This window comes from Shewanella sp. 4t3-1-2LB (assembly GCF_017368415.1).
Taxonomy (GTDB): Bacteria; Pseudomonadota; Gammaproteobacteria; order Enterobacterales; family Shewanellaceae; genus Shewanella; species Shewanella fodinae.
Window position 1 is genome coordinate 1 of record NZ_JAFNJD010000036.1, and the last position, 47,767, is coordinate 47,767.

Genomic DNA, 47,767 nt, shown 5'->3' on the forward strand with positions numbered 1-47,767 from the left:
ATACGTGTTACTACAATTTTAAAATAGAAGATTGACGCCACGTTTAGTTGGCGACAGTATCTTCACTCGGCCTGAGTCTCAGGCGTGAATAAATATAAAAATCGGCCGTAAAAAACCAGGAAGTAAGGGAGTTTTGAATGCTTAAAACTAATAAAATAGCTTCAGCTGTCAGATTGTCTCTGATTGCTGCTGTGTCCGCAGGTTCCTTTGGCGTTGTACATGCCGCACCTGCTGCGGATAAGTCCGCTGCTAAAACTAGTGATGTTGAACGTATTGAGGTTACAGGTTCGCGTATTAAACGTCAGGATATGGAATCTGCATCTCCTGTTACATCTATTAGTGCAGATACCATTGTGGCACAGGGTTATGCTTCTGTTGACCAATTGCTGCAAGACCAGACCTCTATGGCGGGTGCGCCAATTGGCTCTACAACCAATAACGGCGCCGATGGGATTGCTCAGGTAGACTTACGTGGTATGGGAGCAAACCGCACATTGGTATTGTTAAATGGTCGGCGTATGGTGAACTCAGGTTCTGGTGCAGACAGCGCAGTAGACTTGAATGCCATTCCTGTAGCAATGATTCAACGTGTTGAAATTCTGAAAGATGGCGCCTCTGCTGTGTATGGCTCTGACGCTATCGCAGGCGTTGTTAACATCATTACCAAGAAAGATTTTGAAGGTTTCCAATTCGATGCTAAGTCATCCTCTACCGATAAAGGTGATGGTCAGACTTATGAGTTGAATGCTCTGTATGGGTTTAATACCAATAATGGTGGTAATTACACTGTTGGTGCAGCGTATTCAAAACGTAATGGCGTTATTCAAGCTGATCGCGATTGGACTGAGAATGGCTCCAGTTCTTTCGTCCCAGAAGGTGCTTTGTGGGGTGATGGCATCAAAGCTGGTAAAGTTGTTGATGCGAATGGTAACTGGATAGATCGTACCTACGGTTATGATTATACAAAAGACAGTTATTATCAGACTCCATCCAAGCGTTATAGCGTTTTTGCTAATATGACTCAGGAACTGGGGAATGATTTGGTGCTAACAGGTGACCTGTTATACACCAAACGTAAATCTCATCAGCAGATGGCTGCTCAGCCAGCTGACATTATGCTTGATGTTTGTAACGCTACAAAAACAGAAAACTGTATTACTCTTGATTCTGCGATGACTGCGGCAGGTATTACAGCATTTGATGATGGAACCGTTGAATATCGTCGTAGAACCAACGATGTAGGTCCTCGTATTTATACTCAGGACACAGATACCTACCGTGCCTCTTTGGGGTTACAGGGGTATTTGGAAGCCGGAAACGGTTTGAATTGGGATGTTTCATATACTTATGGTAAAAACAAAGCTACTACAGGTACTGAGAACTCCATTAATGCAACTTGGATGGCAAACTCCATCTATGCAAATCAAGATGCTTGGTTCTATGGCGGTAGTATTCCTGCTGAAGATATCGACGCAATCAGCTATATGGAAACTAACCACGGTGGTAACGAACAGCATGATGTCCAGGCTAACCTGAGTGGTGATCTGTTCCAGTTAAGTGCTGGCGCAGTTAGTTTTGCTTTTGGTGCCGAGTATCGCTATGAAGAGGGCTACTATACACCAGACCCGATCATCGTTGCTGGCGATAGTACAGCAGCACAGCAGGATCCTACCAAAGGTCATTACGATGTAATTTCTTTCTTCCAGGAAGTGAGTGTGCCATTCACCGAGAAACTGACAGGTGATTTTGCATGGCGTTACGACGAATATGATACTTTTGGTAAAGCGTCAACCTGGAAAGTAGGTTTAACATATCGTGTAACTGAGGATCTCATGCTGCGCGGTGTGGTGGCTACTGGTTTCCGTGCACCTAACATCAGCGAACTGTTTGGTGGTAATTCAGGCTCATATGACTACCTGGATGACCCATGGGGCAACGCATTAGATGCGCAGTTGCTTGTTAACCGCACATCAGATAAAAATCTGAAGCCGGAGGAATCTGAGTCTTATACCGCGGGTATTGTATACTCACCAAGCTTCCTTGACGGTTTCTCTACCACCATTGATTATTGGAAGTTCAATATTACTGACGCAATTAGCCGTGTTGATGTTCAGGCTAACTTAGATGCTTGTCATGATGGTGATGCCGCGGCTTGTGCTGTTATCAATGTGACTGCAGACGGTGACTTAACAAATCTGACTGCTGCGCTCACTAACGTTGGTAAAGTTCAAACTAGTGGTGTTGATATTAACGTTGCTTATAAATTCTCTGGATTGGGGCTGGACTGGAGTATCAATAACGATGCTACTTATCTGATCAAGCATATTGAAGATGGCATTGATTATTCTGATTATGTCGATGGTAATATGGGAGGCTACGCTAAGTGGCGTAATAACTTCACCATCACCGCAGGCCAGGATGCGTGGAATGTCATGTACTACAATCGCTATATCAGCAGTATGCGTGACTATAATCTAAATGATGGTAGCAAAGCTGATTCAGTGCTATACCACAACATTGTGGGTACTTATCACTTGACTGATAGCTTGAGTTTATCTGCTGGCGTTAAGAACTTCACTGATGAGAAACCATCATACGTTTCTAACGGTAGTGATGGTGGTACTTCTCCACAGGTTTACGATGTTGTCGGTCGTCAGATATACGGTAGTGTAAGCTACAAGTTCTGATAGTTCGCGGAGTCCTATAATCTAAAAAGCCCTCGTTAAGAGGGCTTTTTTATGGCGGAAATAAATGCAATGTATTTCAGGACTAGCTACTGAAATATAGGCTCGCAAATAGAGAGCTGCATGGAAAAGGTATGGGGATTAGCCTAAACCTTTTTCGGCAGAACGCATCTGAATTAGCTCAATTTTATAGCCATCAGGATCTTCTACGAATGCTATTTCTGTGTGCCCCCCGGCTACAGGACCAGGCGCTCGGGTTACTTTTCCCCCTGCGGCTGCAATGGCTTCACAGCGACTATAAATATCCTTTTCACCAATCGCGATATGGCCAAAGGCGTTACCCATATCATATTTTTCTGTGCCCCAGTTATAGGTGAGTTCAATCACTGCGGCTCCCTTGCTTTCTTCATCAAAACCAACAAAAGCCAGGCTGTATTTGTATTGTGGATTTTCTGATTGGCGCAGTAGCTTCATTCCCATTACTTTGGTGTAAAATTCAATACTGCGTTCCAAATTACCAACGCGGATCATTGTGTGTAAAACCTGCGACATACTTACCTCTCAATTACTTATGGCTTTGTAGTTTAACTACAAAGCTAATTTACCAAAATGTGTTAACGATCACTTGCATAACTGTGTGGATGTTTGCTAGGTCACATATTAAGTCACCTGATGTTGAAATTATTGCCATATCATCAATAATGAGGTCGGTATTCACTTAGGGAGATAACAATGACCACAGAATTAAAAATGGCTTTGGGAACAACTTGTGTTATCGCGCTAGTATTTGCTGCTCTTATCGCGCAAATGTTCTGAAGAAGTGTAATCTCTTTTCACTGGCGATTATATTTTCGGTTAAGGCCGCCCCAAGAGGCGGCTTTTTATTCTGGATAAACTTTCTCTTTAAATTCACAGAGATCTTCAATAATACAGCTGCCACATCTGGGTTTTCGAGCGATACAGGTATAGCGTCCATGCAGAATAAGCCAGTGATGAACATCGACTTTAAATTCGGCAGGAACAACTTTCAGTAACTTATCTTCCACCTGTTGCACGTTTTTCCCTGGGGCAAAATTGGTACGGTTGCTAACCCGGAAAATATGAGTGTCAACCGCAATGGTAGGCCAGCCAAATGCGGTGTTAAGCACCACGTTCGCGGTTTTTCGCCCTACACCTGGCAGTGATTCCAATGCCTCCCGGTCCTCGGGCACTTGTCCTTGATACTCATCCAGTAATTTCTGTGACAGTGCAACGACATTAACGGCTTTGTTATTGTACAGACCAATCGTCTTGATAAAGTGTTTGAGGCCTTCAACGCCTAAATTCACTATGGCTTGTGGGGTATTGGCTACCGGAAATAGTTTAGCTGTGGCTTTATTGACACTCACATCCGTGGCCTGGGCTGATAATGTAACTGCCACCAATAACTCAAATGGACTGCTATAGTGCAATTCAGTTTTAGGGTGAGGGTTATGATCTCTAAGGCGTTTAAGGATCTCTATTCTTTTAGCATTATTCACAGTTGGTCCTTCACTGAGAGGATTAGTTCACCTTGGTGACACGCACACGCTGGACGGTTGTTTCTGCGACCTGGGTTTTACGGGATGCTAGCTTTTTATCGATCACATTCTTCAGTGCAATCAGCAGACCTACACCAAAAAACGCGCCTGGAGGTAGCATCGCCAATAAGAAAGGCGTGTTTACTTGCCAGACTTCTATGCGCAGTACACTGGCCCAACCGCCAAGCAGTTGGTCGGCACCATCAAACAGTGTTCCCTGTCCAAGTATTTCCCTCACCGCACCTAATACCATCAGTACCAAGGTAAATCCCATTCCCATCATTAAACCGTCAAACGCGGCTTTCAACGGATTGTTCCGCGAGGCGAAGGCTTCAGCGCGGCCGATAATAATGCAGTTAGTCACAATCAGCGGCAGGAAAATCCCCAGCGATAGATATAAGCCATATGCATAAGCATTAACCAGTAATTGCACTGCAGTTACTAGCGCCGCAATGATCATGACGAATACCGGAATACGGATCTCTTTAGGGACATAGTCCCTTACCAGGGAAACCAGTATATTTGAACCAATTAATACTGCCATGGTTGCAACCCCAAGCCCGATAGCATTGGTCAAGGTAGCTGTGACGGCAAGTAACGGACAGAGGCCTAGTAGCTGTACCAGCCCCGGATTGTTTTTCCATAATCCCTGCCAAGCGATTTCTCGATATTGGCTCATTGATTCGCCTCACAATTCATGGGTTGCTGGTAGATCATCTGTTGATTCTTTTCAAAGTAGCTAAGCGCCTTTCTCAGTGCCTTGGTATAGGCTCTGGGGGTGATTGTGGCTCCAGTAAACTGATCGATATCCCCACCATCTTTCTTGACATACCAACTCTTATCGTTACTGCTGTCAAAGACTTTGCCGACAAAGTGCTTCAGCCAGTCTGATTTGCGGCTATCGATTTTATCGCCCAGCCCCGGAGTTTCCTGCTGCGATAGGGTCTGGACTCCTAATACTGTGCCATCATTGCGTACACCCACAATTAGCTGAATTTCACCGTTGTAACCATCTGGGGCTACCGCTTCAATAGCAATTGCGACCGCCTGCCCATTTTTCATGGCGATATAGGCGGGAAGGGCTCGACGGGTTCCGAGACTCTCCGGGGCGTGTAGCAGGGTGCAGGTTTGGGCTAAATCATTGTCATGTATCGCATCAGGAATAATTTGGTGCAATACTTTCAGCAACTGCAGTCGTTGCTGTTCAGCAATGGTCTGTTGGGTCATCAGATTGACGGCAGCCACCAGCGCAGTACAGATCAGCGCAAACAAACCCAGCAGCAGTCCATTTCTCAACATTGTATTTTGCAAGATGAGTTCCTCAACCCCGTAAGTGACCGTATGTACGTGGCTTGATGTAATAATCAATCAGTGGTGCGCTGATGTTGGCCAGTAATACTGCAAAAGCAAAAGCATCGGGATAGCCACCAAAGCTACGAATGAGATATACCAGCACACCGATGATGGCACCAAATAGCAGTCGGCCCCTATTACTGGTGGCCGCAGTAACCGGATCGGTGGCGATAAAAAATGCGCCCACCATCGTGGCACCGGAAAACAGCTGCATCAATGGACTGACATGTGTCAATGGCTCCCAAGCCCAAGCAACAGCAGAACAGATAAAGAGCGCGCCGAGTACCCCGGCACTGATATGCCAACGGATCAATTTAAGCCGCAGCATCATTAAGCCGCCAGCCAGATAGGCCAAATTCACCCAGAACCAGCCTTTGCCCGTCCAACCGTTAAAAATAAGTTTTTGCAGACTATCCGCGGTTGTGATACCTGAATGCAGATCTGTCTTCAATGTATCGAGCGGCGTTGCCATCGTGGTGCCATCGATGCCAAGTCGGTAGGTATCTGCGACGGCGATTTGTGAACTGCTGAAAATAATGTGTAAGGTGTCGAGAAAACTTGCTGAGTGCTGCGCGGCAGTGATCGGCGCCACCCAACTTGTCATCTGTACTGGAAAGGCAATCAGTAGTAACACATAGGCCGCCATGGCTGGGTTGAACAAATTCTGTCCCAGACCACCATATAACTGTTTGACTATGACAATGGCGAATGCAGTACCTATCAATATCAGCCACCAGGGTGCCAAAGGCGGAATGGCGACACCCAGCAAAAATGCGGTTAATAGCGCACTGTTGTCAGAAATTGTATGGATAACCGGGCGTTGGCGTAGTTGCATAATCAACGCTTCAGCACACATGGCGACGGTCATGGCCAGTATCACCTGGATCAATGTGCCCCAGCCAAAAAATGCACATTGCACTACCAGCGCCGGCATGGCACATAGCAGAACCCGTTGCATTACCGTACTTGTTTGTAATTGGCGGTTAATATGGGGGGACGATGCAATTTTGAACGCCATATCAGTTATTCTCCTGCTCACGAGCACGTTCACGAGCCTTTTGTTTGGCTTTCGCTACAGCAGCCGCCACGCGGGCTTTTTTATCATCACTCAATGACACCGACGCATGAGTATCACCGTCTGTATTCACGGTTTCAGGCATGTTGCCCTCAGTGTGCTGCTTTGCTGCAGCAGCGATTGTGCTTGCGGCTGTGGTCTTTTCTGGCGCTTCGGTTGCAGTAGCTGATGACGCCTTCTTGGCTTTAGCTTTAGCAACGGCCGCGGCAATTCTGGCTTTTTTGGCCGCATCAGTAGTGCTTTCAGTAAGCGTTGTTGGTGCTGAGGAAGCTTCTTCTGTCACCGCGGCGTTATCTACTTCCGCTGAGGTGTTCTCAACGGCTGCTTTTCGCGCCTTCGCTTTCGCTACGGCGGCAGCTATCATGGCTTGCTTATCGGTGGCATTGGGCGCAGCAAGTTGGGCCTCGGTGTTAGGCGTGTCTGCGGCTTGAGTTCTCTTGGCCTTGGCGCTGGCGATCGCCGCCGCCACTTTAGCTTTTTTGTCTGCTGCTTGGGTCGGAGCGGACGCCGTTAGCGTTTCGGTCAACGTTGGAGTAGCTGCGATTTTTTTGGCTTTAGCCCTAACTATCGCTGCAGCAATGGCGGCTTTTTTGTCTTCCTGATTAGTGACATTGGAGCCGCTGCTTTCTTGATTTTGTGCTTTTATTCCGCTCACCGCTTCAGCAATAGTGGCCTTATTATCTGCAGTTGTTGGCGCGGGTGACTCTTTTACCGCACTCTGCGCGGCTTGTTTGGCTTTTACTCGCGCAAGCGCTGCAGCCACGGCGTCTTTTTCATTTCCTGACATGGCGCTTTTGCGTTTTTCCGCGGCTTCCCGAGCTTTAGCTTCGCGCTCTTGTTTTTCTTGCTCCATACGTAAGCTGCGTGCTTCAAAACGCATTTTGGCGTGTTCAGCGTGTAATTTTTCTTCGCGAGTTTTGCGGATCGCCGCCTTGGCCACGCGATAATACTGCACTAATGGAATATCGGACGGGCAGACATAACTGCAGCAACCACATTCGATGCAGTCCTGCAGATGGAAATTCTCCGCCTTATCATATTCAGCAGCTTTGGCGTGCCAATACAACTGTTGTGGTAACAATGATACCGGGCACACCTGTGCACATTCACCACAGCGGATACAGGAGCGCTCCTGCGGCGCATCCGCGAGTTCCTGCGCTTGAGGTAATAACAGACAGTTGCTGCCCTTGAGTACTGGAACATCAACTGTTGGCAGGGTGTAACCCATCATCGGCCCACCAACGATCACTTTGCTGTCAGGCGTGGCCTTAAAACCTGTCTGTTCAAGAATATGGCGAATGGGCGTTCCAACAGATACCCAATAATTGCCAGGCTTCTCAATATTGCTCCCCGTGACGGTTAACACGCGCTCAAGCAACGGTACTCCTTGATAAACGGCTTGTTGAATAGCAAACGCAGTTCCGACATTTTGCACCACAATACCTAAATGCGCCGGGATTGCACCGGATGGCACTTCCTGACCGGTAAGGATCTGGATCAGTTGTTTTTCGCCACCCGAGGGATATTTAGTCGGAATCACTTGAATGCTGCATTGGGACAAGGTCGAGGCCGCTAATGCTTGTCTCATGGCTTGTGCAGCTTCCGGTTTATTGTCCTCAATGGCAATAGTAGTGGTTTCTGGTTGCAGCAGTTGCTGCATCAACGCTACACCTTTAAGAATGTCACTGGCATACTCGCGCATCAACCTGTCGTCTGCGGTGATGTAAGGTTCACATTCAACACCGTTGATGATCAGCCGTTTTACCTTGCTAGCAGGATTGAGTTTGATGTGGCTTGGAAACATAGCGCCACCCATACCAGCAATCCCCGCATCACGAATACGTTGCAGTATTTGCTCATGGCTTAATGGCTCCGATGCCGCAGTGAAACTTACCGCTTCATCAAGGCCATCAGACTGTACAACACAGGTCAGCACGGGTAGGGCTGAAGGGTGGTTACTCGGTCTTGGTTCGATAGCGGTAATAATACCGGAAGTTGGGGCGTGCACCGCCAGATACATGGCGGAAATTCCACGCGTAAGCGGCTGTCCCTTTAACACTCGTTGGCCTTGTTTAATAGCCAGAACGGCCGTTTCGCCAACTTGTGGTAAGGGCAAAAAATATTCATTCGCGGGTAATAGTCGCTGGATAGGCGTGGTATTAGACAGCAGTTTCATCTCTGGCGGATGAATACCTCCTGTCAGCGGCCAGAGGACTGTATGCTCAGTGGATGCAGTTAGGCTCAATGGAAAATCCTCTTACAGCGTCTTGACCGGAATGGCATTGAGTTGCCAGTCCCAGGTCCGCAAGTCTTGTTTAACCGGAAGCATTTCAATGCAATCTACCGGGCAGGGTTCAACACATAGATCGCAACCGGTGCAGGCACTGGCAAGTACCGTATGCATCAATTTCCCTGCACCTACAATCGCGTCAACAGGACATGCTTGGATGCACTTGGTACACCCGATACACTCCTCCTCGCGAATAAAAGCGACCTTTCTTACTTGAGTTTCGGCGGTGGCGGTGAGCGGTTCTGGCTCAACTCCCATCAAATCTGCCAGCTTTTCCATGGTGGCTGAACCGCCAGGAGGACAACGGTTGATTTTTTCACCGTTGGCAATAGCTTCAGCATAGGGGCGACATCCTGGATAACCACACTGACCACATTGTGTTTGTGGCAGTAAAGCTTCGATCTGGTCGACAATGGGGTTACCTTCAACTTTGAATTTTTCGGCCGCAAATCCCAGCACAACGCCAAACACTAATGCCAGCAGTGTTAATAAAACTACAGCTATCAACATGGAAAATTCACTCTACTTGACCAGACCAGTAAAGCCCATAAAGGCCAGTGACATCAGACCCGCAGTGATCATCGCAATGGCACCGCCTTTAAAAGGTAGCGGCACGTCGGCAGCCGCCAAACGTTCACGCATTGCGGAGAACAGGATCAATACCAGTGAAAACCCGAGTGCGGCACCAAACCCATATACCGCCGATTGCATAAAGTTATGCTGCTCATTGATGTTCAGCAATGCCACGCCGAGAACCGCGCAGTTGGTAGTGATCAGCGGCAGATAGATACCTAAGGCACGGTATAAACTCGCAGAGGTTTTCTGTACCACCATTTCTGTGAACTGTACAACAACTGCAATGACCAGAATAAACGCCATGGTGCGCAGGTAGCCCAGTTCAAAAGGCTGTAACAGATACTGATCCACCAGATAACTGAGAATCGAGGCAAGTGTCAGCACAAAGGTGGTCGCCATCGACATGCCGATTGCTGATTCCAGTTTACTGGATACGCCCATGAACGGGCAAAGACCCAGAAATTTAACTAGGACAAAGTTGTTGACCAGTACTGTACCAATCAGCAACAGCAGATAATCACTCATCATATTCACAGCGTTACAATTTCTTGGCGGTTATTATCGGTGTTTCAGCCGTTATTAACAACACATGAAATATAGGGGTTAATAGGATTGTGACAATCGCAATTCAGTTTGGTGCCGTGATGCAACCAAAGCCGTGAACTCAACACCTCAGTGCTTTGTATGACAAGTTATCCCAGATTTAAGCTAAACGTAAAATTCGACTACTCGCGCTGCAGTTCCGCACTCAATGAATAAGCAGACAAGATAGATAATGGGCGTTCCCTCAGCAAAAATGACCAAGGGCGGCGGACATTAAAAGCGACGTGACTCACCATGCCAGCATGTTGCTCTGATGGCAAACATCATCAGACTATCGGTCTTGCTGGCTCACACAAGTACCAGTCGCAACAACAATGATGTAGATGTAAGTCAAAGATTCTAATATTTCATGTTATTTATCATGTTGTCACACCTATAACGTTATGGTGCTCATCGCCGATGAATTGAGTTGAGGCGCCCAGATTAAACAGAACCCACGTTAAACAGAAATAGCCCAGATTAGTCTGATAATTTTTAACGAGGAGGCCGGTAAAACGAAGATATGGTGAGAAGTGCTTTGATACTAAATCAAGCGATTCAAAATGGCTTATGGGTCTACAACAAGTGTAACAAAGTAGATATGGCTCCCCTGACTGGACTTGAACCAGTGACATACGGATTAACAGTCCGCCGTTCTACCGACTGAACTACAGGGGAACAGATATTGATAACTGCAGTTGATATGGCTCCCCTGACTGGACTTGAACCAGTGACATACGGATTAACAGTCCGCCGTTCTACCGACTGAACTACAGGGGAACAAATTTTCAATATTGCTGTATGGCTCCCCTGACTGGACTTGAACCAGTGACATACGGATTAACAGTCCGCCGTTCTACCGACTGAACTACAGGGGAATGATACAGAAATTTTATTTTGCATATATTCTTCAACGTGGCTCCCCTGACTGGACTTGAACCAGTGACATACGGATTAACAGTCCGCCGTTCTACCGACTGAACTACAGGGGAATTGCAATTAGCATCGCTGAAGAACGGAGCGCATAGTAAATCGCTCGTGCAGTTGAGTCAACTCGGCAATACAAAAAAAGCGTAATTGCAGGGCTGATTGCTTATCAAATGTTCATACAATTACTTTTTGATAGAAAACAGCGGGATTATGCTTAAAAAATAACAGCTAAGGTAAATCTATAGTGATGAAAATCTGTCCTTGTATCGGCATTTAAATAGGGCGGCAATCAATCATTTCGGGATTGGTAAACAGATCCTTTTGCGGATGTCTTGCAAACCACTAACGATGCCATGCATCCCCCTTGCTCAACCGTCAAAAAACAGGCATTGCAATGCACCGAATAAAATACTGTTTGGTCGATTTTGGGAGCACGACTGTCTGTGTATTTTGTGAGTTGCGTCTCACTTTTCTAAAGGGGACATTTTAAATGTAATTAACTTTCATAGGATGGGGCTCGCGCAAGCGTAAGGTTGAAAAATGGCAATCCCGCATGGTTACTGGGCTGAATTCAGTTATCCACTGAATCTGTGGATAACCCTGTGAGTTTGTCCGGTAAATATGCGGCAAACCCCTGAGGCTTCTGGGGTGGACTTAAATCTGCCAAAAAACTCTACAAAATATAAAAATAAATAAAAACAGCATCTTGTAAAAGTCAAGCGATGGAATAAAAGTTGAGCGGGTTTGTAATCAATTTGTAAGAAAGTAATCAAGCACCGCTGTGCATTAAATTGGTGCTTTGGCTCAATTTTATGCATAGCAAGGACAGTTAGTCATGCCGTTATTGAATTTCAGCTTTAGCTATTATTGTGCCTCCAGTTGTATTGATAAATGTCTGTTATCGGTGGCATGCCGTTTATGGCGAGGATACAATGACGGGTTAAAACGGAGGGAACAAATTCGTGTCCGAACCAGTGTTTAAATTAGTTTCTCAATATAAGCCTGCGGGCGATCAACCCACGGCTATTGCGCAGCTTGTGGAAGGTCTGGAGGCCGGGTTGGCGCATCAAACCTTACTTGGGGTGACTGGGTCCGGTAAAACATTCACTGTAGCCAACGTGATTGCGACTTTAGGACGCCCCACCATCATTATGGCGCCAAACAAAACATTGGCGGCGCAGCTTTATGGCGAAATGAAAGAGTTCTTTCCTCATAATGCCGTGGAGTATTTTGTCTCATACTACGATTACTACCAGCCAGAAGCCTATGTGCCAGCGACTAACACCTTTATTGAAAAGGATGCGTCGGTTAATGCCCATATAGAACAGATGCGCTTATCGGCGACCAAAGCGCTACTGGAGCGTCGAGATGTGGTATTGGTGGCATCGGTTTCGGCCATTTATGGTTTGGGCGATCCCGATTCCTATATGAAAATGATGTTGCATTTGCGTCAGGGCGACATCATGGGGCAGCGAGATATTCTGCAACGTTTGAGCGAGTTGCAATATACCCGTAATGATATTGAGCTGGCTCGAGGCACTTTCCGTGTGCGGGGGGAGGTTATCGACATCTTTCCGGCAGAGTCTGAGCGCGATGCAATTAGAGTGGAACTGTTTGATGACGAAATTGAACAGTTGTCAATGTTTGATCCCTTAACTGGCCACATCAGTAAACGCCTAGCTCGTACCACGGTTTACCCTAAAACCCATTACGTGACACCACGTGAAAAAATTCTTGCAGCCACCGAACAGATTAAAGAAGAGTTGCGGCAACGGCGGCAACAGCTGCTGGATGCCAATAAATTGGTGGAAGTTCAGCGTCTCACCGAGCGTGTTCAATATGATATTGAAATGATGGTGGAGCTTGGCTATTGCTCCGGTATCGAAAACTATTCCCGTTATTTGTCTGGCAGACGTCCCGGCGAAGGTCCGCCAACGTTGCTGGACTATTTGCCTGCTGATGGCCTGATGATTATTGACGAGTCACATGTGACGGTGCCGCAGATTGGGGCCATGTACAAAGGCGACCGTTCGAGAAAGACCACACTGGTGGAGTATGGCTTCCGGTTGCCGTCAGCGTTGGACAATCGCCCTTTGAAATTTGACGAATTTGAAGCGCTGATGCCGCAGACAATTTATGTGTCTGCGACACCCGGTACTTATGAAATGGAACGCTGTGACGGCGAAATTGCCGAGCAGGTCGTCCGGCCAACCGGATTATTGGATCCTGAGGTGGAAGTTCGACCCGTTGCGATTCAGGTGGACGATCTGTTGTCTGAAGTCGCAAAACGGGTAGCTGTGAATGAACGGGTATTGGTGACTACTTTGACCAAAAGGATGGCGGAAGACCTTACCGAATATCTTGATGAACATGGCGTTAAAGTGCGTTATTTGCATTCAGATGTGGAAACGGTTGAACGTGTTGAAATTATTCGGGATTTACGGAAAGGGATTTTTGACGTGCTGGTTGGCATTAACCTGTTACGTGAAGGCTTGGATATGCCAGAAGTGTCTTTGGTGTGTATTTTTGATGCGGATAAAGAAGGCTTTTTGCGTTCTGAGCGCTCGTTAATCCAAACTATAGGCCGGGCGGCTCGTAACATTAATGGTAAAGTGATCCTTTATGCTGACAAAGTAACGCCATCCATGGCGAAAGCGATGGATGAAACGGCGCGTCGTCGTGAAAAACAGCATCAATTTAACCTAGAACACGGCATTATTCCTCGAGGATTGGTGAAGCGGATCACCGATGTCATGGATATTGGCGACACGGAGCGAGCTGGTCATGGGGGACAGTCTTGGCGAAAAGTGGCTGAACCTAAAACACAATATCAAAAACAGAGTGCCGCGGATCTGGCACATGCAATAGATAGTTTGGAAAAACAGATGCTGCAGCATGCGCGCGATTTGGAATTTGAAGAAGCCGCGGCGCTCAGGGATCAGATTGCTGGGCTCAGGCGGCAATTGATCAGTGCCTGAATGAAGCAATGCCGGTGTTTATCTCCGGCATTGTTACTACTGATTTGGGATTATCCTCGCGCTATGTTATGGCGTGGGGAGTTTTTGCCGCTGGTATAACGTCACCAACAGAAAAATACCGATGCCACTCAGTAATCCTACTAAATGAGCCTCTATTGCCACTCGCGCGCCAATCAATTGCGTGACTTCTGCATTAGCGCCCATTGTTTGTTCCCATGTGACTTTTGCCATCACCCCCACAAGCAACAAATAACCGGAGCGCCAACCAATTTTGATATCGCTCAGCGCGCCGTAAGCAAATAACCCATGTAGCACGCCGCTGAGACCAACATAGGCACTCAGCGTTGGGAACGCAAACCAAAGACCCAATCCTTCGGTGATGCATAACGTGAGTAACAGCCAGGCCAGATGTCTGTTGCCATAGTGGACGCGGTGGATAAAAACCACTACCCAGAATCCGGCCAAATTCATCAGCAGATGCCAGTGATTGGTGTGTATCAAGTTACCCGTCAATAATCGCCACCATTGGCCTTGTGCAATAAACTGACGCTGGTATTCCATGATGTCGGCGGCATCTGCCCATTGCAGCACACCGCAAAGCACACTAACCGTTAATACTGTCAGCCACGGAGAAACGCGCCAATTCATGCGTTTGGACTCTTGGCCGCCAATTGTTGCGCTATCACTTCTTTATTGGCCAAGTATTCGTCCAGACCGTGCTGGCGTAGTTTACAAGCAGGACACTCGCCACACCCACGGCCTTCAATGCCGTTGTAACAGGTGAGTGTTTCGTCCCGAACCAAGTCTAGCTGGCCGTATTTATCTGCTAAGGCCCAAGTTTCAGCTTTATTCAGCCACATTAACGGTGTGACTAATCGCAGTGGTCTATCCATTCCTTGCACTAATGCGGATTCCAGCGCTCGAACAAAATCGTGGCGGCAATCGGGGTAGCCGGAATAGTCGGTTTCACATACCCCAGTAATGACTGCTTCAGCCCCCAGTTGATAGGCGTAAATTCCCGCTAGCGTCAAGAACAGGATGTTGCGCCCGGGGACGAAGGTATTCGGCAAGCCATTATCCATCAGTTCGGTAGAAACCGGGATACTATCGCGGGTGAGTGCCGATATTGCCAGTTCATTTAACAGGCTGACATCCATCACTTTATGGCTGGTTGCCCCCAGCTTGTGTGCCAGTACTTTGGCAATATCAATTTCATGGGCATGGCGTTGACCATAGTTAAAGGTTATCGCGTGGACTTCGTCATACTGGGTTAGCGCTTGGATCAGACAAGTGGTTGAGTCCTGACCACCGCTGAACACCATAATGGCTTTACGCGGAGTTGTGGATTTAGGCTGTGTTATGCTCATTTTTAAATACACTCAAAAAAGAATGGCCACAGTTTACCCCAAAATATTGCAAATTCCTTAATGGCCAACATGTTTGCCATTCGCAGATGAATGCTATATAACAGCGCCCGCGATTGACCGACACCCACTCCGCGATTTTTGAGGCGCTTTTATGCTATATCCAGTCAATGAAGTATTTGAAACCATTCAAGGGGAAGGGGTCAATACGGGCTTGCCTTCCATTTTTGTCCGCTTGCAAGGGTGTCCGGTGGGCTGCCCTTGGTGCGATACTCGCCAAACTTGGGAACAGTTCCCCGAGAATGAAGTTACACCAGAGCAAGTATTACAGACGGACGGCAGTGTAGGGCGTTGGGCTTGGTATAATAGTGCAGCATTACTCGCAGCTTTTACTGCTAAAGCTTTTTCAGCCAAACATGTGGTATTAACCGGTGGCGAGCCTTGCTTGTTTGACCTCACAGAACTCACCCAAGCATTAAATCGCGCTGGTTATAGCACCCAGCTAGAAACCAGTGGCACCTTCGAGGTGAAGTGCAGTGACTCGACTTGGGTGACCGTATCACCAAAAATTGGCATGAAAGGTGGGCTGGCCGTCAAATCACAGGCACTAAAACGCGCTAATGAGATCAAACATCCGGTGGCAACCTCGACCCATATCGAGCAATTGGATGCCTTGCTTGCGGGCGTGGATTTGACGGGCAAAGTAGTATGCCTGCAGCCTATCAGTCAGAAATCCCATGCAACCGCTTTAGCGATTAAAGTCTGTATTGCTCGCAATTGGCGGCTTTCAGTACAAACCCATAAATATCTGCAAATAGATTAGCCTATTGGCATTACTGCAATGGCGATAATGTCGAGTTCTGCTTGAAAGTTGTTGGTAATGTTGCCAACTGGCAAGGATAAATGGTGGAGGGGGAAGGATTCGAACCTTCGAAGGCAGAGCCGTCAGATTTACAGTCTGATCCCTTTGGCCACTCGGGAACCCCTCCCCGAAAAATGAGCTACTTTTGTGATGAAAATGGTGGAGGGGGAAGGATTCGAACCTTCGAAGGCGGAGCCGTCAGATTTACAGTCTGATCCCTTTGGCCACTCGGGAACCCCTCCTCAACCTCACACAAAAGTGCTGATTGGCAGCGCAACATGGTGGAGGGGGAAGGATTCGAACCTTCGAAGGCGGAGCCGTCAGATTTACAGTCTGATCCCTTTGGCCACTCGGGAACCCCTCCTCAAATTGCGGCGGCAATAGTAGACAGAAAGCGTTTTTATGTAAAGCCCGATTTTGCAAAAACCACTAAAGTTAGTGGCAGTTCGGTCGATTAAATAACAACAGGTTGTTTAATCGATGTTTTTTTATGCAATCAAAGCCGATACTGCTTAACGAACTACAACTGGGGACCCGCCTCAACCATGCGGTTGAAGAAAATGCGCGCGGGGACTTTGGGCTATTGCTGTCGATGTTGTCGCAGGATGCTCGCGATTGGCCGCAGTTTCATCTGCAAGATACCTTGGCAACTGACGAACGTCTGCGGCAGCAGTTTGAATTACCAACGCCACAACCATTGTTGGGGAATTTGAGTCAGCAGGCTGTAACGGATAATGCCCATTATTTTTTAAATGATGGCCCAGAAACATTTCGCTTAGCTGAAGTGTTACGCCCAGAACCGTTGGTGAGCCGTGGGAAATGGTCATTAGATAGCACAGAAGTGCTGGAAAACTGCAGTTTGCTGGCGCAGCGGCGTTTTAATGGCGAAACACTGCCCTTGCTGCCCGAAGCTCCCCAGTTGCCGGAATTAATTCTACAACAGCGTTTAGCGGTTGAGCGGCAACAAGCTGCGTGAAATGAACCACAGAAATCCTCCTCATAACAGCCTATAATCGCTAAGTTATAGTGCATTCAGGAGATGCCTTATGAAAAGTATTAAAGAAGCACAAAGCGATCTGGTCAATGATACCTGCTCTGAATGTGGCAGTTTTGTGGACATTGGTGCCGTAGTTGAAGAAAGTGATGTACTGTTACAACTACCTTTTAGTGGGAACGCGGCTAAAGCCGATGCTGAGGCGCTGGCTGATAAGGCCAAAGCGCGATTTAATGATGTTATTGTGCGTTTAACAGAGCAAGATAATGTTTGGCTGTTGCAACTTGAGTTTGGCTGTAGTGCAGAGAAGATGATTTTTCAATTGCAAAATAGTTTGCCATAAGTGGCCGCCCGGGAAGTGTAAGTAAATATATATCGGTATTGCTGTGGTATTCTTAAATGTGTAATCTCAATGCGTGATAATTATAAAACAACAATTTAAGAATTTAAGTCTTGAAATCTGGCTGGATAAGAATGGGCGTTAATCGTGGGCAGTATTGGCGATTATTGGAGTCGCTGACAAATTCGACAGCAAAGCAACAGGGCGATTTTGCAGGTACTGCCGATTTGGCGACCAAGCTGCTCTGTGAGCATCTGCATATTGATCGCGCTAGTGTCTGGTCTTGGTCCAAGGATCAGCATATTCAATTTGAGACCGCCAGTTTTGGGGCGTCGGCAAGGCAAAAAACCGTTCGCCCATCCAATCTACTATCGCTACCAAATTACATCACCGAGCTTCACAACCATCTACACATTGCCGCCGCTGATGCAGCAGTAGATGAACGCCTAGCCGAATTGCACAATGATTATATTCTTCCCAATAACATTAAAAGTTCGTTGGAAGTGGCGGTTAGGATCAATGGTCATATAGAAGGTGTGCTGAGTCTTGAACGGTACGTCGAGTCTGGTCCTTGGAGTGATACCGAGGTGCATCTGGCTTGTCAGGTGGCAGATCAACTAGCGTTAACTCGGGCAACTAGTGACGCCTACTATAAAGATGAGATGTTAACGCTGTTTCAATCAGCGATTGAAAAATCAGCACAGATTACACTATTAATAAATCTACACACAGAAGCCATTGAGTATGTCAATGCTGCTCATGAAGTGATTACCGGTATCCCTCGTGAGAAACTGCTTGGACGCAACATCAAAGAACTAGCGTTTTTTCGGCAAACGCCGGAAGTTGCTCAAGATGTACTGAATAAGTTATGTCGCGGAGAAGTCGTTCGCAACGAAATCCTTTTACAACGCAAGAATGGCGAACAGTTCTGGTTGAAGTTCTATGCCAGTCAATTTGAGACTCGTCGAGGCAATCATTACGTATTGGTAACGGCTGAAGATCACACTGATGCTCGTTATCACCAAACTGAGCTGGAACATCTGGCGTGGCACTGTAACCTCACTGGTCTGTACAACCGCACTTATTTCAACCGTATGCTTGAGCGCACAACCAGCGGTTATCTGCTGTTGGTGAATTTGGTGGGATTCAAACGTTACAATGACACTTACGGTCATAGTAAGGGCGATGACTTGCTAGTGGAGATTGGTCGTCGTCTGCGACATTTTTGTGCTTTATATAGCGGCGCAGAAACTGCGCGAGTGGGTAATGATGAGTTCGGCTTATTATTGCCCGAATTAACGCAAGAAGATCTGCAGTATTGCTACAGCCGCCTATATCAGCAGTTGAGCATGCCCATCTCTTTAGGGCGCGAATCTGTGGACGTTCGCCCGGCAGTTGCGATAGTGGCGATTGATGAAGTAGCTGAAACCGTGGCACCGCTGACTTGCGCCGATATTGCGCTGCAATACGCCAAGAAAAAACAGGGCACCGCGATCCAGATCTTTAACAGTACCTTGCTTAAAGCCTTTAAGGATGATGCTGAAATTGAGCGGGATCTTAACGTGGCTATTCGTGGTCGTCAGTTTGAGCTGTATTATCAACCATTGAAAGATCTACAAAGCCAGACATATATTGGTGCCGAAGCCTTGATCCGCTGGCATCATCCTAAGCGCGGTATTATGTATCCTGGAGCATTTATTGATATCGCCGAGCAGACCGGACTCATCAACAGTATAGGCAGTTGGGTTTTGGAGGCAGCCTGTAAGCAGTTGTATTTATGGCAGCATCGTAATATTGAAATGTCGATGCACGTCAACGTTTCGGCCCGGCAGTTTTTTGGTGGCAATCTGTATGAGCAGGTATGGGATCTGTTGACTCGCTATCGTTTAAAACCTAAAACGCTGATCCTAGAGATTACTGAAACGGAATTGATGGAAGATATCCGTTATGCCACCAACCTATGTCAAGAATTAGCTGATTTAGGCGTCGGCTTGGCAATTGACGATTTTGGTACAGGTTATAGTTCCATGCGTTACCTGAAGCAGTTTCCAATCAGCAAACTTAAAATTGACCGTTCCTTTATCTCGGATCTTAATATCAGCCGCCAGAGTCGGGAGATTGTCAGCGCTATCATTGCGATGGCAAAGGCGCTTAATATTTCATTGACGGCAGAGGGCGTGGAAACCCAAGAACAAGAACAATTCCTCGCTGATAATTTATGCCATCAGGCTCAAGGTTTCTTGTATAGCCCGGCATTGCGGGAGGCTGATTTTGCCCGTTTTATTACGGCAGACAGCTCAGTACTACTTCACTAACCTGATGCAGCAGTGTTTGAATTTTCGACCACTGCCGCAGATACACAGATCATTTATTTTTGGCAATTGCACCTGATATTGTTCGCCCTCAGTATAAAACCATTGTCCATTCACCCACTGAAAATTAGATAGTTCGTAGATTGCATCTAAACCTGTGTCAGTCTCGAACCAGGCCTTAAAGAGCACTGTACCGTGATTCGCCTGTTGGCTACTCTCTAGCACCTGTAATGATAGCCAGTGCGGATGCGGTCCCTCGGCGAGCACGGCTGCGGTTAATCCGTGGCGATAATCTGGATGGTGCGTGGCTTCAAGATAGTTGAAACAGCATAATACGAACGCAGAATAGCGCGAGCGCATTAGCGCTTCTGGTGCCGGTGCCGCACGTAATTGCTGGTGATATGGCGCACAGCAATTGCCATAGGTCGCGCCACTGCCACAAGGACAGGCATGTTCCATTGTTTGGGGCTGAACAATCATAACTATTACGGCTTTTTAGTCAGCGGTGTCAGATGATTGCCATAATATAGATTGGATTTGGGCGTCGCATCAAAAAAGTGTTTGGGATCTGCCCGGTTGCTGATGTCTACTTTCCATTGCCAGACACCTTGCGGATTTTTCTCGGCAACTGTGACCATTTTCCCCGCAAATTCACTCACCGGTTCTTCGGTTTCTGCTGGTGGATAAAAACGCACCAGATAGTAGCAGACATCGGTTGCTGAGTTATCGTTAAGCAACCTTTTCACCAAACGAAAATCGACTTCAATATGGGCCTTACGTTTACGAATTCGCTCAAAGAATTTCTGATAAAGTTCAATGATGTTGGCTTTACCAGTAACGATCCCAATATTTTGTTGTTCCGGTATGTAAGTCGCGTCATCGGCATAGATAGTGACTAATCGTTGCGTATCCAGCGCGGCAAAAGCGGTGATAAATTGCTGATAATGTTGATTCAGGGCAACATCATCGGCATCATTGCCGGTGGCAGCCCATCCTGCCTTTGCTACAGACAGTAATAACGCCAGCGTTATCAGGATAATTCTCATCAGTTCTGTCTAATCAGGTGTAATGCGACTAACTATAATAGATGCCATGGTCGATCAGAAGATTGATTTCTTAACAAAGTGTGTAATCTAGACGTATTTGAAGGGCTATCTTTTGTTATGAATCAAAAAGATATGGATTTGTTTAGAGAGGAAATGGCAGATGTTGTGCCATTAAAAACAAGTAACAGCATACCTTTTGCAGCTCGCTTTTCTATGTCAGAGGCACAATTGGCGCGTAACGCGGCGGCACAGAGCAGCGAATATCTGCAACGCCTGCCGTTAGAACTTGCTCGTATTCCCCCGGTAAGACCTGACGATATGCTTAGTTTCAAACGTGAAGGGGTGCAGGATGCGGTGTTTAAAAATTTGCGTTTAGGTAAATATAAGATTGCTGCCGAACTTGATGTTCATGGCATGAATGTACGTCAGGCACGCGACAGTCTGGTGGCTTTTATTTTACAAAGGTGCCAGCGTGGCGAGCGTTGTGTGTTGTTGATCCACGGTAAAGGCCATACTAATAAACCTTTTCCGGCAGTGATCAAATCCTGTGTAAATTATTGGCTGACACAACTGGACGAGGTGCTGGCATTTCATAGTGCCCAACGGGAGCAGGGGGGCTATGGCGCGCTATATGTCATGTTGCCAAAAAACGAACAACAACGGCTGGAAAATCGTGAAACTAACCGCCGCGGCGGTCATCTGCGCTAGTGAAAAGGCTTCGGGTTAGCTCTTGCTATTTCTAAAACTATTGTGGCGATGCGTTTTCGTTTGACATCAGTGAATCCAACAATTATTTTAAACGAGTGTTTAAAATAATCTGGGGGATGGAATGGCCAATCGCTTTGATACCAAAACTCGCATTCTCGATGCGGCTGAAAGGCTGTTTGCAGAACGCGGGTTTTCGGAAACCTCTTTGCGGCTGATCACCAGCAAGGCTGAAGTTAACCTAGCTTCGGTGAATTATCATTTTGGTTCAAAGAAAGAACTGATCCGTGCGGTATTGGCTCGTTATCTTGATGTCTTTATGCCTGCAGCTTCGCAGGCAATTAATACTCAGCGTAAGTTGGAACAACAGGCAACACTGGAGCAGATCTTCTCTTCATTGGTCGGGCCGTTACTCAAACTGAACCAGTTATGCCCAGACGGTACCCGTACCTTTCTGCAGTTATTGGGGCGTGGCTATATTGAAAGTCAGGGGCATTTACGTTGGTTTATCACCTCTCACTACGGTGAACATCTACAGACATTTGTGCGTGCGGTGACCGAAAGTGTTCCTGAAATACCCGCTGCTGACATTTTCTGGCGCTTGCATTTCACCCTGGGAACTGTGGTGTTTACCATGGCATCCGCGGATGCGCTGATGGAGATTGCGGCGGCTGATTTTGCTGAACAAAATGATATCGCAGCGGTTATTCGCAAAGTTATTCCTTATATCTCAGCCGGTGTGGCTGTGTCCGGTAAATAGCGCAAGGATAATGTTATGACGATTCTGCTACTGCTTATTTTGGTACTGGTCGCGTTGTTTTTTGTCCGCGATGTACGAATGCAGTTTGTAACCAAGCCCGTACTCGCATTTTTTAGAAAAGTGTTGCCGCCGTTGTCTGATACTGAACGCCAAGCGATGGAGGCGGGCGATGTTTGGTGGGAAGCTGAACTGTTCCGTGGTAAGCCTAACTGGGACAAATTGCACGATTATGGTAAGCCGACCCTCTCCTCTGAAGAAAAGGCCTTTATTGATAATCAGGTAATGACGGCTCTGACCATGATTGACGATTATGACATCGTTAATCAGCGGCGTGATTTGCCACCAGAACTCTGGGATTATTTCAAACGCGAAGGTTTCTTTGCGCTGATTATCCCTAAAAAATATGGTGGTAAAGGGTTTTCCGCTTACGCTAACTCCACTATTGTCAGCAAAATTGCCAGTCGTAGTCTCAGCGCTGCGGTCACTGTTATGGTGCCAAATTCTCTGGGCCCGGGTGAATTGCTGACGCATTACGGCACGCAAGAGCAAAAGGAGCACTGGTTACCCGCATTGGCAAAAGGGGATGAAATCCCATGTTTTGCACTGACTGGTCCCGAAGCTGGTTCTGATGCTGGTGCCATTCCAGACGAGGGCATTGTTTGCCGTGGTAAGCATAATGGCGAAGAGGTATTAGGCCTTAAGCTTACCTGGAACAAACGCTATATCACCTTGGCTCCGGTTGCCACTGTGCTTGGACTGGCATTTAAAATGAAAGATCCTCAGGGTCTATTAGGGGAAACCGCCGATCTAGGAATTACCTGTGCCCTGATCCCCACGAAACATAAAGGGGTAAAAATTGGGCGCCGCCATGACCCACTGCACATGGCATTTATGAATGGTACCACCCAGGGCCAGGATGTTTTCATTCCTCTCGACTGGATTATCGGTGGGCCACAATATGCCGGTAAAGGTTGGCGTATGTTGGTTGAGTGTTTATCCGCTGGCCGTGGCATTTCTTTGCCAGCGCTCGCTACGGCATCAGGCCATCTGGCAACCAAAACAACCACCGCTTATGCCTATATCCGCAAACAATTTGGACTGTCTATTGGTCAGTTTGAAGGGGTACAGGAGGCTTTAGCCCGAATTATCGCCAACACTTATCAGCTTGAAGCGGCTAGGCGTTTGACCACCACCGGGATTGATTTGAAGGTGAAACCCTCAGTGGTAACAGCGATTGCCAAGTACCATATGACTGAACTGGGGCGTCAGGTGATGAATGATGCGATGGATATTCAGTCAGGCAAAGGGATCCAGATGGGGCCTAAAAATTATCTGGCTCATGGCTATATGGCAAATCCCATCTCCATCACTGTTGAAGGGGCCAATATTCTAACCCGCAGTCTGATGATCTTTGGTCAGGGGGCAACACGGTGTCATCCTTATGTGTTGTCGGAAATGGAAGCCGCCGGAATGAGTGATGAAGCCGAAGCGCTTAATCGTTTTGATTCACTGCTGACCGGACATATTGGTTACGCGTTGCGTAATGCTTTTGCCAGTATTGGGCATGCCCTGAGTGGTAGTTATTTTGCGTCAGCGCCGGTCAGTGGTGATACCCGTATCTATTATAAGCAGATGTCACGTATGTCGGCGGCACTGGCGTTTATGACCGATATTGCCATGTTGGTGCTAGGGGGAGATCTCAAACGAAAAGAGATGCTTTCTGCCCGATTGGGAGACGTGTTGAGCCAGCTGTATCTGGGGTCAGCAACGCTGAAGTTATTCGAGGATCACGGTCGGCAATTTGATGAGCTGCCAGTGGTTAAACATGCGATGGAAACCCGTTTGCAGTTGGCTGCCGATGCCCTCGAAGGGGCCATCCGTAATTTCCCAAATAAACCCCTGTCTTGGATAATGCGAGTAATGGTGTTTCCTTTTGGTAATTGGTTTAAAGGCCCAAGTGACAAGCTAAGCAGCAAGGTCGCCAGTAGCCTGCAAAAACCTTCGCCAGTACGCGAACGATTGACGTTCCTGTGTCCGGCATTTAGCGGTGATAAAAGTGGTGTTGCTGAGGTGGAAGCAGCATTCCAAGCGGTTTATCAGTGCCGCGAAATCAACGCTAAAATTCGCGATGCGCAGAAACAGGGGATCCTAGCTAGACAGCTGCCGTTTGAGGACTTGTGTAATAGTGCCTTGGAGAAAGGTGTTATCAATGCGGATGAAAAATCGCGGTTACTCGCAGCGGACAAGCTGCGGATTGATGCTATCAATGTGGATGACTTTGCCAAGCTGTAGGCATGAGTAAGTAACGTCGGGGATTTATCAAAAAAGGTACGCCATCGCGTACCTTTTTTACGTCTAGAGGGCTAGGGCACTATCAGTACCTTACAGGTGTTGGTGCCACCAATAGTCTCCATCACGTCACCCTTGGTCATTAGTACCATATCACCGCTGTGGATGTAGCCTTTGTCTCGCAAACATTCCAAAGCCGCCTGAGCCAGAAAATCCGGCGCATGTACCGCAGAATCAAATGCAACAGGGTAAACGCCCCGATATAGTGCCATCGCCGCTAAAGTACGTTGATGACGTGCTAATGCAAATATCGGTAATGCACTACTGATGCGTGACATCAGCTTAGGTGTTGCACCAGATTCTGTCAGTGCCACAATGGCTTTAACTGCTTGCAGATGGTTGGCGGCATACATAGTGGCCAACGCAATCGTTTCCTCAACAGTACTAAAGCTTTGATCTAATCTGTGCTTAGATACTCGGATACTCGGATGTGCTTCAGCGCCCAGACAGACGCGTGCCATCGCCGCTACGGTTTCTTCTGGATAACTTCCGGCGGCAGTTTCTGCTGAAAGCATCACCGCATCAGTACCATCCAGCACGGCATTGGCAACATCCATGACCTCGGCACGTGTTGGCATTGGGTTAGTGATCATCGACTCCATCATCTGTGTTGCGGTAATCACAATTTTATTTAACTGACGTGAGCGGCTGATAAGCTTCTTCTGCACCGCAACCAATGCAGGATCGCCAATTTCTACCCCCAGATCGCCGCGCGCTACCATGACCGCATCGGATGCATTGATAATATCGTCAATGGCTTCATCTGAGGCCACCGCTTCGGCGCGCTCAACCTTGGCGACAATCAATGCATTACTACCGGCTTCCTGTGCTAGTCTGCGGGCATACTCCAGATCGGCACCTGAACGTGGAAACGAAACCGCCAGGTAATCGACTTGTATTTGAGCGGCAGTGATGATGTCGCGTTTATCTTTATCTGTCAGGGCTGCGGCAGATAGTCCTCCACCTTTTTTATTGATGCCTTTATTATTGGAGAGCGGACCGGCCACCGTGACTTTAGTATGGACTTTACGTCCGGCAACTTGAGTGACCTGCAGTTGCACCCGGCCATCATCCAGCATCAGAATGTCGCCAACATGCACATCGTCCGGTAGCTCTTTATAATCAATGCCCACCTGATGGACATCACCTTCGCCTTTTGCCAGCTCGGCATCCAGTATGAAATCCTGACCAAGTGTCAGCAGGACTTTATTTTCTCGGAAAGTAGAAACGCGAATTTTTGGCCCTTGTAGATCGCCGAGAAGAGCAATTTGTACACCCAGTTCTTTGGCTATATTACGGGCATCGGTTGCGCGTTTGATGTGGTCTTCTGCGGAGCCGTGAGAAAAATTCAGGCGCACAACATTAGCCCCGGCAGCAATGATGCGGCGCAAATTATCATCACGATCGGTTGCTGGCCCAAGAGTTGTTACGATTTTGGTTCTGCGAAACATGGTGTTTATACCCCATTAAGTTTGCATATGATCTGGCTATATCTTATCAGAGTTACCTTGGTTTTGTAGGAAAGTTACAAACAAAAAAGTGTCGCTAGGATGTTTAATTTTTGTGAGTTTAGACAAAATAGCATAAAAAATAAGCGACTGAGGTGCATCAGTCGCTTATTCAGAGTAACCCAGATGTTGTTACATCACGTCTGTTTTTTCTACGCGAGATTCTTTTAGGACTTCTTTCACCCGTTTCAGACTTTCGCGGAAACGGGGACCGCGGCGCAGTGTAAAACCGGTAGCAAGCACGTCAATAATCACCAACTGTGCCAGCCGAGAAGCCATTGGCAGATACATGTCGGTATCTTCAGGGACTTCCATGGTGACGGGCAGGGTACATTCGCGCGATAACGGAGAATTACGGGCGGTGATCGCAATGACTGCGGCGCCATTTTCTTTCGCCAGCCGAGCAATATCCAATAGGGATTTGGTGCGCCCAGTGTGAGAGATCAACACTACCACGTCGCCTTCATCACTGTTAATGCAGCTCATCCGTTGCATTAACACATCATCGAAACATACAACAGGTACATTGAAGCGGAAAAACTTGTTTTGGGCATCATGAGCAACGGCTGCCGAGGCGCCTAGCCCAAAAAACGAGATTTTCTTGGCTTGAGTTAACACATCGACAGCCCGGTTGATAGCTAAGGGATCGACACTTTGCCGGGCAGTGTCAAGTGCGGCCATTGAGGATTCAAAGATCTTGTTGGTGTAGGAGTCAGGGGAATCATCTTCTTCCACATGCCGACTGACATAGGGAGTACCATTAGCCAAACTTTGTGCCAGATGTAATTTAAAATCTGGGAATCCTTTAGTGTCTAGCCGACGGCAGAAGCGGTTAACCGTGGGTTCGCTCACATCGGCCATTTTCGCGAGAGTTGCTATGCTGGAATGGATGGCCGTTTGCGGAGATGCCAGAATAACCTCTGCGACTTTACGCTCAGATTTGCTGAAATGAGGCAGGTTCTTTTGAACCTTTTCTAAAGTATTCATATGTTATTAAGTCCGCTAGCCCAATGGTTATGTAATTTTATTAGCTTCTTTGCTGTAAGTATTTCGATATTTAGCATCAGTCTGATGTCACATGCTGTTGTCGGTTAAGGCAACGTTAACCTGCTTAAACGCCGACTGTTGTAGGGTTTGTAACTTTGTGAGCATAACAGATTTATGACATAGCTGACTAGCGATATAGCCGTAATTTGTGGCTAAATAACAGATGCGGCCTGATGTTTTTGTTGTTATATTACAACAAAATTGTATATCGATTTCCTCATACGTGGTTTAAGCTTGGATCTGTTAAAGTGAAAGCCACCCTCATTGAAAGGAGAGAGTTTAGCGATGGGCAAATCATCATCCGAGACCAAAGCTTGCGATTTTGTACTCTTTGGCACTAAAGGAGACCTGGCCCGGCGCAAATTGTTGCCATCCCTGTATCAACTCGATAAGGCCAATTTGCTGCACCAAGACACTCGCATCATCGGCGTTGCCAAAGATGCTTTCACTCAGGAAGAATTTCTGGAACGTGTCACCCAGTCCATCAACAAATTTGTGAAGGAAGACGTTTGTCAGCAAACACTGCAGCGTTTTTTGGCGCGTTGCCACTATATTGGCACCAATTTCACTGATGTTGATGGTTATGCGGCTTTTCATGACATCCTCGATAGCCAAAACCGCGTAATGGTGAATTACTTTGCTACACCGCCGGCAATTTTTGGTGATATCTGCCGTTGCCTGCATGAGCAGGGATTGATTAATGCCGAAACTCGGGTGGTATTGGAAAAACCCATTGGTTCCGATCTGGCCTCGTCCAAAGTCATTAACGATCAGGTATCGGCATATTTTGCGGAACGCCAAGTTTATCGTATCGACCATTATTTGGGTAAAGAAACGGTACAAAACCTGATTGCGCTGCGTTTTGCCAATTCACTGTTTGCCTCAAAATGGGATAACCGCACCATAGATCACGTGCAGATAACGGTAGCGGAAGAAGTGGGGATTGAAGGTCGCTGGGGCTATTTTGATAAAGCCGGACAGATGCGCGATATGATCCAGAACCATCTGTTGCAAGTGCTGACCTTGATTGCCATGGACCCTCCGGTAAACCTCGACGCGGACAGTATCCGTGACGAAAAGGTGAAAGTGTTGAAGTCGCTGCGTCCTATCACAATGGACAATGTGTTTGAAAATACTGTTCGCGGGCAGTATTCGGCAGGATTCCTTAAAGGCTCACCAGTTCCAGGTTATTTGGAAGAAGAGGGCGCAAACGTTGAATCTAATACCGAGACGTTTGTCGCGCTACGGGTGGATATCGACAACTGGCGTTGGGCTGGTGTGCCATTTTATCTGCGCAGCGGTAAACGTATGCCGTTCAAAAGTTCTGAAATTGTTATCTATTTTAAGAATCCCCCGCACAATCTTTACCGTTCCAGCTATCGTAATTTGCCACCTAATAAGTTGACTATTCGCCTGCAACCGCATGAAGGGGTGGAAATTCAGATGATGAATAAGGTGCCCGGGCTGGAGCAGAAACAACGGCTGCAAACCACGAAACTGGACTTAAGTTTTTCTGATACCTTCAAGAACGAACGTATTCCCGATGCCTATGAACGGTTATTGCTGGAGGCGATGTCGGGGAATCAGGCATTGTTTGTGCGCCGTGATGAGGTCGAACAGGCGTGGATCTGGGTAGACGGTATCATTCAGTCGTGGGAACAGAGCAATGAAAAGCCAAAACCTTACCCTGCCGGTACCTGGGGACCGGTGGCTTCGGTGGCACTGATCACTAAAGACGGGCGTTCTTGGGATGAATAAGGAGGCCGTATGCTGAAAGAAACAGTGTTCAAATCTTTTGATTCAAAAGAACAACTGGAACAGCAACTTGCCGAGCGCATTGCCGTTGGACTGCAGGAAGCCATCGATAATCGCGGCAAGGCGAGCTTGGTGGTTTCTGGCGGTTCCACACCGCTAGGATTGTTTGAAAAGCTCAGCCGTAAAGTGTTGGATTGGAGCGAAGTGTTTGTGACCTTAGCGGATGAACGCTGGGTGGATAGCGCAAGTGCTGATTCCAATGAACATTTGGTACGTCAGCATTTGTTACAACATCATGCTGCTAGTGCCAAATTTCGCGGCCTGAAGAATATGTTTGCCACCGCAGCGGCGGGGGTCGCGATGACTACCGAACAACTGGCCAATATTCCGCGTCCGTTTGATGTGGTGGTCCTAGGCATGGGCAACGATGGACACACTTGCTCTTGGTTCCCCTGTGCACCTGCAGCCGAGTTACAGCACGCGTTGACTACAGACGCATTACTGTGTGCCATGCATCCCCAAACAGCGCCTCATGCGCGAATTACTTTGAGCCGACATGCGGTGCTCGGTAGTCGCCAGATATATCTGCATCTGGTAGGTCAGCAAAAATTGGATGTTTACCATCGGGCGCTTGCTGCAGACGATATCATGGAGATGCCCGTCAGAGCGGTCCTGTCCCAGCATAAGATTCCTGTGGATGTGTACTGGGCCGCATAAGGAGAAGTTATGAATCCGACCGTTAAGGCCGTTACCGAACGGATAATCGCCCGTAGCAAGGCTACTCGGAAAAAATACCTAGCCGCAATTCAAGAAGCAAAAGCTGATGGGGTTTATCGCGCCAGTTTGGGATGCGGTAACTTGGCTCACGGCTTTGCCGCCTGTCAAACCGACGATAAGCAGTCTCTTCGGCAACTTACCAAAGCCAATATTGGGATTGTCACAGCATACAACGATATGCTGTCGGCGCATCAGCCTTATGAGCATTATCCACAAATTCTGCGTGACGCCTGTCACCAGGTTGGTAGCGTAGCGCAGGTTGCTGCCGGGGTTCCGGCAATGTGTGACGGTGTCACCCAAGGGCAACCGGGCATGGAACTGAGCCTTATCAGTCGCGAAGTCATTGCGATGGCGACAGCAGTCGGGTTGTCACACAACATGTTTGACGGTGCCTTGTTATTGGGCATTTGTGACAAGATTGTTCCGGGGTTATTGATTGGTGCATTGAGCTTCGGCCATTTGCCGATGTTGTTTGTCCCCGCCGGGCCCATGCGTTCAGGGATACCCAATAAAGAAAAGGCGAGGATAAGACAGAAATTCGCTCAGGGCTTGGTCAGTCGAGAAACATTGCTGGAAGCGGAATCTAAGTCCTACCACAGCGCAGGTACATGTACGTTCTACGGCACCGCGAACAGCAATCAGTTGGTACTGGAAGTGATGGGATTGCAGTTACCCGGTTCTTCTTTTGTGAACCCAGATGACCCGCTACGACTGGCGTTGACCCAAGCTGCCGCCAAGCAGGTTTGCCGTTTAACGGCCTTGGGAACTCAATATACACCTATAGGCGAACTGGTGTGTGAAAAGTCTATTGTTAACGGTGTTGTGGCGCTGTTGGCGACTGGCGGCTCTACCAATCTGACGATTCATCTAGTGGCTGCCGCGAGAGCCGCTGGCATTATTATCAACTGGGATGACTTTGCTGAGTTATCTGACGTAGTACCGTTGCTGGCAAAAGTGTACCCCAACGGTCAAGCCGATATTAATCATTTCCACGCGGCAGGCGGCATGGCGCTATTAATAAAGCAATTATTGGCAGCCGGATTATTGCATGAAGACGTCAATACCGTCGCGGGTTTTGGGCTCTCGCGTTATACCCAGGAACCTAAGCTACTTGCCGAAGGGTTAACTTGGGTTGATGGGCCGGTAACCAGTTTGGATCCAGACGTGCTGACTTCTGTTGATAAACCATTCCAGCACAACGGCGGACTTAAACTGCTCACCGGAAATCTGGGACGGGCGGTCATGAAAATCTCTGCGGTGGGAGAAACTCACCGTATCGTTGAGGCCGAAGCGGTCGTGATAGACGAGCAACATAAACTCAATGAGTTATTCAGCAGTGGTCAACTTAATCGGGACTGCGTGGTGGTCGTCAAAGGCCAAGGGCCAAAGGCTAATGGGATGCCGGAGCTACATAAACTAACGCCACTGCTGGGATCGTTGCAGGATCAAGGCTACCACGTTGCTTTAGTGACCGACGGGCGGATGTCAGGCGCTTCCGGTAAAGTGCCAGCGGCGATTCATCTGTCTCCAGAAGCATTGGATGGCGGACTTATTGCCAAAGTGCGCAATGGTGATCGTCTCCGGGTTGATGCGGTAAAAGGGGAAATTTCACTGTTAGTTCCAGACGCTGAGCTGGCTGCCCGCAACGCTGAAGCAGTACCGCTGCGGCAAGTGCGTTATGGCATGGGACGGGAATTATTTACTGCGCTACGGGCAAACTTCAGTAGTCCTGAAACAGGTGCCCGTAGCACTAGCGCCATTGACGATTTTTATTAACCATTTTAGGAGCCGTAACATGACACAGAACAACTGGTCGTTGCAGCCAGAAGCGATTTTTGCGCTGAGCCCGATCATTCCTGTAATGGTTATCAATAAAATTGAACAGGCAGTCCCTTTGGCTAAAGCCTTAGTCGCTGGTGGAATTAGCGTCCTTGAGGTGACACTGAGAACATCCTGTGCGTTAGATGCTATCAAAAAAATTGCGGCAGAAGTGCCAGAAGCGGTGGTCGGTGCTGGCACAATTCTCAATGAAAGGATGCTGCGCGATGCAGAAGCCGCTGGTGCACAGTTTGCTATCACTCCCGGAGCGACAGAAGCATTGCTGAAAGCCGGTAAAGCTGGGCGTATTCCGTTAATTCCTGGTGTTGCCAGCATTTCAGAAATCATGGAAGGGCTCAGCGAGGATTATCGTTACTTTAAGTTTTTCCCTGCAGAAGCTTCTGGTGGTGTAAAGGCATTAAAAGCCTTTGCTGGTCCGTTGGCGGACGTGCATTTTTGTCCAACTGGCGGTATCACCCCGGAAAACTACCGTGATTATTTGGCACTGCCTAATGTGGATTGCATTGGCGGCAGTTGGGTAGCACCGATTAATGCCATGGATAATGGTGACTGGGACCAGATAACACAGTTGTGCCAGCAAGCGCTCCATGGTATTTAAGCTAAGTACAGTTACACAATAAGCAAAAAGGCCACTTAAATATTAAGTGGCCTTTAATGGGATTGATGCTGTCAGTTTTTTTTCTGATTGTTATCTTGTTTGTCTGCTACATCTTTGCTTTTATCGGCCGGTTTCTGTGGCTGACCAAAGGGCGGCAGTTTAAACTTTGAACTATATTTCAACACTGCCAGATTGCTGAATACGACACCAATCACCAGTAATATAATCAGCCACACTTCCCAGTCAGACATAAGTCACCCATTAATCTACGGCGAGACGCTGTTCACAACGGCGGATATCTTCTGGTGTGTCAACTTCCGGTGAATCGAAGGCACTGATGGCAATTTTAATTGGATATCCATACTCCAGTGCTCGCAGTTGTTCCAGTTTTTCCAAGTTTTCCAATCGACCCATTGGTAACTTGGCAAAGGTTTCGACAAAGCGCCGAGTATAAGCATAAACGCCTAAGTGTTTATATACAGGATATTCTTGTACATCGCGGCCAAAGGGAATGCAGGCTCTGGAAAAATATAAGGCAAAGTTATTGTTATCAAATACCATTTTGACGTGTTTAGGGTCATCCAGCTCGACTGGGTCAGTGATTTGATAGGCGAGGGTCGCCATTTCAAATTCACCGGGATGACGTTTAAACAGGTCAACCATCTGTTCAATAGAGATGGGATCAATCAGTGGCTGATCACCTTGCAGATTGATAACCAAATCATCATCAGCTAACCCCAACTGCGTAATGGCGTCATTGATGCGATCAGTGCCAGAGGCTGCTGCTGGATCGGTCATAATCACCTGTCCACCGAAGCTTTCTACCGCCTGTTTGATACGTTCATCGTCGGTTGCTACGTAGATATTATCGATTCCTTTCGCCAGCAATGCCCGTTCATATACGCGCTGGATCATCGGCTTGCCGTTAATCGGTGCCAAAGGTTTGCCGGCAAAACGGCTGGAACCATAACGTGCAGGGATTAACAGGGTAACATTCATTGAAAATACCTATAAATAAATGACAGGGTCCATAACGGACCCTGAGGAGTTAAAGAATAACGACTATCAAGCTTAGATGCGACGGAATAGCTTGGTCAACATCTCATCGGTGACTTTTTCCTGCCAGCTATCACCGTAAACGTTCGCCCACAATGGCCCCATGCTCTTGGTAACTTTCACCATGGCGGCGATGGTTTCATCTGGCAGATCCTTACAAATATTCTGTGGTAACTGAATATTGTGCTGCTTCATCATGCCGCGGAACTCATCCATATATTCAGGGTAGAATTCATCTAATACATTGAACGCAATGCAGTTACCAATACCGTGATGGTAACCCAGAACATAGGCCAGACCATAGGAGACAGCATGGCAGGCACCCACTTGGCTATACGCAATGCTCATACCGCCCATGAATGAAGCCATCATCAGCTTGTCATCTTTGTTCGGGTCATTTTCAATGAATACTTCACGGCATAGCTCCAGTGATTTTTCGGCATAGGCGCGGGAGAATTCGTTGAGGAAGGTGCCTTCTAGAGATTCGACACAGTGGATCCAGCAGTCCATACCGGTGTAGAACCACTGATCAGTTGGTACGCCAGCGATCAACTCAGAGTCCATAATGATCTGGTTGAATACGGTGTAATCTGAGTTCAACCCCAACTTGCGTTCTGGGCCACACAGCACTGCAGTGCGTGATGCTTCTGCGCCAGTACCAGAGATAGTTGGAATACCAATGTGGTGAACTGCGGGGTTCTTAATCAGATCCCAGCCTTGATATTTAGCAGAGCCACCTTCGTTGGTCAGCATCAGTGATACGGCTTTGGCCAGATCCATTGTGGCGCCACCACCAATACCGACAACGCTGACCGGCAGTTTGTGAGAAAACTGCTGAACCTGTTCAGTCAAGCCATCTACCTGCACAGTAGTTGGTTCATCAGTCACATCAACCCATAACAGAATGTCTTGCGCTTTTACTGGCAGACGGCTTTCCAATGGTTTGCCCTGGTGTACATTGTCCACGACAAATACCACGAAATCATCAGCGTGTTTACGTTCGGCGGCCAGCACTTCGTCTAACTGTGCGAAAGAACCACGACCGAAAATCATTTTGGGGACAACTTGGAAATTCTTAAATTTCATAGCTACTTGCTCCTGGGAAATTATTGGGCAAACGCCTTTTTGATATTGGCAATACGATCAGCAATCTGTGCGTCAGTCCAGGACAGCTTAATCGCCATGGAGATGGTCCTGCTCATGATATCGTCAGATTTTGGCACAGATACTTTAGTGTAATCCGGCCGGTCTGCGATTAATGTGATCGGCAGGGCGGCAGCACTGTGCATATGCTGGATATGTTGCCAGTTTTTCAGGTAATGCCAATTATTGACATACCAGTAGAAACAGCCGTCAACACCGTTAGCGGCCAATTTTTTGCTGATTTCCTGGGTACGGGCTTCAGTCGGCAGCATAAAACTCAGGAAGCTGGCATTATCGCCGGCTTCATCAGGGATCTCGCGGAAGCTTACTTCGGCAATATCGGCCATCGCATCTTTCAGCAATTTTTTGTTTTTGCGCTGGATATCGATAATGGTGTCCAGTTTTCGCAGTTGTGCTAGACCTAATGCCGCATTCATTTCGCTGATACGGAAATTCAGCCCCATGATGGGATGGGTTTCAGCGCCACGGTCATTACCGATATGGTCATGGCCGTGATCGGAAAACATATGCGCGTTTTTATAGATTTCGTCGTTATTGCTGATAACGGCGCCACCTTCACCACAAGTAATGGTTTTTACTGAGTCAAAAGAGTAACAGCCGACATCACCGATAGCGCCCAGTGCTTTACCATGATAACTACCGCCGATAGCCTGACAGGCATCTTCCAGCAATACTAGATTGTGTTTGTCACAGATAGCCTTAATCTGATCAATCTTGCCCATAGAACCGCACATATGTACTAGATTCACGGCTTTAGTCCGTGGCGTGATAGCGGCTTCAATGCCTTCTGGCGACAAACACAGTGTCTCATCAATTTCAGCAAACACAGGAACCGCGCCCGCCAGCACCAGCGCTTCTACAGAAGCAACAAAGGTGAATGGCGGTACGATGACTTCATCACCAGCACCGATGCCGGCAGCGGCCAGTGCGGTCTGCAGTGCTGCAGTGCCACTAGACAATAGATGTGCATGTTTGACACCCATTTTTTCGCACAGCAGTTGCTCCATCTCGCGGGTCTTCCAGCGACCATTACGCATCTGGTCAAAGTTGTAACGGAAGGTAAAACCGTGTTCCATCACATCTGCCACTTCCTGTTTTTCTTCAGGACCGAATAATTCAAAACCGGGCATGGGAAGTTATCTCCTAGGATAAAAATTGTGCTCTTGAGATCTGCCAGTAGTGGCATTCAGGCCGGATTTTCGGACGGAGCCTCACGGCGGCGGGCGGAAATGCCGGGGTGACCGCAATGAGCACCCGTTTAGATTGGCGAATTATACCGAGCGCACCTTCAGACTGCGATGTTTTATTAAGGAAAATTTCCTTCGGGTGCTTAAAATTGCGGCAACGGCGACAATCTTTCAGGTAAAAGACGGGGACCTGCGTCCCCTGTGTCTGATTTACTTTTTCAGCGGATGTTCTGCCAACCACTGTTGACCGTCAATGGTCACATCCAAATCTGTCAGGAGGCCATTCTCAATACTGTAGAGCCAGCCATGCACTGCCAGTTCCTGTCCACGTTCCCACGCATCCTGCACGATAGAGGTACTGACAACATTGGCCACCTGTTCCATGACGTTCAGTTCGCACAGCCGATCATAACGCGCTTGCTCGTCCAACGAATCCAGTTCCTGTTGATGCAGACGATAGATATCGCGAATATGGCCTAGCCAGTTATCGATAAGCCCTTGACGTTGTGTTGACATAGAGGCTTTCACGCCGCCGCAGCCATAGTGACCAACGACCATAATGTGTTTCACTTTTAGCACGTCAACGGCGTACTGAATGACGGACAGACAGTTGAGATCGGTGTGGATAACCAGATTGGCAATATTACGATGAACAAATACTTCCCCCGGCATCAGATCGATGATCTGATTTGAGGGCACACGGCTGTCTGCACAACCGATCCACAAAAATTCTGGGGTCTGTTGTTTAGCCAGGGTTTCAAAAAAATGAGGATTCTCGTCATTGATACGTTCCGCCCAGCGACGGTTATTATCAAACAGGGGTTTAAGTAATCTCATTGGTGTTATTAGCTCTTGGTTGTCTAGGACATAGTGTCCTTGTGTTACTGATATTACCAGAAGCACAACAGCGTCTGGTCTATCCATTGAACCATAGGGTGCCGTCAGCAGCATTACGGCCAATAGTTTGTTTTCAATTAGTTGCAGTTGGCTGTTGGTATTGGCGCTACGGTTTTCACATAACGTGTTACTAATGCCGGTAGTTGTTCAAGTATCGGACCTTTAAGACAGATATTACTGTCAGCCAATATATCGGCCAGCTGCGTTACGTCATACTGACATCGCAGTTGTTCGGCCAGAGGATAGTAGCTGTAGTGCCATAATTCGGGGCTTGTACCACTCATGCCTGCCTGAAACGGCCGATAAAAACCGTAATCTGCGGCATTAGCTGCTAACCATTGATGTAAGTAAAAACAAGGACCGTCGGCCTGATATTCGGCATTCACTAGCTGCAACTGCTGGCGTTGTATGGCTCTATCATCAAACAGATCCAGATCTGTCCCCCAATGATGGCGGGAAGTGCCGGGCAGGGCAGACCACAATAACAGAGTATGCAGCAGCGCGTTTTCATCCATTGATTGCCTATCGCTAATAGGGCGGGAGTTGCAGTCCAACAATGGACGTTGACCACGGGCCTTTGCATCCCAAAGTTGCTGTTGGCGCGAAAAGCTGCGATAGGCCGAACAGATAGCAATACTGATCCCGTCAGCGGCAGCCGCTTGCTGCATTTGGGTAAAAGCTTGTGCCGTTTGCGTTTCCAGTAAAAACTGCCGTTGATCGCGGCTCTGAAGCGTTACCAGTCCAGTGTCATCGAGACCATAAAGGCGCTTTTCAGACATGTTCAACACAATAACTTTTCCAATATCCGCTGATAGCACTGCGCCAATAACTCTAAATCGGCCACGCTAACGCATTCGTTGACTTTATGAATGGTGGCATTTACCGGCCCCAATTCAATCACTTGCGCACCGGTCGGAGCGATAAAGCGGCCATCTGACGTTCCACCGGATGTTTGCGCATCGGTCTGGATGCCGGTAGTTTCCAGAATTGCCGCTTGGGTTGCCTCCAATAATGGCCCTGTGTCCGTCAAAAAAGGCACGCCGTTGTATATCCAACTGATGTCATAATCCAATCCATGTACATCTAGAATATGTTGCACTTTGGCGATGAGTTCATCAGCGGTAACTTCGGTAGAATAACGGAAGTTAAACATGACCTGCAGTTCCCCTGGGATCACATTGGATGCGCCAGTACCACCGTTAATATTGGCAATCTGAAAGCTGGTTGGCGGGAAGAAGGCATTGCCGTTATCCCACTGAGTAGCGGCTAACGCTGCTAATGCTGGTGCGGCCTTGTGAATAGGATTATCGGCCAGATGCGGATACGCCACATGTCCTTGAATTCCATTAACCGTCAGGTTGCCGGTAAGGCTGCCGCGACGGCCATTTTTGACAACATCGCCCAGTTTATGGGTACTGGATGGCTCACCGACGAGGGCCCAGGTGATTTTTTCGTTACGGGCTTCGAGGGTATCAATCACCCGAGTGGTACCGTTAATAAACGGCCCTTCTTCATCACTGGTGATGAGAAAAGCAATCGATCCTGAATGCGTGGGATGCTCGGCCACAAAGCGCTCGGTGGCAACTATCATAGCTGCCAGCGACCCTTTCATGTCGGCGGCTCCGCGACCATGCAGATATCCGTCTATCACCACAGGCTCAAATGGCGGAGTATGCCAACGATTGGCATCTCCTACCGGGACAACATCAGTGTGACCCGCAAAACAGAATAGCGGTCCCTGACTACCGCGGCGCGACCAGAGATTAGTGGTATCGTCAAACACCATGGATTCATTAATAAATCCCAGTTTCGCCAGCCGTTCTGCCAGCAACTGCTGACACCCCTCGTCCAGCGGCGTTACCGATGGACGAGAGATCAACTGTTGTGCCAGCGCCAGAACTTCGTTGCTCATAGTCCAAACCACTCCCGGTAAGCTGTCTCATTAAATCCCGCCATCACCTGTGTTCCCCGTTGGAGAACCGGACGTTTGATGAGTGTCGGATTTGCCAACATGAGCTGTCTGGCTTTTTCGGTATCTAGCTGCTGTTTATCTTCATCAGCTAAGGTGCGAAAGCTGGTTGAGCGTTTATTTAGCAGTGCTTCCCAGCCGATGGCATCAATCCAGCTATCGAGCGTGGCTGGCGGTAACGGTTGTTCTCGGTAATCAAAAAAACTGACTGGTAGGTGGTTGGCTTCCAGCCATTGCAGTGTTTTTTTTACTGTGTCGCATACTTTGGGCGAAATGCCATATAGAGTGGATGTCATAAGTGTCAGGTGTGATATAGACGGCACGCTGGTGCCGTGAGTATAAAAAAATGTGATACGGATCACCAGATCAAACAGTCCAGATCCCGAGAAATCTCAGCAGGTCAGAGTTCTACGGTGAAGATCACGTCTTTACCAGCCGTTACACTACCTTGGCGTTTTTCGAGAAAACGCACATCTTCCATATTCGCCAGCACTACCGGCGTTAATAGGCTGCTGACCTGGCCCTGCAGGTATTCCAGGTCGAACTCCAGAATATGATCACCAGCTTTCACTTGTTGGCCTTCCTGCGCCAGGCGCTTAAAGCCCTTACCTCGAAGTTCGATAGTGCCTACGCCAAAATGTACGAACAGTTCCAATCCTTGCGGTGACTCAATGCTAAAGGCATGATTTGTCTCGAATATTTTTCCAACAGTACCATCTATTGGTGCCAGCATATACTGTCCGGCAGGGGAGATAGCGATACCGTCACCGACAATTTTTTCCGAAAAGACCACATCCGGCACTTTTTCAATCGGTACTATTTCACCGGAAATAGGAGCATAGACCTTGATACCACCTTCGATGTTGGGTTGACCTGAAACCAGGCGCCGGACGCGGCTTAAAAATCCCATGGGTTAACTGTCCTTAATAAGGGTGATTCTGTAGTTGCTTCCTGTTCCGCCATGCTCAGGAAACGATAGTCTTAGCATACTGAATTATTTCTATATCTGACAACCGGATAACAGACTTTCCAACTCAGAAATTCGTTGGCATTGCAATGCTTTTTGCGCCAGCTCGACAAATTCACTGAATTTACCTTCACAAATGGCGGCTTTTATCTCCGGCAACGCGGCAGCATTGGCACTCAGTTCATCAAAGCCCATCCCCATCAGTAACGGCGCAATACGGGGGTCGCTGGCAAGCTCGCCGCACAAAGAGGTGGTGACTCCGGCCGCTTTGGCGGTATTTAACGTTTGCGCAATCAATTGCAGTACCGCCGGGCAGAATGCTGGGTAGCTGGCGGTCAGTTGTGGATTACCACGATCGGCGGCTAGGGTATATTGCGCCAGATCATTGGTACCAATGCTGACAAAACTTAGTCGCGGTAGCATGGTGGACAGATTAACGACTGCGGCAGGGGTTTCTACCACAATACCGTATTCAGGTTCGGCGAACGGCTTCTGTTCTAATAACAGTTGCTGGCGGCAGATCTCGATTTCAGCAAACAGTTCATCTAACTCTTCCGGCTGGCATACCATAGGAAACATCAGCCGTACTTGACCAAACGCCGCAGCTCGCAATACGGCCCGAAGTTGAGTGTGCAACACATCTTTATGCCGTAAGGTGTAGCGTAGACCACGAACACCAAGAGCGGGGTTATCTTCTGCCAACAGCTGATTAATGCAAGAAAACTCTTTATCGGCACCCACATCGAGTGTGCGAATGGTCAGACACTTGCCTTTAATGAGCTGTAATGCCTCGCAATAGAGACTGAATTGCTCTTTTTCATCCGGCATGGACACGGCATCCATCAGCATAAACTCAGTGCGAAACAGGCCAATTCCTTCGGCACCAGATTGTGGCAGCCTAGCAATATCGTTAAGATTCCCGACGTTAGCGAGCAGTGTCAAACTGTGACCATCCTGGGTGACACAGGGAATATCGCGGTAGCGGGCGAGGGCATCGCGTCTTTGTCGATCATCCGCCAACTGCTTTTGCAATGTCGCCAACTCTTTGGCGTCAGGCTGTGCGTATAGTTTGCCTTGATAACCATCCAGAAATAGCTCAGTACCATTGCTGATAGCTGCAGCGTCAAAATTGCAGGACAGCAGGGCCGGGATCCCGGCAGCCCTGGCCAGAATGGCGGTATGACTGGTGATACCACCGGTTTTTAGCACAATGCCCTTAATGTGATTCAGCGGGAGTAAGGCAAATTCAGCTGGCGTCAGGTCTTCCGCTAGCAGAATACTGTCTTCCTGAAGCTGTTGCAGTCGTTCGCCTCCGGCACCATTAATGGTGGCAATCAGCCTTTTAGACAGACTCAGTACGTCCTGCGCACGGCGGGCGAGATAAGGATCGTCCAGTGCTTCCATTTCACTGGCCTGGTGGTAGAACACACGCTGCACTGCCGCTCCAGCGGACAGTTGCAGGGTATTAATGGAGCGACTTATCTGGCTGGTGAGTTCGGCATCGTCCAACAACAGTAAATCGGCTTCCACCAGTTGGTAGTTGGCAGAGCCTGCTTCAAGGGAAAGAAGACTGTTACGTAATTGCTGGCACAGTTGGGCGACAGCGTGACTCGCCTTTGCTTGTTCGGAGGGAATACTGGAAAGCGGCAACAGACGATAATCGAGACTGTTATCGAAGGGCTCAAACAGGACGGCTTTGCCCTGGGCGATACCAGAGGATACGGCGATTCCTTTCATCTCCATTGGCTGTCCTTAACTCAGTGTCATCAATAGTTCAGCAATACGATCTACAGCTTGCTCTGCTTGTTGCCCGTGGGCGAAAATCCGCACATGGGAACCGTGATATAATCCCAAGGTTTGTAATTTGAATAAACTCTTGGCACTGGCTTGCTTGCCCTGACATTCCACAATGACATCACACAGAAACTGTTTCGCCTCTTTGACCAATAACGCTGCCGGGCGGGTGTGGATGCCATGGGGAGCAGTGATGGTAACGGTTTTTTCATACATAGACTTCAGACTCATGTTGATCGCAAACAGCCGTTATCTGGCGCTAGCATGCCGCACTCAGCGGTCATATTCAATCACTTGGTAGCCCTTAGCGCGTAACGCTTTTATCGCAGTGTCCAGCTTATCCCACTTAACCAGTATATAGTCGGTATCGAATGTAGATAATGAAAAAATACAGACATGAGCGTCTGCTAAGGTTGTGGCAATCTTAGCGTGTATCCCGGTAGCAGAAAATCCCAGCGGCCCGAGTATCTCCAAACAGCGCCAATTGCTCTCTTGTTCTAGGCTATCGAGTGGCACGCGGGCATCAATCACAATTGACATTTCTTCGCGGGTCTTCGCCAAAAAATAGGTGGGCTGTTCAAGCACGACTGACGGAACGGCGGTATCAGCAGCGAAACTATGTATGGTGTAGAGCGTAGGGTGAACAGCCAGCGTCAAGCGCACAACATAATTCCTCTAGATAACCGGGCATCTTAATGATGCCCGTTATATATGTGTGACGCTCCTTGTCTTCGGCTCCCATCATAACCGTCAGGTTTTGAACTGTCCAAGTGCCGCAGCCATCTGCTGGCTGATGTTACCCATATCGGCGGCAGCATGGCTGTTGCTGGCATTCGCTTGGACGGACACTTCTGTGAGCTCAGAAATATTACTGATATTACGATTAATTTCTTCTGTCACCAAAGATTGTTCTTCGGTAGCGCTCGCCAATTGAGTGTTCATATCAGAAATGGCGGCAACCAATTGCAGGATTTTTTCCACGGCGGCATTGGTGTTCTGTGCATGCTGCTGCAACTCCTGTGACTCTTTTTGGGTCAGTTGGTTACTCTTCATGACACTGTCAACACCGTGTTGGATCTCGGCAATAATGGTATGGATCTCGTTAGTGGATTCCTGAGTCCGAGTGGCCAGCGCTCGCACCTCGTCGGCCACAACGGCAAATCCTCGCCCATGTTCTCCTGCGCGAGCAGCTTCAATCGCCGCGTTCAGGGCCAACAGGTTGGTTTGGTCGGCAATAGAACGGATAACTTCCAAAATACTGCCGATTTTCTCAGATGCATGACCCAGAGCCAGCGTTAAACTTGCCGAAGATTGTAATTCACTCGCTAACGTGCGGCAGCCTTCCAAGGTATTTTCCATGGTTTGCTTACCTTGGAGCGCTTGCTGCTTCACGCTCGTGGCCGCATCGGCCGCTTGCTGGGTATTGCCAGCCATTTCACGAGTCGTACTCAGCATTTGATTGATAGCTGTTGCAACACTGGCAATCTCTTTATGGATATGATCTGCACTTTCATTCGATTCTTGTACTGCATTCATCAGTTGTCCGGCATCGGTATTCAGATCCAGTCCCAGCGGTTTCATCTGTTGCAGTGCAGTGGCAATCTTGGCAACAAACTCATTGAATGCATCGGCCAGTAATGACACCTCATCTTTGCCTGGGCTGTTTAGCCGCTTGCGCAAGTCACCATCGCCCTGGGCGATATCCTTCATAGCGTTAATCGCTTCGTTAATTGGGCTGGTAATGGATTTGTTCAACACCAAGAAGAAAGCAAAAATCGGCAATGAGATAATCAGCATGATCACTAAATAATGGATGGATACCGTGGTCATGGTGTCATTGATATCGCTGACATAGTTGCCAGTCATAATTGTCCAGTCCCATGTTTTGTCATGGCGGGCTTCAGTGAGTTTTTTTTCGTCTTGCCCGGTCGCTGGATTGCGGTAGTTATAGGTGATAGTCGCTTTATCGTTGGCTCTTGCATCACTGATAAACTTGACAAAAGGGTGTTCACCATCGGCGGTTTTTAACTCGGAAACGTGTGTCCCGACCAATTTGGGGTACTGGCTGTCAGACAAAATAACGCCATCACTGCCAATCAGGATGTAATAACCATCCTTGCCAAAGCGCATACCATCAAATAAACGAATGGTTTGCTGTTGTGCCTCTTTTTCTGAAGTATTACTGGCATAGGCTTGGAGTCGGCTCGCCTCAATAATCGATAATGCAGAATTTAGTAACGCATCATTCTGCACCCATTTCTGATTGATTAGATTGCTGTATTGCTCCTTAATAGAAAAACTTGCGAAGCATACAGTTCCTATTGCTGCCATCACTAACATCAGGATCAATCTTTGCAGGATGGTAAGTTGCCGCAGCAGATTCATGGATGCAATCCTTTTTATGTTATATTTCTATAAGTTGCGTCGAATATACAGCAATTCCATTAGCATTTGAAAGTATTTCGCTAAACGGTATTTTCAATAGTTGATCACGCTCATTTTTCCGTCATAAACGCGGGATGGCAAGCAAATTACTTTGCCTTTGTGGAAGCCAGCAGCATAGAATCAGACTACGCTTTATAATTATTTGTTTTCTCTCCGGATATATGTGGCTATTGCATTGTCCGGATGGCTATCAGGAGCAGCTCAGATGCAGCCATCTCAAGTGATCAACTCGGATGATATTTTACTAAAACTATGTCGGTCGGTGTCGCAGGTCTTGTCAACCACCACGGCTAGCAGAATTAGTCATGCTGGTATGGTTCAGCGCATCGGGCAAACGCGTTTGCGGCCAGATCTGGGGTGTTTTTCGATTTTTGATGGTGGTTTCTCAGGACTGGTGGTGATCAACTTTTCAGCTGATGCGGCCATGGAGATCTACCGCCGCTACCTGTTGAGTATGGGCATGCCGGAAGATGAGTTAGCCATCAAGTACACCTCTGATGAAGTGGCAAACGTGATGGGTGAGCTGATGAACCAGATGTTGGGCAACTTTATTAATCAGGTTTCCAAAGAGTTGCAAACGTCCATCAGTCAGAGTCAGCCTAAAATGCTCACTATTAACCGTGAACTGACATTATCCATTGAGGCTAATCTGGATGAGCCGGTCACTCGTCGGGTGAGTTTCCGTACTGAAAACAATAATATCTTTTATCTTGAATTTGCCATGGATAACACTGAATTCATCGGTTTGGCGTCCGTTGACGTCGAAGAGGAAATGGACCCTGATGATATTTTGGCGATGCATTCACGGGGCGCCAGTCACAGCGGGGATGTCACTGAAGACTTGTTTGATAAACTCGGTATCTAATCTGCTGTGTCCGGTCCGGGCTTGCCAAGGCCCGGACATCCTCCTATGATCCCGCGGTTTTTGCTGCCGAGGCTGTTGTTATGTCTGAATACTCTTTATCCATCTATGCCTGTGAACTCGCAGCGCAAGTTATCCGCGATGTTATCAGTGATGGCGCGCCGTTGGATCGGGCTTACTCTCGACAGTTTGCTGGTTTGAAATTAGCCCCTGCACAGCAAGCACAGATAACTCGTGTGGTTGGTGAGATTATCAGACGATTGAACTTATACTGTTATCTAGCGCATGTGTCCTTAGCCGATGCGGGCAAACATGCCGCTGATTTACTGATGGCCTGGCATGCTTATCGGCAATTACCGCCCCCCGGTTGGCAACAGGCTAAGGCCATTGACGCGAAAACGCTGGCATTACGGCTGCAGCATGCCGATAGCGTGGCAGCATTACGCGATGGTTGTCCGGCGTGGCTGGATGAGCTGGGACAGCGGCAGTTAGGTGACAGTTGGGCGGCCGAGCGTGCGGCGTTGGCGCAAGCCCCTAAGCGCTATCTGCGCACTAATCTGCTTAAATGTGACCGTAATCAACTGCAATCGCGGCTGGCAAAAGAGGGCATTTCCGCCGTTGCGGTGGAAGGCGTTGCAACGGCGCTGGAAGTGACTTCTGATGCAGCGTTATTTCGTACTGACGCATTTAAGGATGGTTGGTTTGAACAGCAAGATGCCGGCTCACAACATGTGGCTGACGCGCTGGATGTGACACCGGGAATGCGGGTGATTGATGCCTGTGCTGGTGCGGGTGGGAAAACGCTGCACCTGGCTGCCAAAATGCAGGGCAAAGGCCGATTACTGGCAATGGATGTTGAACAGTGGAAGCTGGACAATCTCAAAGAGCGCGCACGCCGTGCGGGTGCACATAATGTTGAGACCCGGCTGATCAGCTCCAGTAAAACCATTAAACGCCTGAAATTGTCGGCAGATCGCTTGCTACTGGATGTCCCGTGTTCTGGCTTGGGAGTACTAAAACGCAACCCTGACACTAAATGGCGTGACACCGAAACGCGCTTACCCGTATTACAGGCATTGCAAGCACAGATCCTCGACAGCTACAGCCGGATGTTGAAAGTTGACGGCATTCTGGTGTACGCCACCTGTTCCATTATGCCGGATGAAAACCGACAGCAAGTCGATAACTTTCTCACCAGTCATAGCAACTTCCGGCTGTTAGATGATGCTACTATCAGCCCGGCCAACAGTGGTTTTGATGGTTTTTATTGGGCAAGATTGCAACGTACTGCAGAATAATCGTCTGAACAGTGCACTTTTTTTGCAGGGTTTGCTGCAGTTTTTTACAAGCATTGGCGAGTGCAGACGGTTACACTGACTTTAATCTGCTGCTTATCTGAGTTGTGTTTATCTTGTCCGCACCCGCGATTGAACATCAATTATTGACGCCGGTTAGTGGTATCGAGCTAGTGCGTGCCCGTTATCAGGGTTTTGCCTTTGATCGGCATGTGCATGCTGACTTTCATATCGGTGTGGTCGATTGTGGTGCCCAGCGCTTTATGCATCGCGGATCTCAGTATTTACTGGCACCCGGGCGGATTTCGCTGATTAACCCGGATGAAGTGCATGATGGTGAAGGACTGAACAAAGCACTTTACCAAGTGCGGTTGTTACGGATCAGTGGTGCGGCATGGGCTCAGTTTGCACAGCAATTAGGATATGCGGCCGAACCCTATTTCAACGGGCCAGAGATTGTTGATCAACCACTATATCGCGGCTTATTACAACTACATCAACTGGTGAATCAACCACACGGTGCCCCCATTGCGGTTGATGGTTTACTGCTGGAGCTGATGAGCGCACTTATCAAGCGTCATGGCGACAGCCAGCGACGTTCGGTTGCGATTGCTGGCGGGCTTACAGCATGGCAGATAACGCTGTTAAAGGATTTTCTCTATGCCGATTTAGCCGCGAATCACCGCTTACAGACTCTCGCCCAACTGTTTCAACTCAATGAGTTTCAATTTCTACGTAGGTTCCGCCGTAGTTTTGGTATGACACCGCATGCTTACATCTTGGCTCTGCGTGTGGATTATGCTCGACAACTACTGGCAGCAGGCAATGATGTGGCTACCGCGGCCAGTGCCGCTGGATTTTATGATCAAAGTCATCTGCATCATTACTTTAAACGGCGTTACAATCTGACGCCTGCGCTGTATCGGCGTCAACTTGCTGGTTAGCTGCAATTTTTTCCAATCCCTTCGCAATAGACTCCATTACACTGATGCCTATCTAAGGCTTATTGGGTTCACAGAAAACAAACTATGAGTTGGTTGTCGCTGTTATTTACTTTGGGAACTGTACATGTGGCGGCGTTGGTCGCTCCTGGCCCCGATTTTGCGCTGATGCTGCGAGCCAGTGTTGTGGGGGGACGCCGTTATGCGTTTTTCCTAGCGTTGGGACTGGCCTCGGCCATTATGTTACACACCATTACGGTAACGTTTGCCGCAGCCTTGTTGCAACACTGGTTGCCGCAACTGATGTTATGGTTGCCTTGGTGTGCTGCATTGTGGCTGGGATATCTGGGCTATGGCTGTTTGTCTGGGGCGCTTGCCACGCAAGACTCAGTGCAACATAAACAAATGCCCAAGACACTGCGGAGCTATTCTCGCCGTCATGGCTGGTGGACAGGTTTTGCCACCAATGCCTTGAATCCCAAGGCCTATGTGTATTTTTTCAGTGTAATTGCCGGGATGCTGCCACTGCAAAGCCCACTGCAGTTTAAGCTGGCATTAGTGATCCTGTTTTTCAGTCTGGCGTTATTGTGGTTCGGATTTCTTGGCTGGGCACTGAATATCCCCCGTTGCAGCCAATGGTTGCAGCGTAATAATCGTGGGATTTTAGTCTTTAGCGGCGTGATCCTGCTGCTGTTCGCAATGTTACTGCTGTTACAGGGATACCAGCGACTTTGAAATCATTCGCCTTGTAAGGTTAGCAATATATGGCGGTTACCGCCGCAGGGCGGGATCGTACTTTTTAGCCCGTGTTGAGTTGTAGCTCTATGCTGTGATCTAATGGCTGCCCATTTCGCAATTAGCAGCCCTGATGGACTTACTCGAACACTTGACGGTTGTTGAAGAAACC

General features: G+C 48.1%; 44 protein-coding genes and 7 tRNA genes. 17 read left to right on the plus strand and 34 right to left on the minus strand.

Features of this window, described 5'->3' with window-relative positions; genetic code table 11:
• Positions 1–137 precede the first annotated feature (137 nt).
• A complete protein-coding gene (locus tag J3L11_RS13255) occupies positions 138–2,687 on the plus strand; it encodes a TonB-dependent receptor (RefSeq protein ID WP_189616191.1) in 2,550 nt (849 codons plus the stop codon).
• A gap of 138 nt (positions 2,688–2,825) precedes the next feature.
• Here J3L11_RS13255 and gloA read toward each other — a convergent pair whose 3' ends face one another.
• The 12 genes from gloA to J3L11_RS13315 all read right to left on the minus strand — a co-directional run bounded on the left by gloA (position 2,826) and on the right by J3L11_RS13315 (position 11,111).
• Positions 2,826–3,236 carry a lactoylglutathione lyase gene (gene gloA, locus J3L11_RS13260; RefSeq protein WP_207571308.1) on the minus strand — a complete coding sequence of 137 codons (411 nt, stop codon included), beginning with the start codon at positions 3,234–3,236 and terminating at the stop codon, positions 2,826–2,828.
• Between the two features lie 329 nt (positions 3,237–3,565).
• Positions 3,566–4,204, minus strand: a complete 639-nt coding sequence (gene nth, locus J3L11_RS13265) for an endonuclease III (protein WP_189616193.1) — start codon at positions 4,202–4,204, stop codon at positions 3,566–3,568.
• 22 nt (positions 4,205–4,226) lie between these two features.
• Complete coding sequence (locus tag J3L11_RS13270) at positions 4,227–4,922, minus strand: electron transport complex subunit E (RefSeq protein ID WP_207571309.1); 696 nt, start codon at positions 4,920–4,922, stop codon at positions 4,227–4,229.
• Positions 4,919–5,554, minus strand: a complete 636-nt coding sequence (gene rsxG / locus J3L11_RS13275) for an electron transport complex subunit RsxG (protein WP_189616197.1) — start codon at positions 5,552–5,554, stop codon at positions 4,919–4,921. Before rsxG ends, J3L11_RS13270 begins: the two co-directional genes overlap by 4 nt.
• A 10-nt stretch (positions 5,555–5,564) precedes the next feature.
• A complete protein-coding gene (gene rsxD, locus J3L11_RS13280; protein WP_207571310.1) occupies positions 5,565–6,614 on the minus strand; it encodes an electron transport complex subunit RsxD in 1,050 nt (349 codons plus the stop codon).
• Position 6,615: 1 nt separating this feature from the next.
• Entirely contained in the window at positions 6,616–8,916 is a 2,301-nt protein-coding gene (gene rsxC / locus J3L11_RS13285; RefSeq protein WP_242695244.1) for an electron transport complex subunit RsxC, read from the minus strand.
• A gap of 12 nt (positions 8,917–8,928) precedes the next feature.
• Entirely contained in the window at positions 8,929–9,471 is a 543-nt protein-coding gene (rsxB, locus tag J3L11_RS13290) for an electron transport complex subunit RsxB (protein WP_189616201.1), read from the minus strand.
• A 12-nt stretch (positions 9,472–9,483) separates the two neighbouring features.
• Complete coding sequence (gene rsxA, locus J3L11_RS13295; RefSeq protein WP_133040068.1) at positions 9,484–10,062, minus strand: electron transport complex subunit RsxA; 579 nt, start codon at positions 10,060–10,062, stop codon at positions 9,484–9,486.
• A gap of 659 nt (positions 10,063–10,721) precedes the next feature.
• Positions 10,722–10,797 (minus strand) — tRNA-Asn (locus J3L11_RS13300).
• Positions 10,798–10,823: 26 nt separating this feature from the next.
• Positions 10,824–10,899: transfer RNA gene (locus J3L11_RS13305), tRNA-Asn, on the minus strand.
• Positions 10,900–10,921: 22 nt separating this feature from the next.
• Positions 10,922–10,997, minus strand: a tRNA-Asn gene (locus J3L11_RS13310).
• A gap of 38 nt (positions 10,998–11,035) precedes the next feature.
• Positions 11,036–11,111, minus strand: a tRNA-Asn gene (locus J3L11_RS13315).
• Between the two features lie 900 nt (positions 11,112–12,011).
• Here J3L11_RS13315 and uvrB point away from each other — a divergent pair.
• Entirely contained in the window at positions 12,012–14,027 is a 2,016-nt protein-coding gene (gene uvrB, locus J3L11_RS13320) for an excinuclease ABC subunit UvrB (protein WP_133040046.1), read from the plus strand.
• A gap of 66 nt (positions 14,028–14,093) precedes the next feature.
• Here uvrB and rrtA read toward each other — a convergent pair whose 3' ends face one another.
• Both rrtA and queC read right to left on the minus strand, forming a co-directional pair.
• Positions 14,094–14,675, minus strand: coding sequence for a rhombosortase (gene rrtA / locus J3L11_RS13325; protein ID WP_207571311.1), 582 nt, complete (start codon positions 14,673–14,675; stop codon positions 14,094–14,096).
• A complete protein-coding gene (gene queC, locus J3L11_RS13330) occupies positions 14,672–15,394 on the minus strand; it encodes a 7-cyano-7-deazaguanine synthase QueC (protein ID WP_207571312.1) in 723 nt (240 codons plus the stop codon). Before queC ends, rrtA begins: the two co-directional genes overlap by 4 nt.
• Before the next feature lie 151 nt (positions 15,395–15,545).
• On the opposite strand from queC, the gene queE reads away from it, so the two are divergent.
• Complete coding sequence (gene queE / locus J3L11_RS13335) at positions 15,546–16,214, plus strand: 7-carboxy-7-deazaguanine synthase QueE (protein WP_189616207.1); 669 nt, start codon at positions 15,546–15,548, stop codon at positions 16,212–16,214.
• Between the two features lie 81 nt (positions 16,215–16,295).
• Here queE and J3L11_RS13340 read toward each other — a convergent pair.
• The 3 genes from J3L11_RS13340 to J3L11_RS13350 form a co-directional block, all read right to left on the minus strand.
• Positions 16,296–16,380 (minus strand) — tRNA-Tyr (locus J3L11_RS13340).
• 30 nt (positions 16,381–16,410) lie between these two features.
• Positions 16,411–16,495: transfer RNA gene (locus J3L11_RS13345), tRNA-Tyr, on the minus strand.
• 37 nt (positions 16,496–16,532) lie between these two features.
• Positions 16,533–16,617: transfer RNA gene (locus J3L11_RS13350), tRNA-Tyr, on the minus strand.
• Between the two features lie 126 nt (positions 16,618–16,743).
• Between J3L11_RS13350 and J3L11_RS13355 the strand changes: the two genes are divergently transcribed.
• The 3 genes from J3L11_RS13355 to J3L11_RS13365 all read left to right on the plus strand — a co-directional run bounded on the left by J3L11_RS13355 (position 16,744) and on the right by J3L11_RS13365 (position 19,902).
• Positions 16,744–17,229 (plus strand): VC2046/SO_2500 family protein, encoded by a 486-nt coding sequence (locus J3L11_RS13355; protein ID WP_207571313.1) that lies wholly within the window; start codon positions 16,744–16,746, stop codon positions 17,227–17,229.
• Between the two features lie 70 nt (positions 17,230–17,299).
• Entirely contained in the window at positions 17,300–17,590 is a 291-nt protein-coding gene (locus J3L11_RS13360) for a DUF406 family protein (protein WP_207571314.1), read from the plus strand.
• A gap of 131 nt (positions 17,591–17,721) precedes the next feature.
• Positions 17,722–19,902, plus strand: a complete 2,181-nt coding sequence (locus tag J3L11_RS13365) for an EAL domain-containing protein (protein ID WP_189616212.1) — start codon at positions 17,722–17,724, stop codon at positions 19,900–19,902.
• Here J3L11_RS13365 and J3L11_RS13370 read toward each other — a convergent pair.
• Both J3L11_RS13370 and J3L11_RS13375 read right to left on the minus strand, forming a co-directional pair.
• Positions 19,891–20,379 (minus strand): YchJ family protein, encoded by a 489-nt coding sequence (locus tag J3L11_RS13370; RefSeq protein ID WP_242695245.1) that lies wholly within the window; start codon positions 20,377–20,379, stop codon positions 19,891–19,893. The genes J3L11_RS13365 and J3L11_RS13370 overlap by 12 nt on opposite strands.
• Before the next feature lie 5 nt (positions 20,380–20,384).
• The gene (locus J3L11_RS13375) at positions 20,385–20,945 is read right to left on the minus strand and encodes a nuclear transport factor 2 family protein (RefSeq protein ID WP_189616215.1); all 561 of its coding nucleotides are present in this window, start codon (positions 20,943–20,945) and stop codon (positions 20,385–20,387) included.
• A gap of 117 nt (positions 20,946–21,062) precedes the next feature.
• Between J3L11_RS13375 and smrA the strand changes: the two genes are divergently transcribed.
• The 3 genes from smrA to J3L11_RS13390 all read left to right on the plus strand — a co-directional run bounded on the left by smrA (position 21,063) and on the right by J3L11_RS13390 (position 24,702).
• A complete protein-coding gene (gene smrA, locus J3L11_RS13380) occupies positions 21,063–21,653 on the plus strand; it encodes a DNA endonuclease SmrA (RefSeq protein ID WP_207571315.1) in 591 nt (196 codons plus the stop codon).
• Positions 21,654–21,774: 121 nt separating this feature from the next.
• Positions 21,775–22,410, plus strand: a complete 636-nt coding sequence (locus tag J3L11_RS13385) for a TetR/AcrR family transcriptional regulator (protein ID WP_133040037.1) — start codon at positions 21,775–21,777, stop codon at positions 22,408–22,410.
• 15 nt (positions 22,411–22,425) lie between these two features.
• Positions 22,426–24,702, plus strand: a complete 2,277-nt coding sequence (locus J3L11_RS13390; protein WP_207571316.1) for an acyl-CoA dehydrogenase — start codon at positions 22,426–22,428, stop codon at positions 24,700–24,702.
• A 71-nt stretch (positions 24,703–24,773) separates the two neighbouring features.
• Here J3L11_RS13390 and pyk read toward each other — a convergent pair whose 3' ends face one another.
• The gene (pyk, locus tag J3L11_RS13395; RefSeq protein WP_207571317.1) at positions 24,774–26,210 is read right to left on the minus strand and encodes a pyruvate kinase; all 1,437 of its coding nucleotides are present in this window, start codon (positions 26,208–26,210) and stop codon (positions 24,774–24,776) included.
• A gap of 189 nt (positions 26,211–26,399) precedes the next feature.
• Positions 26,400–27,254, minus strand: coding sequence for a MurR/RpiR family transcriptional regulator (locus J3L11_RS13400; RefSeq protein WP_133040034.1), 855 nt, complete (start codon positions 27,252–27,254; stop codon positions 26,400–26,402).
• A gap of 345 nt (positions 27,255–27,599) precedes the next feature.
• Here J3L11_RS13400 and zwf point away from each other — a divergent pair, with 345 nt between their 5' ends.
• The 4 genes from zwf to J3L11_RS13420 are packed head-to-tail and all read left to right on the plus strand — an operon-like array spanning position 27,600 to position 32,283.
• Complete coding sequence (gene zwf / locus J3L11_RS13405) at positions 27,600–29,072, plus strand: glucose-6-phosphate dehydrogenase (protein ID WP_133040033.1); 1,473 nt, start codon at positions 27,600–27,602, stop codon at positions 29,070–29,072.
• Between the two features lie 9 nt (positions 29,073–29,081).
• Positions 29,082–29,786, plus strand: coding sequence for a 6-phosphogluconolactonase (gene pgl / locus J3L11_RS13410; protein WP_133040032.1), 705 nt, complete (start codon positions 29,082–29,084; stop codon positions 29,784–29,786).
• 9 nt (positions 29,787–29,795) lie between these two features.
• Entirely contained in the window at positions 29,796–31,622 is a 1,827-nt protein-coding gene (edd, locus tag J3L11_RS13415) for a phosphogluconate dehydratase (RefSeq protein ID WP_207571318.1), read from the plus strand.
• 19 nt (positions 31,623–31,641) lie between these two features.
• Positions 31,642–32,283 (plus strand): bifunctional 4-hydroxy-2-oxoglutarate aldolase/2-dehydro-3-deoxy-phosphogluconate aldolase, encoded by a 642-nt coding sequence (locus J3L11_RS13420; protein WP_207571319.1) that lies wholly within the window; start codon positions 31,642–31,644, stop codon positions 32,281–32,283.
• Positions 32,284–32,354: 71 nt separating this feature from the next.
• Here J3L11_RS13420 and J3L11_RS19370 read toward each other — a convergent pair whose 3' ends face one another.
• The 13 genes from J3L11_RS19370 to J3L11_RS13485 form a co-directional block, all read right to left on the minus strand.
• Positions 32,355–32,534 (minus strand): DUF2897 family protein, encoded by a 180-nt coding sequence (locus J3L11_RS19370; protein ID WP_207571320.1) that lies wholly within the window; start codon positions 32,532–32,534, stop codon positions 32,355–32,357.
• 10 nt (positions 32,535–32,544) lie between these two features.
• Positions 32,545–33,282 (minus strand): 3-deoxy-manno-octulosonate cytidylyltransferase, encoded by a 738-nt coding sequence (kdsB, locus tag J3L11_RS13430; protein WP_189616231.1) that lies wholly within the window; start codon positions 33,280–33,282, stop codon positions 32,545–32,547.
• Between the two features lie 72 nt (positions 33,283–33,354).
• Positions 33,355–34,425: a 3-deoxy-alpha-D-manno-octulosonate 8-oxidase KdnB gene (gene kdnB, locus J3L11_RS13435; protein WP_207571321.1), complete on the minus strand. Its 1,071-nt coding sequence runs from the start codon at positions 34,423–34,425 to the stop codon at positions 33,355–33,357.
• Between the two features lie 20 nt (positions 34,426–34,445).
• Positions 34,446–35,633 carry an 8-amino-3,8-dideoxy-alpha-D-manno-octulosonate transaminase KdnA gene (gene kdnA / locus J3L11_RS13440; protein WP_207571322.1) on the minus strand — a complete coding sequence of 396 codons (1,188 nt, stop codon included), beginning with the start codon at positions 35,631–35,633 and terminating at the stop codon, positions 34,446–34,448.
• A gap of 267 nt (positions 35,634–35,900) precedes the next feature.
• Positions 35,901–36,527 (minus strand): carbonate dehydratase, encoded by a 627-nt coding sequence (can, locus tag J3L11_RS13445; protein WP_133039460.1) that lies wholly within the window; start codon positions 36,525–36,527, stop codon positions 35,901–35,903.
• A gap of 137 nt (positions 36,528–36,664) precedes the next feature.
• On the minus strand, positions 36,665–37,366 hold the full coding sequence (locus J3L11_RS13450) for a M15 family metallopeptidase (RefSeq protein ID WP_207571323.1): 702 nt from the start codon (positions 37,364–37,366) through the stop codon (positions 36,665–36,667).
• A gap of 2 nt (positions 37,367–37,368) precedes the next feature.
• Positions 37,369–38,499, minus strand: coding sequence for a succinyl-diaminopimelate desuccinylase (dapE, locus tag J3L11_RS13455; RefSeq protein ID WP_207571324.1), 1,131 nt, complete (start codon positions 38,497–38,499; stop codon positions 37,369–37,371).
• Positions 38,496–38,852, minus strand: coding sequence for an arsenate reductase (locus J3L11_RS13460; protein WP_207571325.1), 357 nt, complete (start codon positions 38,850–38,852; stop codon positions 38,496–38,498). Before J3L11_RS13460 ends, dapE begins: the two co-directional genes overlap by 4 nt.
• A 104-nt stretch (positions 38,853–38,956) precedes the next feature.
• On the minus strand, positions 38,957–39,466 hold the full coding sequence (gene crr, locus J3L11_RS13465; RefSeq protein ID WP_133039464.1) for a PTS glucose transporter subunit IIA: 510 nt from the start codon (positions 39,464–39,466) through the stop codon (positions 38,957–38,959).
• Between the two features lie 90 nt (positions 39,467–39,556).
• Positions 39,557–41,266, minus strand: a complete 1,710-nt coding sequence (gene ptsP / locus J3L11_RS13470) for a phosphoenolpyruvate--protein phosphotransferase (protein ID WP_207571326.1) — start codon at positions 41,264–41,266, stop codon at positions 39,557–39,559.
• A 9-nt stretch (positions 41,267–41,275) separates the two neighbouring features.
• Positions 41,276–41,533: an HPr family phosphocarrier protein gene (locus tag J3L11_RS13475; protein ID WP_189616582.1), complete on the minus strand. Its 258-nt coding sequence runs from the start codon at positions 41,531–41,533 to the stop codon at positions 41,276–41,278.
• Between the two features lie 57 nt (positions 41,534–41,590).
• Positions 41,591–41,980, minus strand: a complete 390-nt coding sequence (locus J3L11_RS13480; protein WP_207571327.1) for an ACT domain-containing protein — start codon at positions 41,978–41,980, stop codon at positions 41,591–41,593.
• 87 nt (positions 41,981–42,067) lie between these two features.
• Positions 42,068–43,702: a methyl-accepting chemotaxis protein gene (locus J3L11_RS13485; RefSeq protein WP_207571328.1), complete on the minus strand. Its 1,635-nt coding sequence runs from the start codon at positions 43,700–43,702 to the stop codon at positions 42,068–42,070.
• A gap of 265 nt (positions 43,703–43,967) precedes the next feature.
• On the opposite strand from J3L11_RS13485, the gene J3L11_RS13490 reads away from it, so the two are divergent.
• From J3L11_RS13490 to J3L11_RS13505, 4 genes are all read left to right on the plus strand, one after another.
• Positions 43,968–44,627 carry a DUF3334 family protein gene (locus J3L11_RS13490; protein WP_207571329.1) on the plus strand — a complete coding sequence of 220 codons (660 nt, stop codon included), beginning with the start codon at positions 43,968–43,970 and terminating at the stop codon, positions 44,625–44,627.
• 80 nt (positions 44,628–44,707) lie between these two features.
• Positions 44,708–45,922 carry a methyltransferase domain-containing protein gene (locus J3L11_RS13495; protein WP_207571330.1) on the plus strand — a complete coding sequence of 405 codons (1,215 nt, stop codon included), beginning with the start codon at positions 44,708–44,710 and terminating at the stop codon, positions 45,920–45,922.
• A 104-nt stretch (positions 45,923–46,026) separates the two neighbouring features.
• Positions 46,027–46,863 (plus strand): AraC family transcriptional regulator, encoded by an 837-nt coding sequence (locus J3L11_RS13500; protein WP_207571331.1) that lies wholly within the window; start codon positions 46,027–46,029, stop codon positions 46,861–46,863.
• Between the two features lie 84 nt (positions 46,864–46,947).
• Complete coding sequence (locus J3L11_RS13505; protein WP_207571332.1) at positions 46,948–47,595, plus strand: LysE family translocator; 648 nt, start codon at positions 46,948–46,950, stop codon at positions 47,593–47,595.
• The last annotated feature ends 172 nt before the right edge of the window (positions 47,596–47,767 follow it).

Excerpts from the sequence above, each read along its gene's own strand:
- J3L11_RS13255 (WP_189616191.1), top strand. The coding sequence starts at position 138 with ATGCTTAAAACTAATAAAATAGCTTCAGCTGTCAGATTGTCTCTGATT.
- gloA (WP_207571308.1), bottom strand. The coding sequence starts at position 3,236 with ATGTCGCAGGTTTTACACACAATGATCCGCGTTGGTAATTTGGAACGC.
- J3L11_RS13270 (WP_207571309.1), bottom strand. The coding sequence starts at position 4,922 with ATGAGCCAATATCGAGAAATCGCTTGGCAGGGATTATGGAAAAACAAT.
- rsxD (WP_207571310.1), bottom strand. The coding sequence starts at position 6,614 with ATGGCGTTCAAAATTGCATCGTCCCCCCATATTAACCGCCAATTACAA.
- rsxB (WP_189616201.1), bottom strand. The coding sequence starts at position 9,471 with ATGTTGATAGCTGTAGTTTTATTAACACTGCTGGCATTAGTGTTTGGC.
- rsxA (WP_133040068.1), bottom strand. The coding sequence starts at position 10,062 with ATGAGTGATTATCTGCTGTTGCTGATTGGTACAGTACTGGTCAACAAC.
- rrtA (WP_207571311.1), bottom strand. The coding sequence starts at position 14,675 with ATGAATTGGCGCGTTTCTCCGTGGCTGACAGTATTAACGGTTAGTGTG.
- queC (WP_207571312.1), bottom strand. The coding sequence starts at position 15,394 with ATGAGCATAACACAGCCTAAATCCACAACTCCGCGTAAAGCCATTATG.
- queE (WP_189616207.1), top strand. The coding sequence starts at position 15,546 with ATGCTATATCCAGTCAATGAAGTATTTGAAACCATTCAAGGGGAAGGG.
- J3L11_RS13355 (WP_207571313.1), top strand. The coding sequence starts at position 16,744 with ATGCAATCAAAGCCGATACTGCTTAACGAACTACAACTGGGGACCCGC.
- J3L11_RS13360 (WP_207571314.1), top strand. The coding sequence starts at position 17,300 with ATGAAAAGTATTAAAGAAGCACAAAGCGATCTGGTCAATGATACCTGC.
- J3L11_RS13365 (WP_189616212.1), top strand. The coding sequence starts at position 17,722 with ATGGGCGTTAATCGTGGGCAGTATTGGCGATTATTGGAGTCGCTGACA.
- J3L11_RS13370 (WP_242695245.1), bottom strand. The coding sequence starts at position 20,379 with ATGATTGTTCAGCCCCAAACAATGGAACATGCCTGTCCTTGTGGCAGT.
- J3L11_RS13375 (WP_189616215.1), bottom strand. The coding sequence starts at position 20,945 with ATGAGAATTATCCTGATAACGCTGGCGTTATTACTGTCTGTAGCAAAG.
- smrA (WP_207571315.1), top strand. The coding sequence starts at position 21,063 with ATGAATCAAAAAGATATGGATTTGTTTAGAGAGGAAATGGCAGATGTT.
- J3L11_RS13385 (WP_133040037.1), top strand. The coding sequence starts at position 21,775 with ATGGCCAATCGCTTTGATACCAAAACTCGCATTCTCGATGCGGCTGAA.
- J3L11_RS13390 (WP_207571316.1), top strand. The coding sequence starts at position 22,426 with ATGACGATTCTGCTACTGCTTATTTTGGTACTGGTCGCGTTGTTTTTT.
- pyk (WP_207571317.1), bottom strand. The coding sequence starts at position 26,210 with ATGTTTCGCAGAACCAAAATCGTAACAACTCTTGGGCCAGCAACCGAT.
- J3L11_RS13400 (WP_133040034.1), bottom strand. The coding sequence starts at position 27,254 with ATGAATACTTTAGAAAAGGTTCAAAAGAACCTGCCTCATTTCAGCAAA.
- zwf (WP_133040033.1), top strand. The coding sequence starts at position 27,600 with ATGGGCAAATCATCATCCGAGACCAAAGCTTGCGATTTTGTACTCTTT.
- pgl (WP_133040032.1), top strand. The coding sequence starts at position 29,082 with ATGCTGAAAGAAACAGTGTTCAAATCTTTTGATTCAAAAGAACAACTG.
- edd (WP_207571318.1), top strand. The coding sequence starts at position 29,796 with ATGAATCCGACCGTTAAGGCCGTTACCGAACGGATAATCGCCCGTAGC.
- J3L11_RS13420 (WP_207571319.1), top strand. The coding sequence starts at position 31,642 with ATGACACAGAACAACTGGTCGTTGCAGCCAGAAGCGATTTTTGCGCTG.
- J3L11_RS19370 (WP_207571320.1), bottom strand. The coding sequence starts at position 32,534 with ATGTCTGACTGGGAAGTGTGGCTGATTATATTACTGGTGATTGGTGTC.
- kdsB (WP_189616231.1), bottom strand. The coding sequence starts at position 33,282 with ATGAATGTTACCCTGTTAATCCCTGCACGTTATGGTTCCAGCCGTTTT.
- kdnB (WP_207571321.1), bottom strand. The coding sequence starts at position 34,425 with ATGAAATTTAAGAATTTCCAAGTTGTCCCCAAAATGATTTTCGGTCGT.
- kdnA (WP_207571322.1), bottom strand. The coding sequence starts at position 35,633 with ATGCCCGGTTTTGAATTATTCGGTCCTGAAGAAAAACAGGAAGTGGCA.
- can (WP_133039460.1), bottom strand. The coding sequence starts at position 36,527 with ATGAGATTACTTAAACCCCTGTTTGATAATAACCGTCGCTGGGCGGAA.
- J3L11_RS13450 (WP_207571323.1), bottom strand. The coding sequence starts at position 37,366 with ATGTCTGAAAAGCGCCTTTATGGTCTCGATGACACTGGACTGGTAACG.
- dapE (WP_207571324.1), bottom strand. The coding sequence starts at position 38,499 with ATGAGCAACGAAGTTCTGGCGCTGGCACAACAGTTGATCTCTCGTCCA.
- J3L11_RS13460 (WP_207571325.1), bottom strand. The coding sequence starts at position 38,852 with ATGACATCCACTCTATATGGCATTTCGCCCAAAGTATGCGACACAGTA.
- crr (WP_133039464.1), bottom strand. The coding sequence starts at position 39,466 with ATGGGATTTTTAAGCCGCGTCCGGCGCCTGGTTTCAGGTCAACCCAAC.
- ptsP (WP_207571326.1), bottom strand. The coding sequence starts at position 41,266 with ATGGAGATGAAAGGAATCGCCGTATCCTCTGGTATCGCCCAGGGCAAA.
- J3L11_RS13475 (WP_189616582.1), bottom strand. The coding sequence starts at position 41,533 with ATGTATGAAAAAACCGTTACCATCACTGCTCCCCATGGCATCCACACC.
- J3L11_RS13485 (WP_207571328.1), bottom strand. The coding sequence starts at position 43,702 with ATGAATCTGCTGCGGCAACTTACCATCCTGCAAAGATTGATCCTGATG.
- J3L11_RS13490 (WP_207571329.1), top strand. The coding sequence starts at position 43,968 with ATGCAGCCATCTCAAGTGATCAACTCGGATGATATTTTACTAAAACTA.
- J3L11_RS13495 (WP_207571330.1), top strand. The coding sequence starts at position 44,708 with ATGTCTGAATACTCTTTATCCATCTATGCCTGTGAACTCGCAGCGCAA.
- J3L11_RS13505 (WP_207571332.1), top strand. The coding sequence starts at position 46,948 with ATGAGTTGGTTGTCGCTGTTATTTACTTTGGGAACTGTACATGTGGCG.